We start from the raw sequence: 57,671 nt of genomic DNA, 5'->3' as shown, positions 1-57,671 counted from the left end.
GAAATCATTCGCAGGTTTCGTTGCACGATTTGTCGACGGACGCTCTTGTGCATATGACAGACCTCATTCGACAGGCTGCCTTCGACACGCTCATGGCGAACGGTTGGAGGGTACGTGGATCGTCCTTCGACGGGCTCAGGACGAACGGCTGAGGTGAATGGGGCTCTCCTCGACAGAACCGAAGACGAGTCAGTGCCACTCGGCTCAGATCCTCTCCCGCATCTGATCCGGGAAGAAGGGTCGAAGCACTTCAGATGCTCACCGACTCGGTGCAGGATCTGCTTCCACTTTTTGCGGCCGAAGGGTGAGGGTCAGCAGGCTGGGCAGGAACGTCAGCGTGACCACGCTGGAACAGAGCAAACCAGCGAGTACGATGACGCCGACACCACGGTACAACTCGGTGCCGGCCCCCGGGATCAGGACCAGGGGCGCCAGTCCGAATACGGTGGTGAGGGTCGCCATCATGATGGGGCGCACGCGACTGCGCACTGCTTCACGCACGGCCTCGGCGACGCTGGTTCCCGCCACACGCAGATTTTCACGGGTGCGATCGACAATGAGGATCGGGTTGTTGACCACGGTGCCGAGTAGGATCAGGAATCCGAGCATCGTGATCATGTCCAGCGATTGCGTCACCGTGCCGAGGCCGAGCCATCCGAGCATGGCGCCGGCACCATTGAGCACGTGCAACCCGAGTATGCCGCCGGCAATGCCCACCGGGACGGTTACCAGAATCAGCAGGGGATATCCCCAGTGGGAGAAAATCGCAACCAGAAGCAGGTAGCAGAGAATGATCGCGATCAGGAAGTTGCCGCCAAGCGCCTCGCGCGTGGCATCGAGCTGGTCGGCAGCACCGCTGATGGCGATGCTGACACCCTCACCGACTTCGCCTGCCTCGCGAAGTGCCGGCAACATCTCGGTGCGGACCCGCTGCACGGCCGTTTCCAGGGCCACGTTGCGCGAGGGAATGATGTACAGCGTCACCGTACGTCGGCCGTCCACGCGGCGCAGACTCGCACTGTCGACGGTTTCGATGATGTCGGCCAGCGCAGACAGCGGCACGATGCTGCCCGAAGGGGTGAGAACGGGCTGTTGCGGCAGGCCGGTCAGGGTCTGGTCGGAGCCGGCACCGCTGTATAGAAAGATGTCGATCTGGTCGTCTTCCAGCAGAAAGTCGTCGACGTAGGCTCCGTCGGAAAGCGCGGACACCGAGTAGCCGAAATCGCGTGCGCTGAATCCGCTTTCTGCCAGCAGGTTCCAGCGAGGCCGGACTTCTATCAGCGGCTGGTCGAGGGAAAGCGATGAAGGATCGGAGTTCAGCTGTGGATCATCGAAAAGGTCCTGCGCACGCGTCATCGCCGCCTGCGCGGTGGTGTAGAGCGAGGCCATGTCGGGGCCCGAGATATCGAGGGCCACGGCGCGGGTGCCGCCATCGTTGCTCGAAATGATCGAGCCGCGTGAGGAGAATGCACGCATGCCGGGATAGCTGCGGAACAGTTCGGTGAGGCCATCCATCATCGCTTGGATATCGCCGCCGTCGACCGGTTCGCTCATCACCACCAGACTCCCTGCGGAGCCCCACATCGAATAGCCGACCAGTGGAGGAATTGGTGACTTTCCTGCTTCGAAGGCGTCACGCGATGCATGAACGGTCGGGTCCAGTACGGCCCGAATCTCCGTGGCGATGCGCGACATTTCGGTGAGGTTGTATCCGGGCGGAGCGATCATTCTCGAAAATGCCTTGGGCTCTTCGCCTTCTGGCAGGTACTCGGCTGGCGGGGTCAGTTCGAACACGATGAACAGGGTCGCGGCCAGCGTGGCGCCGACGCAGACCGATGCCCGCATGCGCGATGCGGTGAACCAGTCGCCGATGCCGAGCAAGCGCTTTGCCAGGCGATTCTGTTTCGGCTCAGGTGCTTCGGAAACGCCGAGGCCCAGACGCGCGGCAGCGGTGGGAATCAGGCCGATGGCGACCAGCATCGAGGCAAGGATCGAAGCCGACAAGGCAATGGCGATGTCGGAATAGAGCTGGCCCGCTTCCTCTTCCACGAACAGGACCGGTACGAATACCAGCACCGTGGTCATCGTCGATGCGAGCACTGCCGTCCACACCTCGCGCGTGCCCTGCAAGGCCGCCTCGAAACGGTCCAGTCCGCGCCGCCGCGCCTGCTCGATCGATTCCAGAACGACAATCGTGTTGTCCACCGTCATGCCCACGGCGAAAGCCACGCCGGCGAGCGAGATCACGTTGATCGTTCGACCGAACGCCAGCAGGCCGAGGAAGGCGGCAATCGTGCAGATCGGCAGGCCGATGGCGGCGATCATGGTGGCGCGTGCCGAACGCAGGAACAGCAGCATCACCATCGTCGCCAGCAAGGCACCGATGCCAAGATTGGTCCAGACGTTGCGAATCGAGGCCTGCACATAGCGCACATCGTCGCCGAACAGCGTCATCTGCAACCCATTCGGTCGCAGCAGGTCGCGGTTGATGTCGTCGACAACCGGCAGCAGGGTGTTCTTGATGTCGATGACATTGGAACCGGACTCGCGGCGCACCGACAGGTTCATGCGCGGGGAGCCGTCGGCGAACGCGATGCCGCGCAGTTCGTAGTGATCAAGTTCGACCTCGGCGACATCGCCGAGACGCACGCTGGCGTCACCGCGTCGAACGAGGATCAAGTTCTCAAGCTCGGCAATCGTTTCGAAGCGGCCGACGGTGCGGATCAGGTAGCGGCGCTTGTCGCTGTCGAGGTCGCCGGCCGAGGTATCGGAATTGCGCGCGCGCACTGCGTCGCGCACGTCGGTCAGGCTGAGTCCGCGCTGGGCCAGCCGTGCCGGGTCGACGTGGATGCGGACCTGGCGCTCGGCGCCGCCGCCCACATCGACCTGGGAAATGCCCGGTACGCGTTCCATGATCGGGCGAACATTGTCTTCGACGAAGTCGCGCACCATGTCCATGTCGAGGTCGAGCGGATTGCCTGGCAGCGGCGACAGTGCGAAGTACATGAACGCGTTGTTGGAGAACGAACTGCTGTACAGACGCGGCGGATCGACATTCTCCGGATAGCCGCTGACCTGGGACAGGGCATTGCTGGTGCGGATCAGGGCTTCGTTGATATCGACGCCGAACGGAAACTCCAGTTCGATCGAGGCGCGGCCGGTTTCCGCGAATGCGACCATGCGGGTGAGGTTGGGCAGGGTGCGCAGGAACCGTTCCTGCTCGATCAGGATCTCCTTTTCGACATCCTGCGGCGTCGCTCCGGGCCATTGGGTCTCGACTCGAATCGTGCGCACTTCCAGATCGGGAATCATCTGCACCGGAATGCGCAGCGCAGCCGAAATGCCCAGCACGCAGACGATCAGCGCCACGACCGTGGTCAGGGTGCCTCGCCGGAGCATTTCCTGAAGCATGGCCGGTCTCAGCCCTGCGGTGCGACGACGCGCACCGTATCGCCGTCGCGCAACGCCTCATTGCCACGCGTGACCACCGATTCGTCGGCTTTCACGCCGGCCACGATCTCGACCAGGCCATTGCTGTCGCGACCCACGCTGACCTTGCGTCGACTCGCCACGCTTTGCTTTCCGTTTGTCTCGACGACGAACACGCTGTAGCCGCCGTCAGGATGACGCAGCAGGACATCGCGAGGAAGCTGTACCGCACTGGCGCCGCTGCCGGCCAGACTGAAACGCGCTGTGGCCGAAGTGCCGGGAAACAGGGCGGCACTGGGCTCCGACGCCACCACGCGCACAAGGAACGTGCGTGCACCGGAGCCACCGCCGACCGGCACGCGTGCGGTGATGCGTGCGTCAAGAACCGTATCGGGGAGCGTGTCGGGAATCAGTTGTACTGGCGTGTCGTCACGCAGCGCGGAAAAGATCTCCTGAGGTGCCTGCACATCGAGGCGTACCGCATCGAGCGAGACCAGATCGAGAACGGCCGTGCCACGCGCCACCCATTCACCGGCTTCGGCGTGTTTGGCCGTGATCACGCCTTCGAACGGTGCCTTCAGAACATGCCGCTGAACCAGCTCGTCCTGTTCGCGCGCACTGGCTTGCGCAGCAGCGAGGGCTGCCTCGGCCAGTTCGAGTGCAGCGATGCGTGCTTCCAGCTCGGTCTTCGGCAGGGTCTGCTGCGGCACCAGCTTGCGAGCTTCATCGACCCGGCGTTTCGCTTCATTGCGCGAAGCCTGTGCCTGTGCGGCCTCGGCATCCACGCGACGCTGCACGGCCATGGCCAGGGTGGCATCAAGCTTCAGCACCGCATCGCCGGCACTGACCTTGTCGCCGGCATCAACGAGCACCTCGGCGACCAGGCCGTCAACCCGTGGCGACAAGCCGGCGCGGCGCTCCGTTGTCAGCGTGCCGCTCAGTCGCAGTTCCTCGACCACCTTGCTCGCTTGCGCGCGTACCACGACTACCTCGCTCTGGCCCAGGCATGGACCGAAGGCGAGCAGTGCAACACAGCTGAACAGGGTGACGGAGAATCGGCGCACGTAGCGAGGGACAAGAGATGGAGACATGGATGCGGGTTCCTGCGTGCGACGCCGTGGCGCTGGGAGACAAACCATCATACCGGGTCACCGTGGGGTGATTGGTCCGTGAGGGGCAATGGATTGTTTCAGGGTACTAAAGTGCCGGTCGCAAATACGTGCAAGCAAGAACGGCATCAAAACCCCGCCTAGCAAGCGCGGAATCTACGGGCAATTCACGACGCCTGCGTCGATCGCCGGATTGCTGGACCGGTATCGCTGGACCCTGAGTGCAACCCTGGCGAGGTCTCTCCGCAGCCAAGCGCTTGCCTGCTTGCAGATCGTGTCCCTGGATTCGGTCAACGTGGCATCGCCCAGATCGACAATCACCACAGCTCCGTTCGTGCCATCGGTTGCACCCATCAATTTTACCCTGGCGATGCGCAAGCGCTGCTCTTCCCGCCGCGATGCATCGGCGGCCCGCGCAGATTGTTGCGCGCGTGCACGGCTCTCTTGCCGGAAATCTTCCCCAGCCTTCTCAAACTCCTCACCGAGCGTTTCAAGCATGCGTGCTGCGATAACGGAATCCACCCAGCGCTCGTACCAAGGATAGATGATGACGACGGCAAGCAAGATAGACATCGCGACAACGAAGCGACGGCCCCAGGGGTCAGCACGGTCATCCGAATGGCGTCGCCTTGAATACCGAGATCGGGCAGATTCCCAGCTATCGCCACGATTCTCATCGTCCATGACAGAGTTCTCCCTGATTCGACTGAACGCGCATCCAGCCTGAGTCTACAAACTGCCGAGCAACCGGGTCGAGTCGGACGGTAGCGCAATTCGACTCATATGGATGTATCCCAGCCGTTCGTCCTGAGCCTGTCGAAGGACCATTCAAACCTGTTGAAATGCCTTGGAGCACTCAGATCTTGGCGCCTGTCGGCAGGAGTCAGGCAGGTCTGCCAGGAACGAAACATGTCCGGATTTTCCGTTTCGTTCAGCCTCCAATCCAGGCCTGAGAGGCCACCGGATCCAGAGCATCGCGCAGGTTGCAGGCGCCGACGTCTGCGCTGTGGCTGTCGATGTCTTTCTGCAGGGCGCGTACACGCTGTGACTCGATCCGACCCGAATTGATTTCACCCATGGATCGGGACAGTTGCATGGCATTTTCGGCGCAGGGCCAGTTGTGCAACATGGCGTGGGCCTCGGCCAGCTGGAAATACGGCAGGTAATCCAGGTACCACATGCCGTAGGTGCGCTTGCGAGGTTGTGATTCGGGTTTGAGCTCGATGGACTGGCTCAACTCGACGATGGCGCGCTGTGCATCCCCTGCCTCAAGCAAGGCCCGTCCGTACTCGAAATGGAAATACCAGGGCAGCACGTAACGATTCGGGTCAATCCCGCACTGGATGAGTACCTTGCGCCGCAACGCGTCGGCTGCCGTCGGCTGCAGGCTGATCGACTGATACATGTTCGAGCTGGATTCCTGTGCCCGTTCGCCTGGAGAGGGCGCAGCCCAGGCACAGACAGAAAAGGCCAGCGCCGTACCGGTGGCGAGCGCCACGCGCAGCATCGGATTGAACACCATGACCCACCTCCGAAACGCGGTCGCTGAAGGGCGACGTCCAACAATAGAACGAATGGTACTCCTGCAGGCGGCCTGAAGCATTTTCGCGGTGGCCCGGGCCCGAGGCCGGCGCCAACCGACGCGCATCCGCATTGAGCCGAGGATCGCGTGGCCGGATAAACTGTTGCCGACTGATCGCCTGTATGGAGCGAATGATGGCAAAGGGTTCCTGCCTTTGCGGTGCCGTGTCGTTTGAGTTCGACCTTGCTCGGGAGCACGCACCGGATGCCTGCCATTGCAGCCAGTGCCGCAAGCATTCCGGCCACTACTTTGCCTCGACCAACGTGCCTCGATCGGAACTGACGATCCACGGGCAAGACTCGATTACGTGGTATCGCTCGTCGGAACAGGTCAGGCGTGGCTTTTGCAGAATCTGTGGCTCGTCCCTGTTCTGGGATCCTGACCGGACCGCCCACGCGTTCATTTCGGTAGCGATGGGCGCCCTGGAAGCGCCGACCGGATTGAAGTTGGCCAGGCACATCTTCGTTGCCGACAAGGGCGACTACTACGATATTGCCGATGGACTTCCGCAGTACGAGAGGTACTGAGCTGCAACGACAAAACCGGAGTTCAGCCGCGGACCTGGAAACCGTTCTTGGCCAGTTGAAGAAGGCTTGCTGTTGGTATCAATGCTTGAACCATCAGCTGCCGTTCTCGGGTTCTCTGCAACAGGTCAACCCATGTTCTAAAATGCGAAGCCACTTGAATCCTGGCTACTCGTGTCTGACTTGGAGTCAATTCGATGGTGCGTACACTCGTCCTTCTCGCATTGGCTGTCATTGCGGTGCTTCTGCTTGCGATGGGCGGGGTCTATCTTCTGAGTGAAGCGAAATTGAGGGACTTCACGCCCGGGCCTCGATTCACGCAAGCCATTCCGACCGATGCCGCATCGATCGAACGCGGGCGCCATGTCGCGCGCACACGTGGCTGCATGGGCTGCCACGGGCAACAGCTCGAGGGCAAGGATTTTGACGAGCAATGGGATTGGCCGGAGCGCGCGGTGGCTCCCAATCTGGCGCGCTACGTGCGCGAGCATGATGTAGCAACGATAGAAGCGGCGATCCGGCAGGGAATAGGGGCTGATGGCCGGGCGCTCACCTCGATGCCATCGTTCAATTTCACGCGCCTCGGCGATGAGGATCTTGTCGCACTGATCGCGTTTCTCAAATCGGCGCCGATCGTCGAGATCGATTTGCCGACGCCGAAACTAGGCTGGGCGGTGCGCTGGTCTTTTGCGATTGGGGAGGAGAAGCACATGGCGGAATGGGCGGATGCAGTGCCGCCCTTGCGCGTCGATTCCAGGGCAGAGCCGCAACGTGCCCGTGGCGAATACCTGGCACTGACCATGTGCAACGAATGCCATGAGCTTGATGTGCGCGGACTGTCGGTGTTTCCACCACCCACGCCGGACTTGGCGATGGTTGCAGGGATCCCGCGCGCGAATTTCGAAACGCTGATCAAGACCGGTACGGGATTGAACGGTCGGAAGCTCGGTTTGATGGAGTTGGTTGCGCCGGACCGCTTCCCCGAACTGACCGACTCCGAAATCGACGACCTGCATGCCTACCTTTCGTCGCTTGTAAACGAGCCAGCACCTGAGAACGTGTTCTGGCGACCACGGCGCAATTGACGAGGCTTCCAGTTTAGGCCCCGGACGGATGCCGAATTCGCGCAAACCGTTGCAGCAACCAATGGCACATGGCGCAAATTCCGGTGCCGGGTGAGGATTGTTGCGCACGCTCGATGCGTGCCACGGCGAATACCCTTCCTGACACCCGCGAGAGAGCTGCATGAAACGGATCTTCCTCGACGACGAACAGCGTCTGCGCAATGGCTGGTGGATTCTTCTCTTTGTGGGCCTGTTCCTGGCTAGTCGGGCCCTGTACACACCGTTGTCGCGCGGGCTCAGGGAGCTCGGCGTGGCCGGCGAAGTGCTCGAACCGCTGCGCTTCATCATGGTCTTGCTGGTGACCTGGGCCTGCACCCGGCTACGTCGTGAACCGCTGTCCAGCGTTGGCTTCCGGATCGGCCGGCGCTGGTTTGCGCAAGCGGCCACGGGTCTGTTGATCGGCATCTTGGCCATGCTGGTCATCGTCGGCCTGATCGGGATCGTGGGTGGAGTGCAACTTGAGCCGGATCCGGCGCGCAGTGCGAACACATTGTTCTATGGCCTGTATCTGTTCCTGTTTGTGGCCTTGTTCGAGGAAACGCTTTTTCGCGGTTTCCTGTTCCAGCGCCTCGTCGACGGTGCCGGCATCTGGTTCGCGCAGTTGTCACTCGCTGCACTGTTCGCCATCGGCCATTGGGGCAACCCTGGCATGCAGGGCGTTACCGAAGTGGTCGCGATGCTGGATCTGGCGCTGGGTGCGATCCTGCTTGGCCTGGCCTATCTGCGTACCCGCAGTCTGGCCCTTCCGGTCGGCTTGCATCTCGGCTGGAACTGGGCGCAAGGCCACCTGCTGGGTTTCGGGGTCAGTGGCTTCGACTACACCGGCTGGTACCGACCCGTCTTCCAGGACAAGCCGCAATGGCTGACCGGCGGCGAATTCGGACCCGAATCAAGCGTCTTCGCCCTTGCTGTCGATGCAATCCTGATCCTGATCCTGTGGCGCTGGAAAGGCACGACGCCCGCCAAGCGAAAGGCGGCCTGATCCGCAAGATCAGAACGCCTCGTCGATCGCCGTCACCGGAATCGAGAAGCCGATGCCCTGGCTATCCCTGAGCACCATGGTGTTGATGCCGACCACACGTCCTTGCGGATCGATCAGCGGGCCACCGCTGTTGCCGGGATTGATCGGGGCATCGGTTTGCAGGAAACGCCGGCCATCCTCTTCCCGGAATCCGGAGAAAACGCCCGAGGTCACCGTCCAGGTCAACCCTGAAGGATTGCCTATCGTGAACAGCTGGCCGCCTTGTGCCAGTTCCTCAGGATCGCCCGCAGCCAGGAACGGGCAGTCGATACCGTCGATTGTGAATGCGGCGAGATCGTAGTGCTCCGAACTTTGGGCATTGCGCACGGAATACTCCGTGCCGTCCACCAGCGTAACCGTCAGGGCCGAGTCCTTGTATTTCCACGCCTCGTCGCTGATTTTCTCGTCGATCTCGGCGCGAACGTTTTCCGACAGCGTGTCGAGCTCGCTGCCAAGGCGTTGCAACTCATCGCGCAGCTCCTGCAGTTCGGTGGAAGATCCGCCCATCTGCAGCGCCTCCTGAAAGGCGACTTGCAGGCGCTGGATCTCGATCATCAGGGCCTGGCGTCGTTGCAGGTAGGCAGCCTGGACTTCGTCGGAGGAAATGACCTCCTTGCGCAAGCTGGACGAGTCGAATTCGACGACATGCCGATTGGTGATCACGCGACAGGCCGAGTCGACAATGAAGCCCGAGCCGGACGCTCCCCACTCGGTTTCGATGAACACGGTGGCATTGCGGGCGCGCTCGATCTCGTTCTTCGGCGGATGGCTGGCCTCAAGGCGCGCACGGACGCTGCCTGCAGGCGGCTCCTGGTCGATCGGGTCCGGGCTACGTTCGACGACAGCGGCCAGCGTCGGTTCGGGTTCCTTGTCGCGGCTGCCAGCGAGAACAAACCAGCCCAATCCAAGCAGGGCAAGACCCGCTCCCGCAAAGATGGCAAGGCTGGCCGGACTGCGCCTCTCTGATGCCGTCGAAAGTGCAGCCCGTTGCTGCGCTTCCTTGTGAGCCAGATAGGCTGCGTATTTTTCGATGTAGATGCCGCAGGAAGCACACTGGGCGGCGTCAGCCTGATCCGTTCCACACTTCGGGCACTTCATTCCTTGCTCGAGTCCTTTTGTCAGAGTCAGACCAGACAGCCAGCGCGCCCGGTTCAGGCACGATACCCAAGCCAGAGCGCCATGCGAAGACTTCGGTGACCGACCGGCAGGCCGCGAAAAATGACCGGACGACCGAAAAGGCTGCTGGCCCGTCGCCGAACTGTTGACAGGCGTCGCACAAGCTCGCACAACACAAGTTCAGGCGGGGTCTGTTTCAGGCCAGGTGGCACCGAGATTGCATCTCACCGAAGAACCTGGATCCAGCCTCGATGTCCAATCCCGGCAGCGCACATGAAGCGCAGGCCTGGACCCGGGCCGGCCTTGAACAGAAGACCAGACTTTGCCCCCAACCGGTCGGATGACGCCACGAATGGAAATCCATCTCAGTCACGGATTGACGCCCGCGAGCACGATCGCCCGGCTGCTTGCGCTTGCCTGGCGATGGGTCTTGCTGGCCGGCCTTGTCCTGCTGGGCGTTGCCTATCAGTCTTGCCGGGCCGAGTCCGTCGCCAACGAAGACCTCATCCGCCAGCTGCAGGCCTTGCGGGTTGCAGGCGATGTCTCGACCGACGTGCAGCAGCAACTGAAGCAGATCGAGGCACAGATTCCGGCCAGCGCGGATTATCCGCTGCAACGGGAACGTCTTAAGACCCGATTGGCCGTGCTGCACGGGCAGCGCAGTTTCGACGAGATGCTGGCGATGATGCAGGAGCTGCGCGCTCTTGCGGAAGCCAATGGGGACTCGGACACAGTCAACCTGATGGACATCCGCCGGGTGTTCATGAGTCATGTCGATGATGACATCGGCAAGTACATCAGCCAGCTCAACGAAGTCCACGCGCGCATCAGCTCGGATGCTTCCGCAGAAGTCATGGAGGCGCTCGAAGTCAGCTACGGCAACATGTATTTCGATGCGGGCAACTTCGACTCGGCATTGCGCCACCAACTGGCTGGACTGGACTGGGCAGCAAAGCTGCCCGTCGGAAGTGAGCGCGCGCGGCTGTTTCGCCTGGCCACGATTGCCGAGCTCTACAATGCCATGGACTTGCCCGAATCGGCGCTTGAAACGATTGATCGCGCGTACGCATTGCCGATCAAGACCATGCCCTTGCAGAACCGGATCTCACTGCTTGCTGCACGCGCCATGGCGCAGTTGAAGGAGGGCAACCTTGATGCTTCCGAGGAGTCGCTGGGCGAGGCCGAGCAGCTTGCGAAGCAGGACGACTCCACCTTCACGGCGCTGCGTCTGGGAAACCTGCGCGCGGAATGGCAGCTTGCCAGTTTCAGGCCGAAGCAGGCGATCGAGGTGATCGATCGCAACGAAGCCCTGGCCAGGAAATCCGAAAACACCTATTACCTGGCCAAGTGCTGGATGTTGCGCGGCCATGCCCTGATGCAACTGAACCGGGTCGACGAAGGTGCTGCGCTGATGCAGAAGGCGACCGACTTCTTCCAGGGCAAGGGCCAGATGATCGACGTGCTGGATGGACTGGATCGACAGATAGAAACCCTGCGCGGCAAGCAGCAGTTCGAACGTGCCGTGACCCTGATGGAGCAGCGCCAGGCTCTCTGGACGCAATTGTTCCGCAACGAAAGGGCCCGCGCCATCGCCGAACTGCAGGCACGCAATATCGCGCGCGAGCTGGAGCACCGTGTAGTCACCTTGTCGGCCGAGAACCGCATGCAGGAGGAGCGGCTGCGCGCCGAAAAGCTTGGCAAGGCCCTGGCCGTGGTCATTGCCTTGTTCGCCATCAGTCTTAGCGGCCTGTTGTTCCTGGCAATCCGTCGCGCGCGCAAGGAGCGCGACAAGCTTTCCGACATCGTGCGCCTCGACGCGTTGACCGGCGCTTCGAGCCGCTACCAGTTCCAGCGACGCGTCAAGAAGAAGCCTTCATCGTCGACAGGTTTGAAAACGGGACTGTTGTTGCTCGATCTCGACCACTTCAAGGCGATCAACGATCAGCACGGGCACGAGGCTGGCGACGCCGTGCTGATAGCCGTAGTCGAGCGTATTCGGCGAGTGCTGGGCGCGGACGATGAACTCTACCGCTGGGGCGGCGAAGAGTTTCTGGTCATATTCAATGATCGAGATGCCTCGGCCCTGGAGCGCGATGCCCTGCGTCTGCTCAAGGAGGTCGAAAGCGAGCCCGTTCCCTGGCACGAGCAGTCGATGCCCGTCAGCGTATCAGGCGGCTATGTCCACCATCCGCTCGAAGCGAGCTGGAAAGCGCCTCTGGTCGATGCCATTCGCTGGGCCGACGCGGCGCTCTATCACGCGAAGAATTCCGGTCGCCGACGTGTCGAGTTTGTCGAGTTGACAGAAGCCGGCCGCACCGAGCTGGTCGGACGACGACCGATCGACATGCCTCAGTTGATGGACTGGCAGCGGCGTGGCTACGTGACCTTGAAGTCCCTAGTCACAAACAGCACGGCGACTGGGGCAGGCTGAATTCTTGTTGTTGTCAGGTGAATGGCATCGCGAGCTTCGTCAGACAAGCTCGCATTCAGGCTCGCTGGCGAATCGCTGTTTCACCCGTTGAGCACGGCAACGGCGGCCAGCACCAGCATCGCCAGCACCACGATGCAGCCCAGCATGAATACGGGACGACGGATGCGCACGATGTTTGCGCCCGTGTGGACATACGCATGCACGATGCGACTGGCAACGAACAGCCAGGCGAGCCCCTGGGTCAGCACTCCGGTTTCGCCAAGCTCGTACAGCATCAGGACAAGTGCATAGAAGAGCACCGGTACCTCGAACTGGTTGCGGATGTTGTTGTTGATCTTCTGCACGCTTTCGGGCCAGGCATCGGCGTGCAGCGCCCTGCGTACGGGATCGACCTGTCCGTGCTTCAAGGCGCGCGCCTTCGCTACTGCCAGCCCGACATACACGATGACGGTAAGCAACACCTGAACCAGCAAGGGCAGAAATATCAGTGGGTCCGATGTCGCCATGTTGGAAGCCTCGCTGGAGCGTCAATAGTCAGAGTCTAGCGAAGGCAGCGAAGCGGCGTCTGCATGGATGCACCGACAACAAGACAAGCTGGCATTCGCAACGTCAAGGGGGAGACCAAACAGAAGACTCCATGTGCTGGCCGACGGCCACCGACTACCCGAACGTCAGGAACGTCGACTTCAAGAACGGACTCTGGATGGTCGAAGCCGACAATGGCAAGAGAGAAGAATTCAAACCCATGATCGATCCGGACGATGGTTCGGTGATTGGCGAAGCGATGAACTGATCGGGATACACTCATCGCAAGTGATGACTGAGTGACGGAGAGGGCGAACCTGCAGGGATCGCCTTCTTTATTGCGGACCTTGAGATGACACGAACCACTGAACCGGTCGGGTTGACCATCTGCTTGTGGAAGGGATAATTCCTTCGCCCCCTATCAGGATTGCGAATGGCAGACACAACTGCGAATAGCCACGCGAATGCGCGCGTATCAATGACTCGCCGCTTGCTGGTTCTGCTGGCATTCCTGATATGCGTGAATCTGCTGGCTGGGTATGCAGCCATCACGCTGGGGTACCCGTCGTTGTATAATGTCAAGTCCAGTTTTTCGGAATACGCCGTACCTCTGCCATTCTATTGGGGATTTCTTCATATCCCCTCCATGCTGGTCTACGGAACAGGGTTGGTTCTGCTTCCCGGGCCAGGTCAGAAGTGGACGGGTTACTTCCGAATTCTCTGCGTGCTGTCGTTCGCGCTGCTGCTAATGGAGTGGGATAGAAAAATTCCGTTCCTGCTGTTTCCCAAGGTCGACGCACTGGCAGCGCTCGCCTTCAGTCTATTCATTGCCCCGCCGAACAGGCGGGACAACCCAGTACTGACAACAACTATCAAGCTCTCACTCGCGTTGGGAACGATACTGCTCGGCTATCTTGGGTACTCACTCTGGTCGCACCGTGCACCTGAAATATCCAACACTCGGTATGCAAGCGGGACCTTTGAGCTGAAGTCGATTTCGGTCAGGAACGATTTCAAGAAGAGCATGGTGTTTGATGTTGATCTCAAAAGCGAGCTTCCGGAAGATCAACTGTGCGTGCTTGCGCAGAGCCTGGCTGCGGAATTGTTGACGGACTACCCGTTCGATGAAACCTACACCAAGGAAGTGGCCGTCACCTTCAAGCCGCTATCGTTGTCGTCAGGGTCTGAGGCCTATGAGCTTGGAGTCATCACCCTGAGCGATCGCTACAGGGAAAACGATGGAAGCTTTCCCTGCTACCTGAAGTACAGGACCCGCCCGCCTGCATAGACCAGGTTCGGCGAAGGACGAAGCAGGTTCAATAATGCTGGAAAATTGGCCAATCGGCTTTTTTGCAGTGCGTCTTGCTTTTTCCATACGGTAGCGTACAGACTCCCGGAGAGCCTTCCATCGCGGGGAGCTGGGTGCCGATAAGGGGATTGTCGGTACGCAGTGCGATAGCAGGTTCATTGCGGTCGCCCGTATTCGGAGGCCAACCCTGTCGTTCAACCAATGCCTTTCCTGGGAGGGAATGCTGTGAACCGAATCAATCTCGCACTTTCAGTTCTCACGCTATCCATTTCTGCACCCTTGATCGCCGCCGAAGGTGCAGCCGACGTGGCGGCTTTTGCAAAGCAGCTTTCCGGCCCGGCATCGGAGATTGCAAGCATGCGTGCGCCATCTCCGGTCGACGCCACCATTCATTCTCGAAGCGCGCTGTTGCCGGTGCATTTCGCCGGTTCCGGTTCCTCCGAGCGCAGCTGGCAAGCCACGCTGCCGAATGAGAACGGCAAGCTGCGCTTCCTGGTGTTTGAACCGGCCGACGCAAACTGGCAGGTGGACATGCTGACCGCCACAGGTCGCTCGGCACCTGCGGCTTCACGTGCAGCTCGCGTGATCCAGTCCGATTTCGGTATCGAGCGAGCGCGCGTTCCGGCTACTCGCTATGACTTTGAAAAGCTCGATGGCGACAGCTGGACTCTGAAATTGCATGGTGCTGCCGGCTCGAGGGATGGATTTGTCCTTGTCGAAGGGGACGAAGCGACCGAGCTTGCTTCCTACCAGACCCACACCCGCCAGCTGGTCGGACAGCGTCTCGGCCTGACTGCGCTGGTGACGACATCCAGCGACAACAGCGTACAAGTCGGCAATACGGCGGGACGCATCAACCAGGCCAGCATCCGCGTCACTGCTCCGGATGGCAGCCGTTCTACCTATCCCATGTTCGATGATGGTCGGCACAATGACGGCATCGCCGGTGACGGCCTGTTCGCCGGCGACTTCCCGGCTGGCTTGGCAGGGGACTACATCGCACAAGTCGAAGTGCGTGGCGTCAATCATCGCGGCAGGAATTTCGTGCGCACGGCCGAGCACCTGCTGCCCGTCGTCAATGCCAGCATCGACGTGACTGCAACACGCGCCATTGCTGAAGCTCTCGACGATGATCGCTTGTCCATCCGCGTGCCGGTAGAGGCGCGTTCGGCAGGTCAGCACTATCGCGCGATTGGCGAAGTCTGGGGCACGGACGCTCGCGGCAATCCGGTCGCGATTGCCTGGCTCGGTGGCATGGTGAGTCCGAAGGATGGCGCCCTGGCACTGGGCTTCGACGAACGCTGGATCGCCAAGTCAGGCGCGAAGGCCCCGTTTGAGCTGCGCAACCTGCGCATCGAAGATCCGGATCACTTCATCGCGGTCGCTTCGGCCGGCAGCATGGCTCTTGAGCTTCCGAACCTGCGCACAACTGCCCAACCCGCCGACATCGTTGTCGATGAACGCATGACCATGGGACCCCGACCGGCCAGTGTGAGCGGTGCCAATGGGGTCGGCACGCGATTGCTGCTCGTGCACGGCTATTGCTCGGGAGGCGTCTGGCCCGCCTCGCAGTTCAGCAACGATTCGACCTTCCTCGATGTGAACCAGAATCGCAGTCACGATCAGTTCGCGCTGCGCATCCGCGATTTCGGCTCGACCTGGAACTCCTTCGGAACGGTATCGCACAGTCAGGGCGGCGCCGCTTCGCTGCACCTCTATACCTACTACTGGAGCGGCCTGGACAATGCCACCGGCAATCGCCTGATGCAGTCGGTCGGCACGCCTTACCAGGGCACCAACCTGTCCGGCATTCTGGCGACGCTGGGCAGCTGGTTCGGTATAGCCTGCGGTTCCAACAGCGACATGACCTACAGCGGCGCCTCATCGTGGCTATCGGGTGTTCCGAGCTGGGCACGCGCCAAGGTCAACTACTACACCACCTCGTTCAAGTACACCCACTGGTGGGTCAACGACTACTGCCAGTTCGCCACCGACCTCGTGCTGAGTGACCCCGAGGACGGCACCACCGAGCAGACCAAGGGCCAACTCTCTGGTGCCATCAACCGCGGCCACGCCACCGGTCAGTGCCATACCAGCGGCATGCGCGACCCCGCCCAGTACCTGAACTCGAGTCGCAATGCGACGATGGACAGCAACGCGGCGCGCTAGCATCCCTGAGCAGTTCAGCTTCCGCTCGTGGTGAGCTTGTCGAACCATGAGCGGAAGCTTCAGGCGTGAGAGGCGCAGCCCACAGTTGAATACGTCATGGGATGAATCTGCCACACGAACAACTGACTCCGACAAGCGAGGGAGCAACTTGAGGTAGATCCCCAGGGAAGGCGGTCTTGCCTACTTTACGTAGTCTTTCGAAACCGTCAAAACTCCTATATTGTCGATTCGGCAACAAGTTGCCAACGGGGGCGGCGATGTGCACCAAAATGGTGGCGGACGAGCGCCTGCAAACCAACACTGAGTCGATCGGTAGCAGACGCGTCACCGGTGAACAAGACCGGCTGCGCCTGGGTTGCGAGGCTCGACGCGACCCTACAATCCCTTTCGCAATCTCCTGGTCAATCCGTTCCGGCAAGACCATTGCTCATGCGGGATTCTCCCTTGCTGAACTGCTCCTAGTAGTGGCAATCATCAGCATTCTTGCTGCCATTGCCCTCCCAGCCTACCGGGACTACGTCATTCGTTCAGAGGTCGCCGAGGGACTGGTATTTCTTGGCGATGCAAAAATTGCGGTCAATGACTTCTACTCGCGATGGGGGCGAATGCCCGCCAACAACGAAGAAGCCGGGCTGCGCGCGCCAGAGGACCTCCAAGGCAACTACCTGCAGGGTCTCAGCGTGAGCGATGGCTCCATGGTCGCAACCTTGGCGTTAGGCAAGGGCCACAAACGTCCGGCCATGTATCGAACGCTTACTTTCCAGCCGTTTGTGAACGATGAAATCCGTGGCAGTCCTGTTGTCTGGTCTTGCGGGGGTAAAGATCCAGAGTTGTCCAACGGGTACCACGCGATAGGCAACATCGCCGAGGATCCGGTCGACTCAAGATGGCTGCCGTCGATCTGTCGGAAATAGATTGATTACTCACCATTCTCAAGGAATTCAGGAGCATCGATGGCCAGTGCAGCAAATGTTCGTCGCCATCTAGCCGAAGTCTCGCGCCGGCTACTGGCGCTGCTTGAGGAATCGGTGACGCCGGCAAACGCTGTCCAGATACTGGTAGCGGAGAAGATTCTTCCGCCGCAGGCCGGCTCAGCATCAGAATTTCCCCTGTCGTCCGCCATCAGCGCCATCATTCCATCATCGGGCAACCTTCCAAACTCCGCAGAACACGTTGCCAGCTTTGTTCATGACTGCGAAACACGGGGGCGGGGTAAATCGGCGTTGAGGTTGATCGGTCGCCAGAAAATCAAGCGTGCTCAAGGGCGCGTCTCCCTGGGCCTCATCGGGATCGAATTGATTTTGCTGGTAATCGTGCTGACAATTCATTCGATATTTGTGCTACCGCAGTTCAAGGCGATGTTCGAAGCGGCCAATACGCCCATGCCGGCAGTGACGCAGCTTGTGTATGCGTTGATCGGCCCCTCGGGCCCCTTCATCTATGTCGGTATCTTCGTGTTGCTCGCCTTGGTCATCTGGCGAGTATTTCCTTTCTTGTTCGGCCCTTTGCTTCGGCCAATCGACCGACTGCTTCTGACCCTGCCACTAGTTGGATCGGCCATCCGGCAGAGCAACAGTGACAGGATCTCCGGGTGGCTCGGATTCGCTGCTGCTAATTCGTCCTCGCAAAAAGCAGCGATCGAAGCGGCGAAGGACTGGTATATGGGCGATATCCTTGCAAGAGAGTGCGCAGCGATTCTTCACTCAGCGCATCTCGGTCAGGACATCTCGACCTTGCTGGAATGTGCCCCTGGTTTTGATAGCGCATTTCGAGCGGCACTACGAATTTCCGACTCTGAAGACTCGCTCGCGGCAATGCGCGCTCGCTGGCGCATCGCGGATACGCTGCCTGAGCATCAATCAGCAATCGCGCCTGCACTTGCACAGATTGCAATCGGAGTTGTCGTGGCTGCGGTCGTGATCGCAATGTACTCGCCCATCTTCAAATTGGGTGCGCTAGTAGGAAACTGATCGCCATGAAAATACAGGCTGAGAAGAATCGGCTTTGCCACGAAGCTTCCGGGTTCACCTTGATAGAGCTCATGATCGTTATTGCGATCATCGGAATTCTTGCAGCAATGTCGCTGCCAAACTTTCAGGACCGCGTCATTCGCACTCAGGTTCAGGAGACGGTTGTCTTTGTCGAATTTGCCCGTGACGCGGTGCAGGATTTCTACGCGAGGAAGCATCGCCTGCCGGTCAACAATGTCGAAGCCGGACTGCCGCCGGCGGGGCAGATACTTGGCAACTTCATCGCGCAGGTTGAAATTGAGCAAGGGGCGATCAATATTCAATTCGGAAATCGGGTGAACAAATCGATCCAAGGAAATTGGCTTACGTTGCGTCCCGGCGCTGTTGCGAGTGCAAAGCAGGTGCCCATCTCCTGGCTTTGCGGTCTAGCAAGGCCGGTCGACGGCTTGTCCTACAGTGGCTCGAATCGCACCGATCTCCAGCCGCCGGTCCTGCCGATAGAGTGCCGACTGTAGGCGTTCAATATAGGGACTCCTCGAGATGGGCGGGGAAGAGTCTTTGGTGGTCAATCGCTCTCTGAAAAGGAAAACGAATTACTGATCCATATTGCCGGCAGTTGCGAGGTCTCCATGCAAGTTGCAGGAACCGATTCGAAACATCTGGCACAAGCTAAATGCAAGGCAAGCCCGTGGTTACAAGCAGTTCGTAAGCAGGATCATAGAAGCAACTACTACGAGTGGGATCCATTGAGTCGCCTTCAGGCACAACGACTACCATTCCTTGGCGTGCGCGGGTCAACAAGACTCGGTAAGCATTGAGCAAATATCGTCGCCGTTCGTCCTTGAGCACTCGCTGCCAGCGGCTTCCCACGAATCCGAAATATTCCCAACCATCGACGCCAACTCGAAGGTCACCATCCCAGACAACGCATGCCCAGTCCAGTTCAAGGCCTTGGACCTGAAACTCGGTTGCGACATCCTCCATGTAGTATGAGGAGCGAACGTCAAACTTGTCGTGCAGAAACCAATGAATGGGGTCGACCGTCGCTCGAACATCAATTGCATGCGGCTTTAGTCGTTGTGCTTGCGATGAAACAACTATTCCATAGCGCTCGCTCCCACGGGCCTGACTTCGAAGCCAATTCTTTGCTGTCGAAAGATCACGAGTGAGTCGTATTGGGAAATGATGCAGCACTGCTGAAAGTGTGTGCTTTGCCGCCTCCAAATCCAGTGCGAGTAACTGATTGACGAACGATGACACTTTCTCCGACCGAAATGAACGCATGGACGTCGAAAGGTGCAGCGATTCGTCATAGGAAACTTGACTCCGTTGCGCAAGCCTACTTAGCTGGTCGGCGGCGTGATACTCAATTTCCACAAGCCTCGGCGACAGGTGTACGTGCCAGTCTGGAAATCTATCCTGTACCGCGTCCAGCCAAGCGGCAATCCCCGCCTCACCTGTATTGATCTCCTGCCCGCATCCAACGAGGCAAACAACCACCGCCCAATCCTGGTGGCGGTCCATGCAGGAAATCAGGAACTCGGGCTCGGATGCGCTGAAACCGGACAATCCGCGCTTCCTGCGCATGAAGTCGGCGGTCTTTGCCTGGTCCCACGCGCGCTGCGCCTCATCAAACAATGCAACGTGCTCGATCGGTGGCTTCTCGTCGACAAGGCCCTCGTCCCGAAAATGATGAATTGCTTGTATGAATCGCTTGACCGCGCTGCGCGCTTCACCGATTCGTTTTCGATGTCCCTGCTCTTTGCAACGTTGAACCTCGTCGCGCGCCAGTGCCTCGATCAAAACGCGCACAAGTGGGCCGTTGCCAGAAAGAAACACGCTGTAGAGGGCATCGTCCCTGGCGGTATGACGGTTTGCCACGTCCAAACCAATAAGGGTCTTGCCGGAGCCGGGAACGCCAGTGACAAGGCAAATGAACTTACGATTGTGTTGACGTGCCTGCTCAATAAGTTGGCTGATGCGATTCGCGGTCAATGCAAGGTTTTCCGCCCCCGCATCACTACGAGATATGTTTTCGACGGAATGACCGGCGTATAGAGCAGCGGCTGCTTCCACAATGGTCGGTGTCGGGTGATAGCTACCTGCTTGCCAATGCTTCCAGTCGATTGGCGGCGCCTTGAAGAACGCTCGGGCCATGTCAATGACGTTCTTGAGATTGTCTGCGTTCGCTCTAATTGGTTGCAGCAAACCGTCATTGTGATCTGTCACGAGGGTAGCGAGCGGGACCCCGCGTGCATGAGTTGCGACAAGAACGGGTACCAATGGGAGATCATGCGAGGGCTTATGGAAGTTCTTGAGGTCAAGCGCGTAGTCCCAGACCTGGTCAAGGCCGCTCGAAGGGTAGCTGCGCTCACCCACTTTGAATTCCAGGACAAACACAACGTGGTCAAGAATCAGCACTACATCTATTCGCCTTCCAAGGCGTGGAATGGCGAATTCAAAGTAGAGTGCGCCGCGATTTCCGCTGTAGGCCAGTAGCTGCTTGAGTACACTGATCTGCTCTAGCCAGGCTCTCTTCTGGGTCTCTTCAAGCGGGAAATCAGACGCGTCCGCAAGCTGTCCGAGGATCGCGAGCGGGTCGTCTCCAAGGAACGATCCAATGGGTGCCATGTACGCCCAACGCCGCCAACCGATTGCTCCCACAATTCGTCATCCCCAAATCGAGCATGGTTCACCAGGTTACCTGGCCGAACTGTCCGAGCGCAAAGGGGGATTTATTCGGGCTGGCTAGGCCTACTGCGACGCAAACTTTCGGCCGTTCGCGATCCATGGGAACGACTGAGCGAATGAATATCCGGAGCTCTTGCTGAGATAGGCGAGGAGAATCAACTCTTGCTCTTGCAATAGGTTGCCCCTTGCTTTTGGCGAAATGCTTCCACGAGGAGCGCTTCCTTGCCCGTCTACAGCTTGTCGCCGACGGTTGGCATGTGGAGCCTCGGTATTCGTTTTGTGCGTTGTCTGACCATGACGAGCCGCTCGAATAGTTTCTGAGCTCGAAAAGTTGGGCTGCGGATCAAGCCGCACATCGGGCAGGCATTTTGCTTCGCGCTTTTCGGATTGTTGGATCAAGGACTCCAAAGTACACTTCGCCGTCCACCCTGATGGCGGATCCGCATGAAGTTGATCTGGAAGCTCCTCTGCACGCTATGCATTGCGATCAGTTCGCTCGCGCTGGCGGCCGGCGATCCGCCGAAATGGATCGCAGAGGGTCCTTATGTGGACGAGACGTCGATCGAGATCGATGTTCCGATGGAAGTCCTGGCAACCAAGCTCTTTGTGGAAGTGGAAGTGGGCGGTCTGCCGCGCCGCTTCGTGTTCGATACGGGTTCACCGTCGATGATCAGTGCACAGCTCGCATCGGAGATGAAGCTGGAGGTTGTCGACAGGACGAAAGGCAAGGATGCGCATGGCGCTGTAGTCGACACGGACATCATGCAGGCCGATTTCAGCCTGGGCGGGACAACGTTCCACAAGGTGCCAGTTTTCGTCGCCGAGTTTCCGAAGGTGGCGCAATGCCTGTTCGACGGTGTGATCGGATCGGAACTGTTGCCACTGTGTGCGTGGCAAATCGATGTGCAGGATTCCCGACTGCGCTGCAATACCAATCTGAAAGCACTCGAGCACGTGGAAGTTGCCGGTCGACAGACACTTCACGACTTCGGCTATCCACACGCTCCGATTTTCGATATTCGCCTTGCACGCGAAGCCAGCAGCAAGGCCATGCTGGATACGGGCTCTCCCGAGTATCTGGCGATTTCGCCTGCAGATCTTGAGGGCGCAAGGCGAAACGGAGGTATGGGCAAGACCGTTTCCGGATACGGATCCAGCGGTGGCTCGCTGGGTGGGCGTGCGCCAGACACGACCCAGCAGCAGGCCGAACTGAAATCGCTGTCGATCGGAACCCTGTCCCTCGGTCGTGTCGTCGCTACCTTGCGGGAATCGGCACCCAGTCTGATCGGTGCATCAGTGCTGGAGCATTTTGTCGTGACGCTCGACAATCGCTTGCTGTCTGCGTATTTCGAATCGTATCGGGATGGCCCGTATGCCCGGTCCTCTTTCGGCTTCAGCCTGGATTTCGAGGATGCCGTCACGGTAAGCCGGGTCTGGGATGGCTCGCCCGCAGCCAACGCCGGATTGAAGGTGGGCCAGCGCATTGCCTCGATCAATGGTCAGGCAGTTGAGACTTCATGCGCAGGTATTCGCCGTGCGATGAAGGCGGTTTCCGAAAGCGATGCCATCACGCTCGAGACCAATGGTGAATCCAGAACGCTGGAGCGCAAGCCCAATATTCCCTAGCGTTGTGCGTGCTTCGGAAGGGTTTCCCGACTACTCGCTCTTCAGTCTCTTTTCCAGACGTTCACGCGCGGAATCGGCATAGGCGGTACAGAGCGTGCCTGAATTGCCCGGGGACTTCGGCACCTGATCAGGATGTGCCGCCATCGCCACGTCGCACGGAAGCGCGGCCAGCCGATCGATACTCGCCCGCAGCGCAGCCAGCGTCTGCGGATGGTCGCTGAAGCGGTAGTCGTCCGAAGACACGGCATTCAGGCTGTCGAGATAGACCACGTCGCGGCATTGATTTGCATCGCAGGATTGCCAGGTCCAACTCATGCCACCCGGTGCGTGACCGGGCGTAGCGATCGCAGTGACGCGGGTTTTGCCGACGCGGATGACATCGCCATCGTCGACGGCGAATACGGAATCCACGGAGGGGTAGCGTGCGCTTTCGCCAAAAGCAGCTTGCGGGTCGCCTGGACTATAGGGGCCCCGGGTCAATGCGATGACGCCATCACGACCCGCCGCGACACGTGCCCCGGTCATTCGCGCCAAGGCGGCAATGCCGCCGGCGTGATCGAAGTGCGCATGCGAGTTCAGGATCCAGCGGATGTCTGCCGGGTCATGGCCTGTCTTGCGCACGTTCTCGAGGATCTGCGCCGCAGACTGGGGCAGGCCACCGTCGATCAGGATGAGGCCGGCATCGTCCACAATCAGCACCGAAGCAAGCCCCTTGGTGCCGACATACCAGCTGTTCTCGCTGAGCCGCCAGGGCTCGACCGGCTGATTCCAGTCGGTACAACGCGTGCACTTGAACGGCTCCTGGTCGGCTGGCAATGGTGCGACTGGATCGCCCGCGACGGATATCGAAGTCGAAAGAATCAGGATTGCAACGACCACTAGTTTCATGAGCAGATCTTCGGGGGAAGCAAGGTGTCATCATGGCGACTGGTTGTGGCTGAAATCTAGCTCAACAATGACGACTTGCTGACGGTCGTCAAGAATGTGACAGGTCAAGTGCAAAAGATGCCACTCTGGCGTTGACCGGACAACCGAGCAGAACGACCGATGCGTCAACGGGCACTGTGGCGACGTGGGTCCATCGATCGGTGCAGGGAACGAAAGTCTTCCGCCAAGCTCGACGCCTGCGCGCGGAGAATAGGGCGGAATACAAGGCGTCGTTCAAAGTGTGCCCATGGAATAGGGGCGAGCGTTCTTGCCAGTTGCCCACTGCTTGTTCGGTTCGGCCTGCATCGTGAAGTGGAGCTCTCCACCGGCCATGATTTCCTCATGGCGAATGAAGCTGCGTTCGAGCGGCTTGCCGTTGAGGGTGACGCTGCCGATGTAGGTGTGCGCGTCGTCGAGATTCTCGGCAACGATGGTGAAGCGCTTGCCGTTGGGCAGGTTCAGGGCGACGCGATCGAGAAAGGGGCGGCCGATCACGTATTCGTTGCTGGCCGGCGCAACCGGATAGAAGCCGAGCGCGGTGAACACGAACCAGGCGGACATCTGGCCGAGATCGTCATTACCGGCGAGGCCGTCGACGCGCGCGGCGTACTGTGAATCCATGATCTGCTTGAGGCGTTCCTGGGTGCGCCAGGGCTGGCCGGCGTAGTCATAGAGGTAGGCAACGTGGTGGCTGGGTTCGTTGCCATGCGCATACCAGCCGATCAGGCCGGTGATGTCTTCCATGTGCTCGAACAGTTTCGGATCGACTTCGGCATCGAATACGGCGTCGATGCGCTCGACGAATGGAGCATCGCCACCGTACGCCTGGATCAGGCCGGCAATGTCCTGCGGCACATACCACGAGTATTGCCAGGCATTGCCTTCGGTGTAGTCGGTGCCATAGCCGCTGGCGGCAGGATCGAACGGTTCGCGGAACTGGCCGTTGGCCAGCTTCGCGCGCAGGAAGCCGGTTTCCTCGTCGAAGGCATTGCGCCAGTTGCCCGCACGCTTCCCGAACTGGAGCGCCACATCCTGCTTGCCCATGGCTCGCGCCATGCGCGCAATGGTCCAGTCATCGTAGGCGTATTCGAGCGTCTTCGACGCAGCCTCGCCTTCGCGATCGATCGGCACGTAGCCCAGTTGCATGTAGTCGCCGAGGCCGTCGTAGGGGGCATAGCTTGCACTGGCGATCATCGCGTCGAGCGCGGCCTCGCCGTCGTAGCCACGGATACCCTTCATCCACGCATCCGCGATCACCGGCACGGCGTGGTAACCGATCATGGTCCAGGTTTCCTGCCCCTGGAAAGACCACACGGGCAGGATGCCGTAGGCGCTTTCGCGACGTGCGGCGAGCAGCGAGTTGATGAAGTCGTTGGTACGCTGCTCAGGCTGGATCAGGGTCAGCAACGGGTGCAGGGCGCGATAGGTATCCCACAGCGAGAATGTCGAGACATTGCGAAACCCGTTGGCCTGGTGCACGGCATTGTCGGGCCCGCGGTAGCGGCCATCGGCATCCATGAACAGGCTGGGCGCCATCAACGCGTGATAGACCGCCGTGTAGAAGCTCAATCGCATCGATGCGGGCGCTTCCACTTCGAACACGGCCAGCGCATCGCGCCAGGCCTCCTCTGCCCTGGCGAGCACGGCGTCGAAATCCCAGCCCGGCATTTCGGCATCGAGATTGGCAATCGCATTGTCTTCGCTGACCGGCGAGATCGACACCTTGATGACCAGTTCGCGCATGTCGGTCGGAAAGTCGACCACGCCCACCAGCGCCCGACCTTCGATCTGCGCGCGTGCTGAAGGGTCATCGACGGCAGGGGGCGCGAATCCCTTGTAGAGGATGTCCTGCTCGGTGCTGTGCAGGGCATGGCCGATGGCCGGCGTCGAAAAGCGCATCGCGAAATAGAGCTGTCGTGCCGGTGCCCAGCCGCGGGTTTCGCGGAAGCCGGTGAGGGTACCGTCGGCACGCAGGCGCAACCGGGACCACAGGACCTTGCCCGGATAGTCGTACATGCTGGTGCGCAGGTCGATCAGCACATGCGCGGGCTGGTTCGCGGGAAACCGGTAGCGGTGCACGCCGATGCGTTCGCCCGCGGTCAGCTCCGCGCGAATGCCGTAGTCGGACAGGGTGACGGCGTAGTAGCCGGGACGGGCTTCCTCGTCATCGTGCGTGAAACGCGAGAAATAGCCGCTGCCGGGTTGATCGATGCTGCCCGGCTCGATTTTCACTTCACCGGCGATCGGCATGACCAGCAGGTCGCCGAGGTCGGAATGTCCCGTGCCGGAAAAATGCGTGTGCGAGAAGCCGAAGATGGTGTTGTCGTCGTAGCGATAGCCCGCGGCCCAGCCATAGCCTTCCTTGCGGGTCTTCAGCTGTGTATCCGGGCTGAGCTGGACCATGCCGAACGGCACCACGGCGCCCGGAAAGGTATGTCCTTCGCCACCGGTGCCGATGAACGGATCGACCTGCGGGGCTGCGGGCACTGACAGCACTCCCTCTGCGGCAAGGCAGGACGCCGCTGCGAGCGACAGCAAGCCGGCACTGGCCATCGCCAGGACCGCCTGCCGGACAGAGGTGAACACTGGGGCTGCAGGCATTCTCGATTCCTTGGTTTTAAGGGCGCGCCGGGAACGGCCAATGGGTACGCGCCGCACTACATGGCGGCAGGGGCATTCAGTGGCTGGATGGATGCAGCACTTGCATCGATCCAAATTCGCACGCTAGCACGAGGAAGCGGGCTGGTCTTGCTGCAGCGCGTCGTGGAAATCCTGTGGAAGCAGGAGCAAACTGGCACGGTTTAGATCGATCCAAACCCCATCCGCGATGACAAAGCCACGCCAGAAACTGACTCTCAACGATGTCGCCCGCGGCTGCGGCGTGTCGCGGGCGACCGTTTCGCTGGTGTTGCGCGGCAGTCCGCTCGTGCATGCAGAGACCCGGGCCCGGGTCGAGGCCGAGATTCGCCGGATCGGCTATATCTACAATCGCGCCGCTGCGAACTTGCGTTCCCGTTCGGCGTCGAGCATTGCCCTGGTCGTCAATGACCTGTCGAACCCGTTCTTTGCCGAATTCGCCGCAGGCGTCGACGAAACCCTGGCGGACGTCGGCTTCGTAACCCTGCTCGGCAGCACGGGCGAATCGGTGCAGCGACAGCAAGCCGTGCTGGCTTCCCTGGTCGAGCACGCACCGGCCGGAATCATCCTCTCGCCCGCCGAAGGCAGCGATGGCAAGAGCGTGGCACGCGTGGTCGGCGAGCATATGCCGGTACTCGTGTTCAATCGCGAACTCGATGGCGAATGGGACTACCTGGCCATGGACAACCGGACCGGAGCGCGACTTGCCTGTGAACATCTGATCGCGCTCGGTCATCAACGCATTGCCTTCTATGGAGGCCATCGCGACTCCAGTTCCTGCCGGCAACGTCGCGAGGGCTATCTGGAGGCCCTGGCAAATGCCGGCATCGTCGCCGAACCGGGTTGGCGCATCGAGACCGCACCCACGCGACTCGAAGCGGCTCGACAGGTTGGCGCACTGTTCGCGCGTGATCCGGCACCGACGGCCGCCGTTTGCTACAACGATGCCGTTGCCCTGGGCTTGCAACTCGGCCTGGTATCTCGCGGGCGCAGGCCCGGCGTGGATTTTGCCGTGGTCGGATTCGACGACATTCCCGAAGCAGCGCTCAGCGTTCCACCCCTCACGACCCTCGCAACCGCACCGCGCCTACGAGGGCGCCAGGCCGCCGAACGCATCCTCGAACGCATGCGCGATCCCGAAGTCGGCATCGAGAGTCGATCCATTCCGGTCCAGCTGATCGTGCGAGAAAGCACCTGTCCGCCACCGACCTCAAGCGGAAAACGACCCCATGAATGAGCGCATCGCAAGTCCACGAACGGCGCTGATCGTCGCTACCACGCTGTTCTTCATGTGGGGCTTCATCACGGTGCTCAACGATGTGCTGATCCCGCATCTGAAATCCCTGTTCACGCTGAACTACGCGCAGGCCATGCTCGTGCAGTTCATCTTCTTTGGCGCCTACTTCGTCATGTCACTGCCGGCCGGCAAGCTCATCGCAAGAGTGGGCTATCGCGGCGGCATCATGTTCGGACTCGGCCTGACCGGTGTCGGCGCGCTGCTGTTCATCCCGGCTGCGCAATGGATTTCCTATCCGGTGTTCCTGGCGGCATTCTTCGTGCTCGCCAGTGGCATCACTCTGCTCCAGGTCGCCGCGAATCCCTATGTCTGCCTGCTGGGCGAGCCGCGACTGGCGTCGAGCCGGTTGAATCTCGCCCAGGCACTGAACTCGCTGGGCACCACGATTGCGCCTGCGCTCGGCGGTGCGCTGATACTATCCGGTGCGGTTCTTGGCGCTACCGAACTGGCCCGACTCGACCCGGCTGCGCTGCTGGCCTATCGCAGCGAGCAGGCGGCGGCGGTGACGGGGCCGTATGTCGGCATCGCAGCCACCCTGTTCGTGCTTGCATTTCTCGTCTGGGCGTTTCGTCTGCCCAACCTGACCGAGGCCACCGAACGAGCCGATGCCGCGCACCATCGCTTCGCCGATGTGCTCGGCTTTCGGCATGTGCGCCTCGGCGTGATCGCGATCTTCCTGTATGTAGGCGCCGAAGTATCGATCGGCAGCTTCCTGATCAACTACCTGTCGATGCCCTCTATCGGCGACATCAGCGAATCGGCAGCGGCGCGCTATGTGTCCCTCTATTGGGGCGGCGCCATGATCGGTCGCTTCGTTGGTTTCGTGCTGCTCCGGCAGCTGGATCCGGGCCGCTTGCTGGGGGTGTTCGCGACGATTGCCGCCGTGCTCGTGGCCATCACGATCATCAGCGAAGGACGCATTGCCGTGTGGAGCATTGTCGCGATCGGCCTGTTCAATTCGATCATGTTCCCGAACATCTTCACCCTCGGCATCGCGAGAATGGGTGCGATGACCGACAAGGCCTCCAGTCTCCTCATCATGGCCATCGTCGGCGGCGCGATCGTGCCGCTGCTGCAGGGAATGCTTGCCGACCGCATCGGCGTGCAGTTCGCCTTCGTGCTGCCGCTGCTGTGCTACCTCTACATCATCTACTACGGTCTGCGAGGCTCGCGCATCGACAGTGACGCGCAGGTTCCCGGCGATGTCGACACGAATCGCGCGGCGCGCGCGGCAGGGCACTGACATGAAGGCTGTCGTCTGCTTCGGTGAGGCCCTGATCGATTTCCAGCCGATAGGGCTTGCGGATACCTCACCATCCCGAAGCTTCCAGCAGCATGCGGGCGGCGCGCCGGCCAATGTTGCGGTCGCGGTGGCGAGGCTGGGTGGCAGGGCAGAATTCGTCGGCACGCTGGGCACCGACATGTTCGGTGATTTCCTGCTCGACAGCCTGCAGGGTGCCGGCGTGGGTACCCGTCACATCCAGCGTACCGGCGCGGCACCGACGGCGCTGGCCTTTGTCGCACACGATGCCCGGGGTGAACGCAGTTTCAGCTTCTATCGCGGTCCTGCCGCCGACCTGCTGTTTCGCGAGAACCGGCTATCGGCCTCTGTGTTCGACGACGCATCCGTCTTCCACGCCTGCTCGAACTCATTGACCGAGGAGGGGATCGCCCGGGCAACGCTTGCTTGCCAGCGTCGTGCCCGCGAGGCTGGCGTACTGGTCAGCTTCGACATGAATCTTCGTCCTGCTCTGTGGCCGCAAGAAACCGATCCCGCACCGCGGATCCGGTCCGCGCTGGCGCTGGCCGATGTGGTCAAGCTTAGCGTCGAGGAACTGGCCTTCCTCGCCGAATCCAGCGGCAGTGAAGAAGCGGCACTACGGGAAATCTGGACGCACCACGCCGAGCTCGTCATCGTCACCGACGCGGAGCGGCCGGTACGATGGCATACGCGAAACGCGAATGGCTCGATGGAGGCCTTCGTTGTCGACGCGGTGGATACGACCGCCGCAGGCGACGCGTTCACTGGCGGACTGCTGTTCATGCTGGCCAACCAGGCGTCCGGCAGGGACCGCCTGATGGAACTCCTTGCAGACGTGCCCCGGTTCGAGAACGTGCTCCGGTTCGCCGCTGGTTGCGGCGCGCTTGCCGTGACCCGGCGAGGTGCGTTTGCGGCCATGCCGAGCTCCAGCGAGGTCAATGCGCTTCTGCGGCGCGATGAGGTGCTGTCGATGCAGGTCGCGTCTTCATGATTCCGCTTCCGGATTTCTGGTCGATCGATTTCCTGCGCTCGCACATTGCGCAGACGATGGATTTCTACCATCCGCGCTGCATCGATGCGCGTGGCGGGTTCTTCCACTACTTCAGGGATGACGGCTCGATCTACGACCACAGCAACCGGCATCTGGTCAGCAGCACGCGATTTGTCTTCAACTACGCGATGGCTGCGCGGGAGTTTTCCCGAAGCGATTACCTGGACATCGCGCGGCACGGCCTGTCCTACCTGCGCGAGGCGCACCGCGATCCGATCAGCGGTGCCTACGCGTGGACGCTTCATGACGGAAAGGTTCTGGACGCGACACGCCACGCCTATGGCATGGCCTTCGTCATGCTCGCCTATGCCACTTCCATGAAGGCGGGTATCGAAGCCGCGATCCCGTGGCTCGACGAAACCTGGCAACTGCTTGAAGAACGTTTCTGGGATGCCGAATCGGGTCTCTATCGCGATGAAGCCGATGCCGAATGGGTGTTTTCGCCGTACCGCGGACAGAACGCCAACATGCATCTGACCGAGGCGCTGATCGCTGCGTTCGAAGCGAGTGGCGAGCGCCGCTATATCGAACGTGCACTGGTTGTCGCAGACGCGATGACCCGACGCCAGGCGGCGAAGGCCGGCGGTCTGGTCTGGGAACACCATGATGAGAACTGGAACATCGACTGGGACTATCACCGCGATGACCCGAAACATCTGTTCCGGCCTTGGGGATTCCAGCCGGGACACCAGACGGAGTGGGCCAAGTTGCTGCTGATCCTCGACCGTCACCGGCCGCATGACTGGCTGCTGCCGACTGCAACCCATCTGTTCGAGACAGCGATGGCGCGTGCCTGGGATGATGTCAATGGCGGACTCTGCTACGGCTTCGCGCCGGACGGTGTGATCTGCGATGCCGACAAGTATTTCTGGGTGCAGGCCGAGTCACTGGCCGCAGCAGCCCTGCTCGCTGAGCGCAGCGGAGACCCGCGCCATATCGATGACTACGACAAGCTTTGGGCCTACGCCTGGCGCAATTTCGTCGATCACGAACACGGCGCCTGGTACCGCATCCTCGATCGCGAAAACCGCAAGTACTCCGACGAAAAGAGTCCTGCAGGAAAGACCGACTACCACACCATGGGCGCCTGTCACGAAGTGCTGGCCATGATCCGGCGCAGGTCTGCATGAACGCGGTGGGCAGACCTTGAGCGCCATGCGGTTCGCAGATTCCGGCATGCGCGGCGCGAACCCGAACCATCACGATCGCACGCGAGTGGAAGACATGAAAAACGGCTGGCTCGTAAACCTTATCCTCGCAACTGCGTTGTGGATCAACCCGACATGCGCTGCCGAGGTTGTCGCTCCGGTGGATACCGCCGAATCCGCGAAGCTCGCAGCCGAGGTCAAGGCCGAGTTCCTGCATGCCTGGAACGGCTACAAGCAATACGCCTGGGGGCATGACGACCTCGCGCCGCTCACGCACAAGCCGCACGACTGGTATGGCGAATCGCTGCTGATGACGCCTGTCGATGCCCTCGACACTCTGATCCTGATGGGCCTCGACGATGAAGCCGATGCAGCCCGCGAGCTGATTGCGACCCGGCTTGATTTCGATCGCGACATCTACGTGAAGAACTTCGAGATCACGATTCGACTGCTCGGTGGGCTGCTATCGGGTTACCAGCTGACAGGCGATGAGCGATTGCTGGCAAAGGCCGACGATCTCGGCCGCCGCCTGCTTCCGGTGTTCGATTCGCCGACCGGTCTGCCCTGGGTCGAGGTCAACCTGCGCACCGGCAAGACCCGAAATCCGAAGACCAATCACGCCGAGACCGGAACCCTGCTGCTCGAATTCGGAACCCTGTCGAAGCTGACCGGGAATCCGGTCTACTACGAGAAAGCCAAGCGCGCGCTGGTCGAAACCTGGAACCGACGCGCAGCGACCGCTCTGGTCGGTTCGTGGATCGATGCCGAGACGGGACAGTGGCTGGAGACCGACTCCCACCTTTCCGGCGGCATCGATTCCTACTACGAATACCTGTGGAAATGCTGGCGTCTGTTCGGCGACAGGGAATGTCTTTCGATGTGGAAATCGGCCATCAAGGCGGCCAATACGTATCTGGCGGACGAAGTCGAGGGCGCGCTCTGGTATGGCGCTGCCGACATGGTCACCGGCAAGCGCACGAGTACGACGTTTGGCGCGCTCGATGCCTTCTTTCCGGCATTGCTTGCGCTATCGGGCGATGTTTCACGTGCCGCCCGATTGCAGGACTCGTCGTTTTCCATGTGGCAGCTGCACGGCATCGAACCCGAGGTCTACGACTACCGCAGCGGCGCGATTCCCTATCCGGGCTACGCATTGCGGCCGGAAATCGTCGAATCCACCTATGCCTTGAGCCACTTCAGCGGCGATCCGAAATACCTGGCCATGGGCAGGACGCTGTTCCGTGACTTCGTTCGCTACTGCCGCAATGATGTCGGCTACGCGGCCTTGCAGAGTGTCATTACCAAGCAGAAGAAGGATCGCATGGAGAGCTATGTTCTCGCCGAGACCTTCAAGTATTTCTACCTGCTGTTCGAGCCCGGCGCGCTGGACTTCGATGCAATCACCCTGAACACCGAGGCGCATCCGCTGCGTGCGACCTGGAAAGAGCAGGACCCGGCCGCCGAGGTCGATCCCCGCATTGGCACGGCCCATGGCGGCAACGTGTATCCGGGTGCCGTGCGGCCATTCGGCATGTTGTCGTGGAGTCCGGAAACCTCGCGTGGCGACCATAGTCGCGTCGCCGCACCCGGTGGCTATGCCTATGACGTCAATCGCGTACGCGGATTCAGCCTGACCCATCTCTCCGGCACCGGTTGCCGCGGCGCCAGCGGCGATATCCCGTTCTTGCCCATCCTGGGCGAGCCCGAGTCTTCGCCCGCGATGGATGCCAGGGACGAAACATTTGTCAGTCGCTACTCGCACGTCAACGAGATCGCCGAGCCGGGCTACTACGCCGTACGTCTGGACAATCGAGTCAAGGTCGAACTAGCCGCAGGCATGCGCAGCGGCATCGCCCGCTTTCGTTATCCGACCGGCGCGCCTGCCGGCATGCTCGTGCGCAGCTCGGATTCGGAAGTCGGCAGCAGCGATGCGAGCGTGGTCATCGACACGAATGCAGGCACGGTCAGTGGTTCGGTCACGAGCGGAAATTTCTGCGGCTATCTTGACGAGGAAACACGACGCAGTTACTACACTCTGTATTTCGTTGCCCACTTCGATCGCCCGATTGTCGGCCACGGCACCTGGCACGACGCCGCAATCCAGGTCGGCGCCGTGTCGGCGAGAGGCGGCACCGGCTATGGCAGCGACGGTTACCCGGAGGTCGGGAAAGGCAGTGGTGCCTGGCTGCGCTTCGATATGAATGATCAGCGTGATGTCGGTGTTCGCGTTGGCATTTCCTATGTCAGCCTGGCCAATGCGCAGGCCAATCTCGATGCCGAAATTCCGATCGGCACACCGTTCGCAGAAGTTCGCGCCGACGCGCGCGCGGCCTGGAACGAACGACTCGGCACCATCCGCATCGAAGATGGCACCGATGACCAGCGCCGGATCTTCCGGACTGCCCTGTACCACTCCCTGTTGCATCCCAACGTGTTCAGCGACCACAACGGCGAGTACGCCGGATTTGATGGCAGGACGCACCGACTGATTGCCCCGCAGGGTGCGCAATACGCGAATTTCTCGGGATGGGATGTGTATCGGTCCCAACTGCAGTTGGTGACCCTGCTCGATCCCGCTGCGGGCAGTGACATGGCGCAGTCCCTGCTGAACCAGGCTCGGCAACATTCAGACGTATGGGACCGCTGGACCCACAACACGGGCGCCACGCATGTCATGAATGGCGACCCGGCCGCAGCCGCGGTAGCCGCAATCCATGCATTCGGCGGCACGCGCTTCGAAAGCCAGGCCGCGCTGGCATCGCTGGTCCGTGCAGCCAGCGTGCCGACGCCGGGTGACAGCGACAAGCGCGGTTGCCCGATCATGTGCGTGGGCCAGCGCCCCGATTTGCAACGCTCGCTGGCACTGGGCTACCTGCCGGCCGATACCTTTGCCTGGGGCGGGGGCGCCGAAACGCTCGAACAGGCCAGCGCGGACTTCGCCCTGGCCGCGTTTGCGCAGCGATTGGGGGATTCCGCCACCGCTGCACACATGCTGGAACGCTCGGGGCAATGGCGAAAGTTGTTCAATCCTGATGCGTCGCCGGCCGGTGGCTATATCCAGAATCGCAATGCAGACGGTTCCTGGCCGGCATTCGATCCGGTCTCCGATGAAGGTTTTGCCGAGGGAAGCGCGGCGCAATATCTGTGGATGGTCCCGCACGACGTGCATGGACTGTTTGAAGCGCTGGGCGGGAAGCAGCGTGCGGGGGAGCGTCTGGATGCCCTGTTTCATGACGAGGATGGCGACTGGGCACTGACCGGAATGGGCGGTCTGCACGCGGAGATGGACAACGAGCCGTCCGTCGCCGCGCCGTGGCTGTATATCCACGCCGGGCAGGCCTGGAAAACGCAACAGACCGTGCGCCAGGTTCTCGACACGTTGTGGAAGGCGGCACCCGATGGCATACCGGGCAATGATGACCTCGGCGCGATGTCGTCGTGGTACGTGTGGTCGGCCCTGGGCCTGTATCCCCTCTGGCCCGGTCGCGCCGAGCTGGTGATTTCCACGCCCCTGTTCCCGCATGCGACGGTCCGCCGTGCCGCGGGCGATATCGTCGTGGATGCGCCCGGCGCGGGTGCTGGCAGCACCTATATTCGAGCGCTGGAAGTCGATGGGGTGCCAACGTCACGGGCCTGGCTGCCGGCGACGTTCGTCGAACGCGGCGGACGGTTGCGCCATGAGCTCTCGAAATCCCCCAACAAGAGTTGGGCAAGCGCGGCAGAAGACGCACCACCGGACATGCTTTCGACGCTGCGCGCAGGGCAGTAAGCCGGGCAATCGATATCGGCACCCGGCATCAGCGCGCCGACCTCAATCGCCCTCACGCTGGACGGCGCAATGACTGCGCCGACCCCGGCACAAGGCCGGGATCGGCAATCAGATTCGCCTATTTGGAAGCGGCGCTGCCCGGTGGGAAGTCGGCGAACATCTTGGCGATGCCGGCGTCGATCTTGGCGTTCTGCGCCTTGGTTGAACTGGGCACCGTGGCCGTGGCGGTTCCGCGCCAGATGGCCTGCTGGGTGCTGGTATCGAACATGTCGAGGACAAGGGTGCCGACATCGTAGGTATTGACCACGGTCTGTGCGCTGCCCATGCCCATTCCGACGCCGCGCCAGCCCCAGCCGCCGTAGCGTGTGCCGGTATAGAAGGTATCCATGGTCTGCTTCTGGCTGGTGGCCACGTGTGCAACGAGGGTGACGTCTCCCTGGTCAGACTCGGTCCATCCCTTGGCCTGCAGTTGTGCGTTGACGTCGGCAACGATGCGTTGGCCGGCGAGCGGATTGCCGGTGTCGGGCTTGTCGCCCCAGGTGAAGGTACGGTACTTCGAGAAATCCGTGCCGGGGGCGGTATCGGTGGTGGTCGTGGGCGTGCTCGCGCAAGCGGCAAGCATCAGCGGAACCAGGAGCATTGCAACGCGTTTCATGTGGGTGAACCTCGTTGTTGGGGATGTTGATGCTGCTGCAGATCGAAATCGTACGCAAGCCTCGACTGGCCTGTCACAGTCCGGGCAAGTCAAGCCCGGCGAAGTTGGCCAGACTCGCAATCAGGCCATGTCAGACCTGCTCGATCGCGAAATGGGCAATGCATCGAGAATTGCAGACGCACGTTCAGGGACTTTTCTTCGACGCACTCGACACTTCGGATTCCGTCTCCCTTCCGAGTGCATCGTAGGACACCCGCGTGTCGACTTTGCCATCTAGGTCGACGTCGACCTCCGCGCTGACGAGCGCGTTGAGATGGTAGTGCGCGATGCGAGCGGACCGGCCAGTCTCGGGAACAACTGTCTCCACTGTATCGATGACGCCCTTGTTGTAACGCCAGCGAATATTGGGCTTGCCATCGCCATCGGTGTCGGTTTCCGCGAGATTGATGTTGCCGCGAACGTAGGTCAGGCTCGTTTCCATCGTGCCGTCGAAATCATCGTCGCTGCTGCCGTCCTTGATCCGATTTCGGCGATCGTAACGCAGGATCAGATCGATCCTGCCGTCGAGATTGCGATCCATCTCGAATCGGATGGGGTGGCCTGCTGGGGAGTAGGTCACGATCTCGTCGAGGGTCCCATCGTCGTTGTAGTCCACGCCATCGCTGGAAGACGGCGCCTGGAAGTAGAAGAATGATCCGCTCACACCCAGCGCCAAGCCCAACAGGAGTGCGAGGCCGGACCATAAGAACTTGCCGACGGCGGACTGATGCTCATTGACGGGCTCGTTGGCCCGTTCGGCTTCCCAGCGGGCGACCACCTCGCGAGCGCGTTCTCGATTTTCGCTGTTGACGAGAATGCTGATCAGACCACCTGGAGGCAATTCGCCGACGGCTCCTTGCAGATACGCACCATGAATCTCTGCCGGAATGCCTTCAGCCTCGAGCCGATCGACCAGCAGCTGTGCTTCGATTCCATCGTTGGCCCGATAGATCACTTCCATGACAGGGTTTCCTTGCTGCATGAACTGGCTTCGGGGAATTCTACGCAATTGTGCTTTGGCTCACCGGCACGCTTTAGCCGCGCGAATTTGCCCCCATATCAGGCGCTCGCGGGTCAATGACAGGGCAGGACTGATTCAATGAGTGCGCACGGGACCCGGCCCACTTCCGGCAAAGTCGAATTCAATCGCGGGTTTCGCGGGGCATTCCGGTTCAGTGCCCGGGCCGTGCAGCTGGTCTGGTCAACCAGTCGCGCGCTGACCATCGGCCTGGCCCTGCTGACCCTGGCTGCGGGCCTGCTGCCGGCCGGCATTGCCTGGGTCGGCGCGCAGATCGTCGACAGCGTTGTTGATACCGCGCGAGCGGTTCAGATCGATCCGGCAACCGATCTGGCGCCGCTGTTCTGGCTGGTTGCGCTGGAGTGCCTGCTGGTGGTCGCCATGGCCGCTGCCCAGCGCGGCATTTCATTCTGTCAGTCCCTGTTGCGTGCGCAACTGGGTCAGCGCGTCAACGTGATGATTCTGGAAAAGGCGCTGACTCTTGATCTTGCGCATTTTGAGGATTCGGAGTTCTACGACAAGCTCACACGGGCCCGTCGCGAGGCTTCGAGTCGACCGCTGTCGCTGATCAATCGCACCTTCGGCCTCGCCCAGAACCTGATCGCCTTGAGCAGTTACGCGGTGCTGCTGATCAGCTTTTCGCCCTGGGCCATGGCGGTGCTGTTGCTGGCCGGCCTGCCTGCCTTCATCGCCGAAGCCAAGTTTTCCGGCGACGCCTTCACGCTGTTTCGCTGGCGCTCGCCGGAAACGCGCATGCAGCTGTATCTGGAGACCGTGCTGGCACGCGAAGATGGTGCGAAGGAGGTCAAGCTGTTCGGCCTCGGTCCGATGCTGCTGGATCGCTATCGCCGCATTTTTCACAAGCTCTACAGTGCCGATCGCAGCCTGACCTTGCGCCGCGACAGCTGGGGCCTGGGGCTGGGCCTGATTGGCACGCTTACGCTTTACGGTGCCTACGCCTGGATCGCCTTCACGACCGTGATGGGGCGCATCACCCTGGGCCAGATGACGATGTATTTCATGCTGTTCCGGCAGGGCCAGTCCGCGGTCTCGGCGATCCTTTCTTCGATTGGTGGCATGTACGAGGACAACCTCTATCTGTCGACGCTGTACGAATATCTCGAAACGCCCGTGCGTGCATCGACCGGCACGGCAACGAAAGGCACGGATCCCAGCGACGGCATCCGCTTCGAGAATGTCAGCTTCACTTATCCGGGCGCCGAAGCGCCGGCGCTGATCGATATCAACCTGCATATCCGGCCTGGAGAATCCCTGGCCCTGGTCGGCCAGAACGGTTCCGGCAAGACCACCCTGATCAAGCTGCTGACGCGACTTTACTCGCCCGATAGCGGGCGCATCCTGCTCGATGGAACCGATCTGCTGGAATGGGACGAGGTCGCACTGCGCCGACGCATCGGCGTGATCTTCCAGGATTTTGCGCGCTACCAGATGCGCGTGGGTGAGAACGTTGGCGCCGGCGACGTGGCCCATTTCGAAGACGAAGCCATGTGGCGCGAGGCCAGCGAAAAAGGCATGGCCAGCGAGTTCATCGACAAGCTGCCGGATGGCTACAACACCCAGCTCGGCAAGTGGTTCAACGATGGGCGTGAACTGTCCGGTGGCCAGTGGCAGAAGATCGCACTGGCACGGGCCTTCATGCGCTCGCAGGCCGATATCCTGGTACTCGATGAACCGACTGCGGCCATGGATGCCGAAGCCGAGGCCACCATCTTCGAGCACTTCCGCGCCATGTCGACGAACCGGATCGTGATTCTGATTTCACACCGCTTCTCGACCGTGCGCATGGCCGACCAGATCATCGTGATTCAGGACGGCCGCATCATCGAACATGGCAGCCACGCCAAGCTGGTGCAGCAGGAAGGGCACTACGCGCATCTGTTTTCGCTGCAGGCGAAAGGCTATCGGTAGCCACGTCCCAGCAAGCGTGCCGCAGGACCGACGTGCTGGTCAGTGCCTGAGCAAGTCCGTCGGGGACTCAGTCCACCACCGAGGTGCCTTCGGGGTAGTGACTGATCTCGAAGCGGATGCCGTCCGGATCTTTCATGAACAGCGCAGTGACACCGCCGAGATTCTGAATCTCGGGAACCTCGAATCCGGCTTCGGCCATCTGGCTGCGAATGGCCGATACCTCGTCCGGACTGGCCACGGAAAAACCGAGATGATTCATGCCGGCCCCGTGGCGTTCGTACGGCGTGGTTCCTGACTTCGCCGCGCGAAACTGGAAGAAGAATCCCTCGCCATCGGTCCACACGTGGTTGCGCAACTTGCTGAAACCGAGCAGGGGCAGCAGCGCGTCGTAGTAGCGCATGCTGTCCTCGAGCTTGCTTGAGAGCAGGGTAACGTGATCCAGCTTGAGGGCCATGGCCCAGTCCTGATTCGATGGCGTTGAGGGGAGAGTGGATGCCTTCGGCTTGGTTTCAAGGTGTGGCCGAGCGGGCCGGCACAGTGAAGATCGAGGCATCGAGACTGGCATTGTCGTATCGTTCGCCAATCCAGCAATACCGTGCATCCGCGTTCCCGCTTTCGACTCCGCAGGAAAACCCATGGCGACATCCGGCAAGCACTCTCCCGGTTCGGCGCGGCGATCAACAGCCGAACGACAGGTCAAGTTCCCAATCGACAGCGCCACAAAACCGATCAACCTGGCCTTGCAGGGTGGCGGTTCGCATGGCGCGTTCACCTGGGGCGTGCTCGATCGACTGCTCGAGGACGGAAGAGTCAGCTTCGATGGCATTTGCGGTACCAGTGCCGGCGCGATGAATGCCGTACTGGTCGCGCATGGCCTGATGCACGGTGGGCACGAAGGCGCACGCGCCAGTCTCGCGAAATTCTGGGAGAGCGTCGGCAAGCTGGGGGCCATGCTCAATCCGATTGCCGCAATGGCCGCAACGAATCCGTTGAAAAACGCGGGGGTGGATCCGGTGCTCGCCGCACAGCAGTGGGCTGCGGAATCCTTCACGCGAACGTTTTCGCCGTATCAGTTCAACCCGATGAACGTGAACCCGCTGCGGGATCTGCTCGAGAGCTGTGTGGATTTCGAGGCATTGCGCCATTGCGGCGAGGTCAAGCTGTTCCTGTGCGCGACCAATGTGCGCAGCGGCAAGGTACGCATCTTCAACAACAGTGCGATGTCGGTGGATGCAGTCATGGCGTCGGCCTGCCTGCCGCATCTGTTCCAGGCCGTTGAGATTGACGGCGAGCACTACTGGGACGGCGGCTACGTCGGAAACCCCGCGCTCTATCCGCTGTTTTACGAGACGGCAACGCGTGATGTCGTCGTGGTCATGGTCAACCAGATGTGGCGCGACGATGTGCCGACCACGCCCGCGGAAATAGAGGATCGCGTCAACGAGATCAGCTTCAATTCGTCGCTGATGCGCGAGATGCGCGCAGTCGAGTTTGTCAGCCGTCAGCTCGGCGAAGGCTGGCTCAAGCCTGAATACGCCAGGCGCATGCGCCATGTACTCGTGCACCTGATCCGCGCAGACGCTTTCATGGGCACGCTTTCGGCAGCGACCAAGATCAGCACCGACATGCAGTTTCTTGCAGGCCTGCGCGATCTCGGACGCGCCAGCGCCGGGCAATGGCTGAATGAGCACCACGACGCGATCGGCAAGCGTGGCACGGTCGATCTGCGCAAGGAATTTCTCGACTAGGCGGGTCGCGCAGTCGAAGCTGGAACGGATTCGAAAACCAGGCTGCAGCAGGTGACGGCGCCTTCCGCCTTCTGCAATTCCGAGACATCAACGACATGGGAATCGAAGCCGGCGGACCGGATTCGATTCCGCGTGCGCGGAAAACACTCCGGCATGACCAGTTGATCGCCAATTCGCAAGACGTTGGCGGCATGCGCCTCGTCAGGATCCACTTCCAGGATTCGAAACCGGTCGAAGTGGCCCGGGTCCACCCAGGCCGGTTGCACGAGTACGGTCTCGTCATCGAGTGCGGTCACGGCCGACTTCAGATGCAGGCATTCCCGGATCGGAATCGCCTGCACCTCGAAGCCATGAGCGGCCACCAGATCGCGCAACTGGGAGATGCCCTCGGCATTGCTGCGACTGGACTGGCCCACATAAAGGGACCGCCCGATGCGCAACACATCCCCGCCATCGAGCTGCCCCGTTCCCTCGATGCGAAGCAGTGCCCTGTAGTCCTTCAACGCGGTCGCCACCGACGCGCTCTCCGGGCGGCGCGACGCGGCGCCAGGGCGCGTCATCACGGCAATTTCGTCGAGCACGATGGCAATGTCCTCGACGAAAACCGAATCGGGCAAGTCGGGCTCTGCATCAAGCTCCACGACACCACACCCGGCTCGCGCCAGGACTTCCAGGTAACGCCGATGCTGGTGCTCGGCCAGAGCCAGGTCGATTGGCGCGCGTTGCAGATGGGTGAGTTCGCAGTCGGCCAGACGGGAACTGATCCTTCGGGTCAGGGCGATCAACATGATGCGGATGGATTCTCCATGGCGGCAGGCGCCTCCGTCCCTATCCTGGCACAAGGCCCCCTAGAATGGGTCCAGCATACTTGAGCCGCAGAAAATGCCCACGCCTCGCACGCCGGATGCCATCCTGTCCCTGCCTCGCCTGCTGGCCCTGACGGCACTGGCCATGCTGGCCTTCGCGGGGAATTCGCTGCTCTGTCGTGCAGCGCTCATGGATGCCAGCATCGATCCGGCCAGTTTCACGACGCTACGCCTGGGTTCGGGCGCGCTCATGCTCGGGATACTCGGACTTCGCCGAAAGCACGGGCCCGGTGTCGGCGGTAGCTGGATTTCGGCGCTTGCACTGTTTGTCTACGCCGCCGGTTTTTCGATGTCCTACGTGTCCCTGTCTGCCGCGACCGGCGCCTTGCTGCTGTTTGGCGCCGTGCAGATCACGATGATAGTCGCGGGACTTGCCATGGGCGAGCGCCTCAGGGCTGCGCAAGTGGCGGGACTGCTGCTGGCCACGGGAGGACTGCTGGGCCTGCTCCTGCCCGGTCTGTCGAGACCGCCACTGATTGGCGCGCTGTGGATGATTGCCGCCGGTACTGCCTGGGGCGTCTATTCCCTGCGTGGACGTGGCGGCGGCGACCCGATCTGGACCACGGCAGGAAATTTTCTGCGCGCGGTACCGTTCGCAGTTGCGCTGAGCCTCGTCCAGCACGATGCGATCCGGGTCGCTCCGGACGGGATCGCCTATGCCACCGCATCCGGCGCACTCGCATCGGCTTGCGGCTATGCCATCTGGTATACCGTTCTGCCCTGGCTCAAGGCCGCCCAGGCCGCAACGGTCCAGCTCAGCGTGCCGGTGTTGGCGGGCGTTGCGGGCGTCCTTCTGCTCGGAGAATCGCTCAGCCTGCGCCTGGGCCTGACCGCCATGGCCATCCTCGGTGGCATCGCGCTCGTCCTTGTCGCGCGCAGGCAATAGCGGCATGCACCGCACCTGACCCGCGTTGTCCAGGAGTTCGAATCGGCCATGGTTCCGGCCGCACCGACACGCCGCGCATGACCTGAACGTGACTTGCGGCGATCGTTGTCCGGCGGGCCAGCCGCGTATAGTGCCGGCATGCGAAAAGCTGCCGCCCCGTCCAGCAACCGATCCCGATCCGCAGGCGAAGCGAAGGCTTCGCGGCGTGCGGTTGGTGACGAGCTCAAACCGTTGCGAAGTGCAGGAAACAAGAAGGTACTTGGCTGGAAGGAATCGGTGGTCCTGCCCGACCTCGGCAACATCCGATTGCCGGCCAAGCTCGATACCGGGGCGCGCACTTCGGCCCTGCATGCGGTCGACATGAAGTACAGCAGGAGCCGGTCCACCATGTGGATCGAGTTTGACCTTCCGGACATCGACCAGTCCAGGCGCCACCGATTCCGGTTGCCCGTGGCCGAGCATCGCACCATCAGGAGTTCGACCGGAACGGCGCAGATTCGCCCGGTCGTGATCCTCGCCCTGCGCCTTGCCGGCCAGGTCTGGGCGACCGAAGTCACCCTGACGGATCGCTCGGACATGGAGCTGCCCATGCTGATCGGGCGCTCGGCACTGAAGGGAAAGTTCGTCGTCGACCCGGCGCGCACGCGACTGGCCGGGCCGATCAGTTCCACAAACCATGTCGGTGCACCGGTGCGTACGACGGTCATCAAGAAGCCCAAATCCAAGCCCAGGACCTGATCCGGAACCTCCATGAAATTCATGATGCTGGCACGCAATGCCAATCTCTATTCGCACAGGCGCCTGGTCGAGGCGGCGGAGGCGGCCGGCCACACGCTGGACATCGTCAATACCTTGCGTTGCTACATGAACATCACGTCGCATCGACCCGAGGTCTACTACAACAGTCAGAAGCTCACCGGCTACGACGCGGTGATACCGCGCATCGGTGCGTCGATCACCTTCTATGGCCTGGCCGTGTTGCGTCAGTTCGAGATGATGGGCGTGTATCCGCTCAATGAATCGGTGGGCATCGGTCGCTCGCGCGACAAGTTGCGCTCGATGCAGCTGTTGGCGCGAGATGGCATCGGCCTGCCGGTGACGGCTTTCGCGCAGGATCCGAAACAGACCGAAGAAGTGCTCAAGGTGGTGGGCGGTGCGCCCGTGGTGATCAAGTTGCTCGAGGGCACCCAGGGTATCGGCGTGGTTCTGGCCGACACACCGCGCTCGGCGAAGTCGGTGGTCGAGGCGTTCCGTGGCGCGCACGTCAATATCCTCGTGCAGGAATTCATCAAGGAAGCCGGTGGCGAGGATATCCGCGCGCTGGTGATCGGCGGAAAGGTGGTCGCTGCCATGCGCCGCCGTGGCGCCGAAGGAGAGTTCCGGTCCAACCTGCATCGCGGCGGCAGCGCCCAGCCCATCAAGATAACGGCGGAAGAACGTTCAACGGCGATTCGCGCAGCCAAGACCATGGGATTGAACGTCTGCGGCGTCGACATGCTGCGATCCAACCACGGCCCGGTCGTGATGGAGGTCAACTCCTCACCGGGTCTGGAGGGGGTAGAAAAGGCAACAGGCATCGACGTGGCTGGCCAGATCATTACCTTTCTCGAGCGCAATGCGCGCCCGGGCAAGACGAAGACCAAGGGCCGCGGTTGATGTCCTCCGATTCAAGGACGCCGTCTGGCACGGGCAAAGGAAAAAGAACCAGGGAGAGCAGGAGCTTCTTCGAGATCGGTGGCGTCAGTATCTCGGCCGGCGCCAGGCAAACCGTCGAGCTTCCGGTCAGCGTGCTTGCCAACCACATACCGGTCAGCCTGCCGGTTCACGTCATCCACGGACGCAAGCCGGGCCCGGTCGTCTTTCTGTCCGCGGCCGTCCATGGTGACGAGATTGTCGGAGTCGATATCATCCGGCGCGTATTGCAGAACGCGGCGTTGAACAAGTTGTCGGGAACGCTATTGGCGGTTCCGATTGTCAATGTATTCGGTTTTCTGAATCAGTCGCGCTACCTGCCAGACAGACGCGACTTGAACAGGAGTTTCCCGGGTTCGGAGCGCGGTTCGCTGGCGGCTCAACTTGCGGACCTGTTTCTCAACGAGGTGGTGCGCCGTTGCGAGTTCGGCATTGATCTTCACAGCGCAGCGCAGCACCGCATGAATCTTCCGCAGGTCCGTATCAGCCCGGATAGTTCTGCCCGACTCAAGGAGCTTGCGCGCGCCTTTGGCGCACCGATCACGCTGACGTCCAGCGTCCGCGAAGGATCATTGCGTGCCGCCGCGAAAGCGGCCGGCGTGGAAACCCTGCTGTACGAAGCCGGCGAGGCCCTTCGCTTCGACGAACTGCCTGTCAGGGCCGGCGTGCGCGGCATCAATTCGGTGTTGCATTATTTGCGGATGTTGCCGGGTCGCTATTCGAGCGAGCGCCGAGCGGCGCCACTCGAAGCGTCGGAAACGCGATGGGTGCGCGCGCCGAGGGGCGGGTTGCTGCGTGCCTTCAAGACCATCGGCGAAGCGGTCGAAAAGGGCGATCGACTCGGTATCGTTGCCGATCCGTTCGGCGACAGCGAGGTCGATGTGCTGGCGACCGGCAAGGGCCTCATCATCGGACGCACCAACCTGCCCCTGGTCAATCGCGGTGACGCCTTGCTCAACATCGCCTACATGCATGATCCGGATTGCGCGGAGGAACACGTCGTCGACATCCAGGATTCGCTGGAATCCGACCCGTACTTCGATGATGGCGATGGCTACTGAAAGGCGCCTGAGGCAGGTCCGCTTGCGCTGCTAGACTAGAGGGCCCAGGAAGAAGTCGGAATTCCATTGATGCGAATGCCCGTGTCGGTCCTAGCCGCGTTCCTGATCTGCGCCGCTCCCGCATCAGCCGAGGAATGGTCGATCGACGCCAGCTGGCAGACGCCGGCCGATCTGGCGCGCATTGCGCCCCACTTCCAGCATCTGGATGTCGATCGCAAGCGACAGACAGTGCGTCTCATTGCCGACGATGCGCAACTGGCCCTGCTGGATCGGATGGAAATCACCTACACGATCGACCTGGCCGAGACGGCCAACATGCGTACCTTCTACGCGGAAGTGTTCGATCGCGGACGCAGCATCCCCGGCTATGCCTGCTACCGCACGGTGGAAGAAACCTACGCGACCATGGATCAGCTGGTCGCGGCCCATTCGAGCCTGGCCCGGATCGTCGACATCGGCCCCAGTTGGGAGCGCACGCAGAATGCTGCCGAGGGTTACACCATGCGCGTCTTGCGCATTGAAAATTCGGCGACCGATGCAAGCATTCCGAACAAGCCGGACATGATCGTATTCAGCTCGATCCATGCGCGCGAATACGCGCCAGCCGAACTCAATACGCGCTTTGCAGAGTGGCTTCTGGATGGCTACGGGTCCGATCCTGAAGCGACCTGGCTGGTCGATCATCACAACTTTCATCTGATCCTGCAGGCCAATCCGGATGGCCGCAAGAAGGCCGAGGCCGGAATTTCGTGGCGCAAGAACACGAACACGATTGCGGCGAATTGCGGCAACAGCTCCGGCGTCGATCTCAACCGCAATTTTCCCTTCCACTGGGGCATCGTTCCGGGCGATGGCGGGTCGAGCAGCCTTGCCTGCGATACCACGTATCGCGGGCCGGCCTTCCAGTCGGAGCCCGAGACCGACAATCTTGTCAGCTACGTGGCGGGCGTTTGCAGCAGCGATGGGGTATGCACTGGCGGCATCCTGCCCGATCTCAGGGACGGCCCCATGCAGCCACCGACCGTGGCAGGTGATGGTGGCGACGCCGCGCCGGACAACTACCCCGGCATGTTTCTCGACCTTCACAGCTATTCATCGTTGATTCTGTGGTCGTGGGGTGATCGCTCCGATGCGGCTCCCAATGGCGCCGCATTGCGCAGGTTTGGCCAACGCATGGGCTGGTTCAACCAATACTCTCCCGATCAATCGGACACGCTCTATCCGACCGATGGCACCACCGTCGACACGTTCTATGGAGCACTGGGCGCTCCGTCCTACACCTTCGAGCTCGATCAGGCCTTCTTTCAGCCGTGCACTTCATTCCTGCAGGATACGCTGCCGAAAAACCTTCTGGCGCTGCGCTACGCTGCTCGCAGTCTCCATGCACCCTATCTGTTGCCCGGCGGTCCGGATGTGACCCGCATCGAAGCAACTCCCGATCTCGTTGCCGCAGGCACTGCGGTTTCCATAGCCGCGAGGCTGGATGACAGTCGCTTCAATCAGGTCAATTTTGCCGAGCCCGTGCAGAACATTGTCTCGGCATCCGCCTATTTCGGTGGCCTGCCCTGGGAAGGTGCCCTGGCAGTCGCAGCCCTGCAGGCGGACGACGGCAACTTCGACAGCCCCATGGAGGATGCCAGTGCAAGTATCTCCACCACGGGTTTGAGCAACGGCAAGCACCTGCTCTTCGTGCAGGGTGTGGATGCCTCTACTCAGCCGGGCACCCCGAATGCCGTGTTCGTTGAAGTGGCGGACGCCAGTGCCATCGCCACCCTGTCCGGCAGCATCACCGCCTTCGACACGGGTGCGCCGCTGGCAACGTCCTTGCGCGTGACCAATCCGTCCAGCGGAGAGTCTCGTACGGCTTCAAGCAATCCCGTCGATGGAGGCTACTCGCGCACGATGCTTGCGGGAACGGTGGACATCCGCGTCGACCCGCCGCAAGGCTATCTGGGAGAAGATATCGATGGCACGGTTCTGGCAGCAGGTGGCGTCGTGACCAGGAACGTCTCCCTGCTCAGAGCCTGTACCTTGCTGGACGACGACGTCGAAACGGGCAACAGCGGCTGGACCGCACAGTCGCCCTGGGTGCGCACGAACGCAGTGCCTGGAAATGCGGGATTCGTCTGGGCTACTCCGCAGTATCAGAACAATCTGAACAGCAGTCTCACGCGAAGCATCGACACCACGGGCTACTCCGAGAGCATCCTGCAGTTCGACGATCGTTGCGATACCGAGGCGGGCTACGACTTCGGGCGCGTAGAGGTTTCCGTCAATGCCGGCGCCAACTGGACCACGCTCTACCAGTGTTCGGGGCGCACGACATGGCAAGACAATCGCATCGCGTTGCCCGCATCGACCGAGAATCTCGCCGATCTGCGCCTGCGTTTCCGCCTTACCAGCGATACCAATGTTACCCGCAGCGGCTGGGCCATTGACAATATCCGGATAGAGTCCGGCGGGGCGCAATGCCGAGCGGATCAGCTCGATCGGATATTTTCAGACGGGTTTGATTGAGTCCGGTTTCGCGGACTTCGCGATGGAATCAGAATCCCGGGGCCAGCGATGGCGACTGGATCAGTCCGCCGCATGGCCCGGATCCACGCCGTGTGGCACCCGATGCAACGTGATTTTCGATGGCGTTATCGCGCTCGCTTCAGGCGCGATTCGCGCAGGCCTGCTGATCGCGGAAGCGCTTGAGTGAATCACGCAGCGCTTCGCTGCGATCGCGCATCAACTTGAGCTTGGTGCGGGCGGTAATCACGCGCACCCTGAATTTCTCGCTCTGCTGCCATTGGCCTGCCGCGATCGGCTCGCTTGAAGGAGCGGACGGCGCCACTGCAGGTGCAGCCTGTTTGAGTTGGCGCAGCGCGGTGTCGAATTCCTCGGCGTTGAAGTTGGCTGGCATGGATGGATCCTCGGCTACGCGATGACTCGGTTGGTTTGTTGCGAAAGCGCCTTGCGGCATGCCAAAGCGCTGCTAGTCCGGGGTCTGATGGCGGTCAGCTCGGCCAGCGTGTCCATGGCATGGCTCCAATGTGCCGAATGCGCGGTCACGAAAATGTGATCGCCACCACGGGATTGCACTCCGATCGGGCCATGCTCGGGCTCCGCAAGGCGAAAGCCGCCGACCTTCCGGACTGCCACCGGCTTTCGGCGCGCCGACCCACCGGCGTATGCTTGGCATCGATCGAACTCAGGGGGATGAGCCATGCAGATCGAAGAGATGGTCCGTGCCGTCCAGGAAAAGCTGGGTGTCGATGTGGATGGACGTGCCGGCCCGCAAACCTGGGGTGCCATCTACAAGCGGATCGTTGACCGTGGTTCGCCCCTCGACGCCGCCCTGAGCGAAACACAAGACCGGGCCAACACGCGCAGCGAAAAGGTGATCTCCACCCTGCATCCGCTCGTGCAACCCTACGCCCGTGCGCTCTACTTCAAGGCCAGGAGTCATGGCCTTGTCATCAATATCATCAGCGGATCGCGCAGCTACGCCGAGCAGGATGCGCTCTACGCGCAGGGTCGAACCCGGCCCGGGAACGTCGTTACCAACGCGCGCGGCGGCTATTCCAATCACAACTTCGGCATCGCCTTCGATGTCGGCCTGTTCGAGCGCAATCAGTACCTTGGCGAATCACCGATGTACAAGGCGGTAGGCGCGCTCGGCGAGGAGCTCGGTCTCGAGTGGGGCGGGAACTGGCGAACCATCGTCGATCAACCGCACTTTCAGCTGCGACCCGAGTGGGCCTCGGGCCTGACCGAGCGCCAGATGCTGGCCGGACTGCGAGAGCGCGTTGCAATGGGCATTGACGCGTTTGCCTGATCGAATTCGGGTCGGCAGCGAGCTGCCGACCCGAGCGCGCGCTCAGGCGGCGTTTCGACCCGCTGACGAATTGCGCCAGGCGCTGAGCAGATCATCCTGGCGCTTCATCGCATCGGCATGGAAACGCTCCTTGATGTGCCCGTAGCCGCGGATGTGCTCGGGTATCGAGGCAATGTCTACGGCGAGCGCGTGGTTTTCGCTGTCGAGGCCAGCCAGCAGTTCATCGACCTGCCTGAAGTAGTCGGCGATGAGCCTGCGCTCCATCTTGCGTTCGGCGGTGTAGCCGAAGATGTCGAGCGCGCCGCCGCGCAGCCCCTTCAATCTGGACAGTATGCGGAATGCCTTGAACACCCAGGGTCCGTATTCGGCCTTGCGCAGGTGGCCCTCCGAATCCTTCTTCGCCAGCAGGGGCGGGGCAAGATGGAAATGGATCTTGTAGTCGCCTTCGAACGTCTCGCGGATCTTCTTCTCGAAATCGCCGCTGGTGTAAAGACGCGCGACTTCGTATTCGTCCTTGTAGGCCATCAGCTTGAATGCGTAGCGTGCGACGGCCTGGGTCAGGCTGGTGAAGGCCGGGGTCTTTTCCTGCTCGACGCCACGCACCTTGTCGACCAGTAACTTGTACTTTTTCGCATAGTCGGCGTTCTGGTAGCCGGTGAGGAACGCGACGCGGCGGGCGATCTGCTCTTCAAGTGAAGTGCTGAGGCTCAGGTCGTCGAGTGCCTCGGCACCTTTCGGAGTGGCGATGTCGCCGTTGCCGGTCTTGGCGCCTGCCGGATGCATCGGCAGATTGAGCGGAATCGCGCCGGAGGGAAGCTTTGCGGCACCAACCCCGGCCGCCCTGCGCACGAGGGCGACATCGTGCGCACCCATGCGGCCCCAGTTGAACGCGGCCTTGTTCATTTCGATTGCCGCGCCATTCAGCTCGATCGCGCGCATCAGCGAATCCAGGCTCACCGGTACCCAGCCCTTCTGCCAGGCGTAGCCGAGCATGAACAGGTTGGCCGCGATCGTGTCGCCGAGCAGGGCGGTACCCAGCTGGGTCGCATCGATCAATTCCGGTTCATCGCCCTCGAGAGCGGTGCGTACGGCATCGATGATCTTCTGTGCGGGGAACTGCATGTCCGGATGTGTGGTGAATGTGCCGGGCATGGCCTCATAGGTATTGAGAACGACGTTCGAGCGCTTTGCGCGGATCTTCGACAGCGCCCAGTAGTCGTTGACCACGACCATGTCGCAACCGAGCACGAGGTCGGCTTCGCCGGCGGCGATGCGCACGGCATGGATATCGGATGGCTCTCTGGCAATGCGCAGGTGGCAGGTGACGGCGCCACCCTTCTGGGCGAGGCCGGTCTGGTCGAGCACGGTACTGCCCTTGCCCTCAAGATGCGCGGCCATGCCGATCAGCGCACCGATCGTGACCACACCCGTACCACCGATGCCGGTAACCAGAATGTTCCACGGTCGATCCAGGGTCGAGGCGATCGTCGGCATCGGCAGGCTGTCGAAATCGACTTCGCCGGCGCCGGCCTTGTTCGCCTTTCTGAGGCCGCCACCGTGTACGGTGACGAAGCTCGGACAGAAACCCTTCACGCAGGAGTAATCCTTGTTGCAGCCGCTCTGGTCGATCTCGCGCTTGCGCCCGTATTCGGTCGCCTTCGGCAGCACCGAAACGCAGAACGACTTTTCGCCGCAGTCGCCGCAGCCTTCGCAGACCAGCGAATTGATGAACACGCGCTTCTTTGGATCCTCGAGCTTGCCGCGCTTGCGCCGGCGGCGTTTCTCGGTCGCGCAGGTCTGGTCGTAGATCAAGACGGTTGTGCCGGGAATCTCGCGCATGCGCTTCTGCACGGAATCGAGTTCGTCACGATGGAAGAATTCGACGCCGACCGGGAAGATTTCGGGTTTCGACCACTTCTCGATATCGTCGGAGACGACGATGATGGTCTGCACGCCCTCGGCGCGCATCTGGTGCGCGATATCGGGAACGGTGAGCGTGCCGTCGACTGGCTGGCCACCGGTCATGGCCACCGCATCGTTGAAAAGAATCTTGTAGGTGATGTTGACCTTGGCCGCGATCGCCTGGCGAATCGCCAGTGATCCGGAATGAAAATACGTGCCATCGCCGAGATTCTGGAATACGTGCCTGGTTTCGGTGAATGGCGCCTGGCCACACCAGGTCGTGCCTTCGCCGCCCATCTGGGTGAACGTGTCGGTGTTGCGGTCCATCCACGTCACCATGTAGTGACAACCGATGCCGCCGTGCGCGCGCGAGCCTTCCGGCACCGCGGTCGAGGTGTTGTGCGGGCAGCCCGAGCAGTAGTGCGCCGCGCGCGGAAAATTGGCGCGCGGCAGGGTCAGCTCCTGCTCCTTGGCCTGAATCCAGGCGACGCGCGAGCGGATTGCCTCGCTGGTAAAGAAGCGGGCGAGACGCTTGGCGATGACCAGCGCGATCATGGCCGGGGTCAGTTCGTTGGTGGAGGGCAGCACCCAGTTGCCGTCCTCGTCGTACTTGCCGACCACGCTCGGACGCGTAGTCCAGTTGTACATGTATTCCTTCATCTGCGATTCGATGAAAGAACGCTTTTCCTCGACAACGATGACGTCTTCGAGGCCATCGGCGAATTCGCGGATGCCGACCGGCTCGAGCGGCCAGGTCATGCCGATCTTGTAGACACGGATACCGATCTCGCGTGCATCTTTTTCGTCGATGCCGAGGTATTCCAGCGCCTGCAGTACATCAAGATAGCTCTTGCCCGTGGTAACGATGCCCAGTCTCGCCCTTGGCGAGTCGAGTACGATCCGGTCAATGCGGTTGGCGCGGGCGAATGCCGTCGCCGCCTGCACCGCGTACTGATGCAGGCGCATTTCCTGGTTCAGTGGCGGATCGGGCCAGCGGATGTTCAGGCCGCCCTCGGGCAGGATGAAATCTTCCGGCATGACGATGTCGAGCTGGTGCGGATTTACATTGACCGAGGCCGAGGATTCGACCGTCTCGGCAATTGTCTTGAAGCCGACCCAGCGCCCGGTGAAGCGCGACATCGCCCAGCCAAGCATGCCCATGTCGAGGATGTCCTGGACACCTGCGGGATTGAGGATCGGCATCATTGCCGAAACGAATTCCAGTTCCGAGCCGTGCGGCAGCGTGGACGAACGACAGGCATGGTCATCCGCGGCAAGCGCCAGCACGCCGCCGAACTTCGAGGTGCCGGCGGCATTGCCGTGCTTGAACACATCGCCGCAGCGGTCCACGCCAGGACCCTTGCCGTACCACATCGAGAATACGCCGTCGTATTTCGCGCCTTCGAACAGGTTGGTCTGCTGGGTGCCCCAAACCATGGTTGCACCCAGGTCTTCGTTGAGTCCCGGGGTGAACTCGATATTGGAGGACTTCAGGTGCTTCTTCGCTTTCCAGAGCTCGAGATCGAATCCTCCCAGCGGCGACCCGCGATAGCCGGAGATGAATCCCGCCGTGTTGATCCCGGCGGCGCGATCGCGCATCTGCTGCATCAGCGGCAGTCTCACCAATGCCTGCACACCCGAAAGGTAGATTCGTCCTTCCTTGCGCGTGTACTTGTGTTCGAGCGTGTAGTCGGTGTCGATGGCTGGCGCGAGCGAGCTGGCGGGGACGGACATGACGGATACCAATCTTTGAAGCGAGGGGAAGAGCGGAATTGTACCAGCGCTGGGCTGCTTGCCCGCAGGCCGTACCGTCAGGGTGGGTCCGGCAGGGGCCGGGTCGCCGCGATCGGGTCGAAGCGCAGGGAAGGGCAAGGCTGAATTCAGTCGTGCCTGCCGGCCAAAGCGCTAGCGCAGGCTGAACGAGCAGTTGAACGCGACCGTGATGCGTTCGCCCTCGCCGTAGAACGGCAACACCTGGTGCAGGAGCCACGAAGGAAACAGGACAAGCTGTCCCGGTTGCAGCATCAGCCCGTAGTTCTGGATGCCGAACGGCTGTTTGAGATGCTCGTTGCCCGGATCGACATACATGGCCTGTCCGATATGCGGGTGCAGGAAATTGAGCAGGCCACTGTCGGGCTGGTCGGCATCGTTCTTTCCGGCAGACACGCAATACACGCCGGACCAGCTGGCCAGGGGATGGTTGTGCACGCCGAAAAAGCCATTGCGGCGGGTCACGTGGAACCAGGCATCGGTGCGGATATCCAGGCGTGCCCTAGTGCGCTCGTCATAGCCGTTCAGTTCGCTGACCAGTTGGGCCAGTCGCGACAGGCAGAAATTGCGCAGTTCGACGATTTCCGCATCCGGCCAAGAGAAAAGCTTGAAATGACTTTCGAACAACTGCTCGTTGCGCAGCGTGATCGGGCCCGGATTGGCATGCCGTGAGCCCTCGGCCTCTCGAGCCAGGAACAGGCGGCGCAGGGCCGTGTTGAGCGCCTCGGGATTCGGGTACTGGTCATACCCGAACGGGACCGGGAACAGGCCCTTCATTTGCATCATGGTGGAGGGTCGCTTGCGGGGAGTGTGCTGATTTTAACGAGATTTTGCCCCTGTTGCCCCTGGCAAACGGGCCCGCAAGAACCGGTCAGCCCTTGGGCCGGGCCCGGAACGGAAACATCTGCTGGGCGAAGAAACCATCCGGCATGTAATCGCCGACCACGCCGTAGTGGTTGGGCAGCGAGCGATCCGCCTTGACCGCCGTACCGAAAAGGTAGTCGAGAAACGCGTAGTGGGCGGCGTAGTTGCGGTCGATCGCCTCGTCGTCCGAGGCGTGGTGCCAGTGGTGGAAATCCGGGGTCACGATGAGGTACCGCAAAGGCCCCCATGGCACGCGCACGTTGGCGTGATTGAGCACGGCCTGGAATCCGACAATGATGATGTAGGCGTTGATCACGGCTTCGCTGAAGCCGAGCACGAACAGCGGGGCGACCACGAGAACGCGCGTGACAATGACCTCGAGCACGTGCTGACGCGAACCGGCCAGCCAGTCCATCGACTTGGTGCTGTGATGAACCGAATGGAATTTCCACAGGAACGGGATCTCGTGGTAGGCGCGATGCGTCCAGTACTGGGACAGGTCGGCCACCAGGATGCACAGCAGCAGCTGCGGTACGAACCAGATCCCCTGCACGACCAGCTGGAAGTCGTGCTGCACCATCCAGCCAAAGGCGTTGTGGATGACGAAGTTTACGGTCAGCAGGATCAGGCCGACGAGGAAGTGATTGACCGCGAAGTGCTTGAGGTCGGTCTGCCATTCCTTGCGGAAAACCGGCTGGCCCTTGCGCAGCGGCAGCAGCTTCTCGATGGCGACAAAGACGAGGGTGGAGCCGAGCAGGTCGAGGATGAACCAGTCGAGTCCGATGTAGGGCGTATTGTCCGGAAAATCGCCCACCGGAACCCGTGAACCGCCGAGGGCCACTGCGATCATGACCAGTGCGAATGCGAGCATATTGAGGTTGCGGCGCACGCCGAGAATGATGTTGGCCAGCGAGAGTCCGCCCGCGACCAGCAGCGCAACCAGCAATGCCTGACGCAATACCTCCACGGAATACTGACGACGCAGTTCGGGCGTGGTCAGGTACTCGGGAAAATGAAAAGCGAGCACGCCGAGCAGGCAGAGGGTGCCGAGGCTGAGGGCAATGATCGTCGAGATCAGGCCATGGCCGAAGCGAAGCGGGCCACTGGCACCGAGCAGGCCGGCGGTTTCATCGACGGTCGACCGGACGACGCTTGCCGGCTTTCGAGCGGGCTTTCCATCGGAATAGGGAGTTCTGCTGACAGAGGGTTTGTCCATGATGCCTCGCTCTCACCCGACCACACGGCGCTGTCGGGTAGCGGCTGCATTCTATACGCAGCCAGGGCGCATCGTGTCCCTAGGGCTGCACCGAAAGCTGGCCTCGCTGCTGCAGCTGCATCAGCGCAACCAGACCCTGGTCTTCATTCGGTGTCCAGCCGCCTTTTGGCGAGTCAACCCGGCGCAGCGACTCGAGGAGTCGAAAGTAGCCGCGATCATCAATACCGGCCGCGTCGAGCAGCAAGGCGGGCAAATAGAAGGAGGCGGTCGATTCGCTGTTCGCGGTCGGGTGGGAACGCTGGCTGTCCACCAGCAGCCAGGGTACCGGCTGCAAGGGGCCGCTGGCACCGTCTTCGAAGCCCAATTCGGAATAGATCCTGGGTAACGCAGGCAGATGATCGCCGTAGAAAAGCAGCAGGCTGGGTCGCGATCGGCCGCGCAAGGCCTCGGCCAGTCGACCCAGCTCTCGATCTGCATTTTCCAGATGATAGAAATACCCGCGCAGGCGCGCAGCCGCCGAGGCGGTCAGGTTGGCGGGCACGGGCTGTGCGGCCAGGTGGTCCGGATCGGCATTCGGAAAGTCGTCGTAAGGACCGTGATTCTCGATGCTGATCGCGAATATGAAGGACGGACCCTTCGTCTCATCGAGCCGCGCAAGCACATGATCGACAAGATCGGCATCGCTGGGATAGTAGCCAATGCGATTGGCGTCGACGAATTGCTCGGCGGCGTCGAATTCCTCAAACCCCAACCGCCCGAATGCACTGGCCCGATTCCAGAAATCGCGCGAGTTGGGATGCACCGCGATTGTTCGGTAACCCTTCTGGCCGAGTACGCTGGCGAGGCTGGATACGGTTCCGGAGATAGCCAGGGAAAAATAGGGATACTCGACTTCGGGAAAGCTGCGCATTGCCAGGCCGGTCAGGACCTCGAATTCGGTCCGGATGGTGCCACCACCGAAAGCCGGTACCCAGAGATCGCCATGTCGATTGCTGCGCATCAGGTGCTGCAGTTGCGGCAGCAGAATGCCCTCGTCCACGCCACGCAACCGGGCCGGATCAAACAACGATTCGCTCTGGAGCACGATGATGTCTGGCAGTTCGACGGGCTCGGGAACTGGGGGCGGCAGCGGGTGTCTCCGCAGAATTCCAGTTGTTGCCGCATGGTTGACATGCACGGAAGCGTAGTTCATCCGCCAGTTGTAGTTGAGCAAGGTCACGATTACGCCGTCCCTGGCCACGGAGCTGGCCGGCGACCAGGCTTCGAAGCCCTTCAGAGGCGCCGCATACACGGTCGACCAGGGCTGGAGTTTCAGTAGCAGGGTACCGTTCGCGAACAGAGCCGCGACCAGCAGCATGGCCCTTCGCCTTCCGGACAGGGCGGTCCAGGGACTTTCGAAATAGAGCAGCAATGCGCAGGTCATTGCGATGCAAGCCGACAATGCCAGCTGGGTGGCTGACACGTAGCGGGACAGCAAGGCAGCGTCCTGGCCGAGGTGGGCCAGGAACTGGAAGTCGCCGGGCAGCGGCGGCGTATCGAGAAGTTCCAGTTTCGCGCTATTGACCGCATGGACTGCGACCATCAGCGACAGCATTATCAGAAGCGAGAGCGCGCCCCGTCGTGTCAGCGCCAGCAGCAGGATCGCGACCAGTGCCGGGGGGATGGCATTGAGCAGGAGAGATGCCGAATCTGCCGCCATGGATGCGCCATCGGCTGGAAGAAACGCTGGATCAAGGCTGACCACGACAACGGCGGACAGTCCGAGCCCCAGGCCCAGGAAGGCGAGGAGGTTTAGAAGCAGCAACAAGCTTGCCCGGGGTAAGCGTCCTTTTCCTGGATCAGGCATGCCGGGGTCCCTTTGGCTGTGGCTGAATTTCTCGAGGCAACTCCCAGCAACGACGAATAGCTGCGTGCCTTCGTTGCAAATTGTCAGCCGCCGTATTGCGCGTCGCTTCCGTGTTGTTCTACGCTGCCGTATTCGCGCGGCACAATTCTACAGGGGAATTTCCGGATGATGCAGGCTTTGGGCCATATCGCATTTGGTCTGTTCGGCCTTGCCGTTCTGATTTCCATTGCCGTGCTGTTCTCGAATAATCGGCGGGCAATCAGCTGGAAGCTGGTTGCAACAGGTGTGCTGTTGCAGGTCGTCTTCGCCGCACTCGTACTCAAGGTTCCCATGGGTCGGGAGATCTTCAACGGCATAGCCACCGGCTTCGTCAAGTTGCTCGACTACGTGCGTGCCGGCTCGGACTTCATATTCGGCGGTTTCATGGACACTTCGAAGTTCGGCTTCGTGTTCGCGATCCAGGTCTTGCCGACCATCATCTTCTTTGCCGCGCTGACCGGCGTGCTCTACCACCTCGGCATCATGCAGATGATCGTCAAGGGCATGGCCTGGGTCATCACCAAGGTCATGAACGTATCGGGGGCCGAGACGACGTCGGTCTGCGCCAGTGTCTTCATCGGCCAGACCGAAGCGCCGCTGACGATCAAGCCCTATCTCGAGCGCATGACCCAGTCCGAGTTGATGACGGTGATGATCGGCGGCATGGCGCATATCGCCGGCTCCGTCATGGCCGCCTATGTCGGCCTGCTGGGCGGTGACGACGATGGCCAGCGCATCTTCTATGCCACCCACCTGCTGACCGCAAGCATCATGGCCGCGCCGGCCACGCTGATGCTGGCCAAGATCCTGATTCCCGAAACGGAAGAGCCGCTGACCCGCGGCCAGGTCAAGCTCGAAGTGGAAAAGACCACGGCCAACGTCATCGACGCCGCTGCCACTGGCGCGGCGGACGGCCTGCGCCTGGCACTCAACGTCGGCGCCATGCTGCTCGCCTTCATTGCCCTGATTGCAATGCTCAATGCGCCGTTCCAGTGGCTCGGCGGGCATGCCTGGGGCGCGGATCAGACATCATCGCTGAATGGCTGGCTCACCGTTCAACTTGGACACCCGGTCGAACTCTCCCTGCAGACGCTCTTCGGCTGGGTATTGGCGCCGCTGGCCTGGGTCATTGGCGTGCCCTGGCAGGATGCCACCCTGGTCGGCAGCTTCATCGGCGAGAAAGTCGTCATTAACGAGTTTGTCGCCTATGTCGACATGGCCAACAACATCGACAAGCTCAGCGAACACAGTCGCCTGATAGCGACCTACGCGCTGTGTGGCTTTGCCAACTTCTCCTCGATCGCGATCCAGATTGGCGGCATCGGCAGCCTTGCCCCAAGCCGCCGTCCGGACCTCGCCCGTCTCGGCCTCAAGGCCGTGCTCGGCGGCTCGCTGGCCACCTTCATGACCGCGACGATCGCGGGAGTGCTGAGCCTGCTGTAGCAGCAGACCGCGGGACGCTACTCGCCGAGCTCCTCACGCATGAACTCGGGCATCGACAAGGCGGACTTGTGGATCTCGGCGTTGTAGTAGCGGGTGCCGAACTGCTTGGTCTGGGCGCCGCGTTCGCGGAAACCCGACAGATCGGCGCCCTTCCTGGC

At 61.3% G+C, this 57,671-nt stretch carries 44 protein-coding genes (1 of these 44 only partly in view); 25 read left to right on the top strand and 19 right to left on the bottom strand.

Going from position 1 to position 57,671, the window contains the following annotated elements:
- Positions 1-258: 258 nt before the first annotated feature.
- The 4 genes from R3F00_RS10100 to R3F00_RS10085 form a co-directional block, all read right to left on the bottom strand.
- On the bottom strand, positions 259-3,411 hold the full coding sequence (locus R3F00_RS10100) for an efflux RND transporter permease subunit (RefSeq protein WP_371281660.1): 3,153 nt from the start codon (positions 3,409-3,411) through the stop codon (positions 259-261).
- 8 nt (positions 3,412-3,419) lie between these two features.
- Positions 3,420-4,520, bottom strand: a complete 1,101-nt coding sequence (locus R3F00_RS10095; RefSeq protein ID WP_371281659.1) for an efflux RND transporter periplasmic adaptor subunit — start codon at positions 4,518-4,520, stop codon at positions 3,420-3,422.
- A 174-nt stretch (positions 4,521-4,694) separates the two neighbouring features.
- On the bottom strand, positions 4,695-5,111 hold the full coding sequence (locus tag R3F00_RS10090; RefSeq protein WP_371281658.1) for a hypothetical protein: 417 nt from the start codon (positions 5,109-5,111) through the stop codon (positions 4,695-4,697).
- A 358-nt stretch (positions 5,112-5,469) separates the two neighbouring features.
- A complete protein-coding gene (locus tag R3F00_RS10085) occupies positions 5,470-6,060 on the bottom strand; it encodes a hypothetical protein (protein ID WP_371281657.1) in 591 nt (196 codons plus the stop codon).
- A gap of 194 nt (positions 6,061-6,254) precedes the next feature.
- Here R3F00_RS10085 and R3F00_RS10080 point away from each other — a divergent pair, with 194 nt between their 5' ends.
- The 3 genes from R3F00_RS10080 to R3F00_RS10070 all read left to right on the top strand — a co-directional run bounded on the left by R3F00_RS10080 (position 6,255) and on the right by R3F00_RS10070 (position 8,750).
- A complete protein-coding gene (locus R3F00_RS10080) occupies positions 6,255-6,647 on the top strand; it encodes a GFA family protein (RefSeq protein WP_371281656.1) in 393 nt (130 codons plus the stop codon).
- 194 nt (positions 6,648-6,841) lie between these two features.
- Positions 6,842-7,729 (top strand): cytochrome c, encoded by an 888-nt coding sequence (locus tag R3F00_RS10075; RefSeq protein ID WP_371281655.1) that lies wholly within the window; start codon positions 6,842-6,844, stop codon positions 7,727-7,729.
- A 160-nt stretch (positions 7,730-7,889) separates the two neighbouring features.
- Positions 7,890-8,750 (top strand): lysostaphin resistance A-like protein, encoded by an 861-nt coding sequence (locus R3F00_RS10070; protein WP_371281654.1) that lies wholly within the window; start codon positions 7,890-7,892, stop codon positions 8,748-8,750.
- Between the two features lie 9 nt (positions 8,751-8,759).
- Here R3F00_RS10070 and R3F00_RS10065 read toward each other — a convergent pair whose 3' ends face one another.
- Positions 8,760-9,887, bottom strand: a complete 1,128-nt coding sequence (locus R3F00_RS10065) for a trypsin-like peptidase domain-containing protein (RefSeq protein WP_371281653.1) — start codon at positions 9,885-9,887, stop codon at positions 8,760-8,762.
- Between the two features lie 370 nt (positions 9,888-10,257).
- Between R3F00_RS10065 and R3F00_RS10060 the strand changes: the two genes are divergently transcribed.
- Positions 10,258-12,336: a diguanylate cyclase domain-containing protein gene (locus R3F00_RS10060; RefSeq protein ID WP_371281652.1), complete on the top strand. Its 2,079-nt coding sequence runs from the start codon at positions 10,258-10,260 to the stop codon at positions 12,334-12,336.
- Between the two features lie 80 nt (positions 12,337-12,416).
- Here R3F00_RS10060 and R3F00_RS10055 read toward each other — a convergent pair whose 3' ends face one another.
- Complete coding sequence (locus R3F00_RS10055; protein ID WP_371281651.1) at positions 12,417-12,842, bottom strand: MAPEG family protein; 426 nt, start codon at positions 12,840-12,842, stop codon at positions 12,417-12,419.
- 131 nt (positions 12,843-12,973) lie between these two features.
- On the opposite strand from R3F00_RS10055, the gene R3F00_RS10050 reads away from it, so the two are divergent.
- The 6 genes from R3F00_RS10050 (at position 12,974) to R3F00_RS10025 (ending at position 18,824) form a co-directional block, all read left to right on the top strand.
- Positions 12,974-13,129 (top strand): hypothetical protein, encoded by a 156-nt coding sequence (locus R3F00_RS10050; RefSeq protein ID WP_371281650.1) that lies wholly within the window; start codon positions 12,974-12,976, stop codon positions 13,127-13,129.
- Positions 13,130-13,294: 165 nt separating this feature from the next.
- A complete protein-coding gene (locus tag R3F00_RS10045) occupies positions 13,295-14,149 on the top strand; it encodes a hypothetical protein (protein ID WP_371281649.1) in 855 nt (284 codons plus the stop codon).
- Positions 14,150-14,395: 246 nt separating this feature from the next.
- The gene (locus R3F00_RS10040) at positions 14,396-16,339 is read left to right on the top strand and encodes a choice-of-anchor X domain-containing protein (RefSeq protein WP_371281648.1); all 1,944 of its coding nucleotides are present in this window, start codon (positions 14,396-14,398) and stop codon (positions 16,337-16,339) included.
- A 257-nt stretch (positions 16,340-16,596) separates the two neighbouring features.
- Positions 16,597-17,253, top strand: a complete 657-nt coding sequence (locus R3F00_RS10035; protein WP_371281647.1) for a pilin — start codon at positions 16,597-16,599, stop codon at positions 17,251-17,253.
- Positions 17,254-17,292: 39 nt separating this feature from the next.
- Positions 17,293-18,309 carry a hypothetical protein gene (locus R3F00_RS10030; protein ID WP_371281646.1) on the top strand — a complete coding sequence of 339 codons (1,017 nt, stop codon included), beginning with the start codon at positions 17,293-17,295 and terminating at the stop codon, positions 18,307-18,309.
- A 5-nt stretch (positions 18,310-18,314) separates the two neighbouring features.
- The gene (locus tag R3F00_RS10025; RefSeq protein WP_371281645.1) at positions 18,315-18,824 is read left to right on the top strand and encodes a pilin; all 510 of its coding nucleotides are present in this window, start codon (positions 18,315-18,317) and stop codon (positions 18,822-18,824) included.
- A 154-nt stretch (positions 18,825-18,978) separates the two neighbouring features.
- On the opposite strand, the gene R3F00_RS10020 is transcribed toward R3F00_RS10025, so the two are convergent.
- Complete coding sequence (locus tag R3F00_RS10020; protein WP_371281644.1) at positions 18,979-20,940, bottom strand: DUF2075 domain-containing protein; 1,962 nt, start codon at positions 20,938-20,940, stop codon at positions 18,979-18,981.
- Between the two features lie 504 nt (positions 20,941-21,444).
- On the opposite strand from R3F00_RS10020, the gene R3F00_RS10015 reads away from it, so the two are divergent.
- A complete protein-coding gene (locus tag R3F00_RS10015) occupies positions 21,445-22,626 on the top strand; it encodes an aspartyl protease family protein (protein ID WP_371281643.1) in 1,182 nt (393 codons plus the stop codon).
- A 30-nt stretch (positions 22,627-22,656) separates the two neighbouring features.
- Here the strand turns inward: R3F00_RS10015 and bla are convergent, their stop codons facing one another.
- Both bla and R3F00_RS10005 read right to left on the bottom strand, forming a co-directional pair.
- Complete coding sequence (bla, locus tag R3F00_RS10010) at positions 22,657-23,514, bottom strand: subclass B3 metallo-beta-lactamase (RefSeq protein WP_371281642.1); 858 nt, start codon at positions 23,512-23,514, stop codon at positions 22,657-22,659.
- 273 nt (positions 23,515-23,787) lie between these two features.
- Positions 23,788-26,154, bottom strand: a complete 2,367-nt coding sequence (locus R3F00_RS10005) for a GH92 family glycosyl hydrolase (protein WP_371281641.1) — start codon at positions 26,152-26,154, stop codon at positions 23,788-23,790.
- Between the two features lie 226 nt (positions 26,155-26,380).
- Here R3F00_RS10005 and R3F00_RS10000 point away from each other — a divergent pair, with 226 nt between their 5' ends.
- Genes R3F00_RS10000 through R3F00_RS09980 form a run of 5 tightly spaced genes read left to right on the top strand, consistent with a single transcriptional unit; the run spans position 26,381 to position 34,716 of the window.
- Positions 26,381-27,427, top strand: coding sequence for a LacI family DNA-binding transcriptional regulator (locus tag R3F00_RS10000; protein WP_371281639.1), 1,047 nt, complete (start codon positions 26,381-26,383; stop codon positions 27,425-27,427).
- Positions 27,420-28,730 (top strand): sugar MFS transporter, encoded by a 1,311-nt coding sequence (locus R3F00_RS09995; protein ID WP_371281638.1) that lies wholly within the window; start codon positions 27,420-27,422, stop codon positions 28,728-28,730. The genes R3F00_RS10000 and R3F00_RS09995 overlap by 8 nt, the downstream gene beginning before the upstream one ends.
- A gap of 1 nt (position 28,731) precedes the next feature.
- The gene (locus tag R3F00_RS09990) at positions 28,732-29,739 is read left to right on the top strand and encodes a carbohydrate kinase (RefSeq protein WP_371281637.1); all 1,008 of its coding nucleotides are present in this window, start codon (positions 28,732-28,734) and stop codon (positions 29,737-29,739) included.
- Positions 29,736-30,929: an AGE family epimerase/isomerase gene (locus R3F00_RS09985; RefSeq protein ID WP_371281635.1), complete on the top strand. Its 1,194-nt coding sequence runs from the start codon at positions 29,736-29,738 to the stop codon at positions 30,927-30,929. The genes R3F00_RS09990 and R3F00_RS09985 overlap by 4 nt, the downstream gene beginning before the upstream one ends.
- A 25-nt stretch (positions 30,930-30,954) precedes the next feature.
- Positions 30,955-34,716 carry a GH92 family glycosyl hydrolase gene (locus R3F00_RS09980; RefSeq protein ID WP_371281634.1) on the top strand — a complete coding sequence of 1,254 codons (3,762 nt, stop codon included), beginning with the start codon at positions 30,955-30,957 and terminating at the stop codon, positions 34,714-34,716.
- Positions 34,717-34,834: 118 nt separating this feature from the next.
- Here R3F00_RS09980 and R3F00_RS09975 read toward each other — a convergent pair whose 3' ends face one another.
- Both R3F00_RS09975 and R3F00_RS09970 read right to left on the bottom strand, forming a co-directional pair.
- A complete protein-coding gene (locus R3F00_RS09975; protein WP_371281633.1) occupies positions 34,835-35,371 on the bottom strand; it encodes a DUF4136 domain-containing protein in 537 nt (178 codons plus the stop codon).
- A gap of 184 nt (positions 35,372-35,555) precedes the next feature.
- A complete protein-coding gene (locus tag R3F00_RS09970; protein ID WP_371281632.1) occupies positions 35,556-36,371 on the bottom strand; it encodes a DUF2007 domain-containing protein in 816 nt (271 codons plus the stop codon).
- Between the two features lie 138 nt (positions 36,372-36,509).
- Between R3F00_RS09970 and R3F00_RS09965 the strand changes: the two genes are divergently transcribed.
- Entirely contained in the window at positions 36,510-38,357 is a 1,848-nt protein-coding gene (locus tag R3F00_RS09965; RefSeq protein WP_371281631.1) for an ABC transporter ATP-binding protein, read from the top strand.
- Between the two features lie 67 nt (positions 38,358-38,424).
- Here R3F00_RS09965 and R3F00_RS09960 read toward each other — a convergent pair whose 3' ends face one another.
- The gene (locus tag R3F00_RS09960; RefSeq protein ID WP_371281630.1) at positions 38,425-38,811 is read right to left on the bottom strand and encodes a VOC family protein; all 387 of its coding nucleotides are present in this window, start codon (positions 38,809-38,811) and stop codon (positions 38,425-38,427) included.
- A 181-nt stretch (positions 38,812-38,992) separates the two neighbouring features.
- Between R3F00_RS09960 and R3F00_RS09955 the strand changes: the two genes are divergently transcribed.
- Positions 38,993-40,105, top strand: a complete 1,113-nt coding sequence (locus tag R3F00_RS09955; protein ID WP_371281629.1) for a patatin-like phospholipase family protein — start codon at positions 38,993-38,995, stop codon at positions 40,103-40,105.
- On the opposite strand, the gene R3F00_RS09950 is transcribed toward R3F00_RS09955, so the two are convergent.
- The gene (locus tag R3F00_RS09950) at positions 40,102-40,893 is read right to left on the bottom strand and encodes a dimethylarginine dimethylaminohydrolase family protein (RefSeq protein ID WP_371281628.1); all 792 of its coding nucleotides are present in this window, start codon (positions 40,891-40,893) and stop codon (positions 40,102-40,104) included. The genes R3F00_RS09955 and R3F00_RS09950 overlap by 4 nt on opposite strands.
- 94 nt (positions 40,894-40,987) lie before the next feature.
- On the opposite strand from R3F00_RS09950, the gene R3F00_RS09945 reads away from it, so the two are divergent.
- The 5 genes from R3F00_RS09945 (at position 40,988) to R3F00_RS09925 (ending at position 47,127) form a co-directional block, all read left to right on the top strand.
- Positions 40,988-41,857, top strand: a complete 870-nt coding sequence (locus tag R3F00_RS09945; RefSeq protein WP_371281627.1) for a DMT family transporter — start codon at positions 40,988-40,990, stop codon at positions 41,855-41,857.
- Positions 41,858-41,995: 138 nt separating this feature from the next.
- Entirely contained in the window at positions 41,996-42,595 is a 600-nt protein-coding gene (locus tag R3F00_RS09940; protein ID WP_371281626.1) for an ATP-dependent zinc protease, read from the top strand.
- Between the two features lie 12 nt (positions 42,596-42,607).
- Positions 42,608-43,513, top strand: coding sequence for a 30S ribosomal protein S6--L-glutamate ligase (gene rimK, locus R3F00_RS09935; protein ID WP_371281625.1), 906 nt, complete (start codon positions 42,608-42,610; stop codon positions 43,511-43,513).
- Entirely contained in the window at positions 43,513-44,610 is a 1,098-nt protein-coding gene (locus tag R3F00_RS09930; protein WP_371281624.1) for a succinylglutamate desuccinylase/aspartoacylase family protein, read from the top strand. The genes rimK and R3F00_RS09930 overlap by 1 nt, the downstream gene beginning before the upstream one ends.
- Positions 44,611-44,691: 81 nt before the next feature.
- A complete protein-coding gene (locus R3F00_RS09925; RefSeq protein WP_371281623.1) occupies positions 44,692-47,127 on the top strand; it encodes a M14 family zinc carboxypeptidase in 2,436 nt (811 codons plus the stop codon).
- 139 nt (positions 47,128-47,266) lie between these two features.
- On the opposite strand, the gene R3F00_RS09920 is transcribed toward R3F00_RS09925, so the two are convergent.
- Positions 47,267-47,518 (bottom strand): hypothetical protein, encoded by a 252-nt coding sequence (locus R3F00_RS09920; protein ID WP_371281622.1) that lies wholly within the window; start codon positions 47,516-47,518, stop codon positions 47,267-47,269.
- A gap of 303 nt (positions 47,519-47,821) precedes the next feature.
- On the opposite strand from R3F00_RS09920, the gene R3F00_RS09915 reads away from it, so the two are divergent.
- Complete coding sequence (locus tag R3F00_RS09915; RefSeq protein ID WP_371281621.1) at positions 47,822-48,433, top strand: M15 family metallopeptidase; 612 nt, start codon at positions 47,822-47,824, stop codon at positions 48,431-48,433.
- A gap of 42 nt (positions 48,434-48,475) precedes the next feature.
- Here the strand turns inward: R3F00_RS09915 and R3F00_RS09910 are convergent, their stop codons facing one another.
- The 4 genes from R3F00_RS09910 to R3F00_RS09895 form a co-directional block, all read right to left on the bottom strand.
- Positions 48,476-52,069, bottom strand: coding sequence for an indolepyruvate ferredoxin oxidoreductase family protein (locus R3F00_RS09910; RefSeq protein WP_371281620.1), 3,594 nt, complete (start codon positions 52,067-52,069; stop codon positions 48,476-48,478).
- A 171-nt stretch (positions 52,070-52,240) separates the two neighbouring features.
- Entirely contained in the window at positions 52,241-52,891 is a 651-nt protein-coding gene (locus tag R3F00_RS09905; protein WP_371281619.1) for a putative 2OG-Fe(II) oxygenase, read from the bottom strand.
- An 85-nt stretch (positions 52,892-52,976) separates the two neighbouring features.
- Entirely contained in the window at positions 52,977-54,185 is a 1,209-nt protein-coding gene (locus R3F00_RS09900) for a sterol desaturase family protein (protein WP_371281618.1), read from the bottom strand.
- 79 nt (positions 54,186-54,264) lie between these two features.
- Positions 54,265-56,031, bottom strand: a complete 1,767-nt coding sequence (locus R3F00_RS09895) for an LTA synthase family protein (protein WP_371281617.1) — start codon at positions 56,029-56,031, stop codon at positions 54,265-54,267.
- 165 nt (positions 56,032-56,196) lie between these two features.
- On the opposite strand from R3F00_RS09895, the gene R3F00_RS09890 reads away from it, so the two are divergent.
- On the top strand, positions 56,197-57,513 hold the full coding sequence (locus R3F00_RS09890) for a NupC/NupG family nucleoside CNT transporter (RefSeq protein ID WP_371281616.1): 1,317 nt from the start codon (positions 56,197-56,199) through the stop codon (positions 57,511-57,513).
- 17 nt (positions 57,514-57,530) lie between these two features.
- On the opposite strand, the gene speE is transcribed toward R3F00_RS09890, so the two are convergent.
- Positions 57,531-57,671 carry the 3' end of a polyamine aminopropyltransferase gene (gene speE / locus R3F00_RS09885; RefSeq protein ID WP_371281615.1) on the bottom strand. The gene runs 717 nt beyond the window's last position, so only the last 141 of its 858 coding nucleotides appear in the window; its start codon lies off the right edge, out of view; it ends in the stop codon at positions 57,531-57,533.

This window comes from Dokdonella sp., from assembly GCF_041395345.1.
In the GTDB taxonomy this organism is placed as follows: Bacteria; Pseudomonadota; Gammaproteobacteria; order Xanthomonadales; family Rhodanobacteraceae; genus Dokdonella.
Note: the sequence above shows the minus strand (reverse complement) of the source record. Positions and strands in the feature narration are given on the sequence as shown.

Excerpts from the sequence above, each read along its gene's own strand:
- R3F00_RS10100 (WP_371281660.1), bottom strand. The coding sequence starts at position 3,411 with ATGCTTCAGGAAATGCTCCGGCGAGGCACCCTGACCACGGTCGTGGCG.
- R3F00_RS10095 (WP_371281659.1), bottom strand. The coding sequence starts at position 4,520 with ATGTCTCCATCTCTTGTCCCTCGCTACGTGCGCCGATTCTCCGTCACC.
- R3F00_RS10090 (WP_371281658.1), bottom strand. The coding sequence starts at position 5,111 with ATGTCTATCTTGCTTGCCGTCGTCATCATCTATCCTTGGTACGAGCGC.
- R3F00_RS10085 (WP_371281657.1), bottom strand. The coding sequence starts at position 6,060 with ATGGTGTTCAATCCGATGCTGCGCGTGGCGCTCGCCACCGGTACGGCG.
- R3F00_RS10080 (WP_371281656.1), top strand. The coding sequence starts at position 6,255 with ATGGCAAAGGGTTCCTGCCTTTGCGGTGCCGTGTCGTTTGAGTTCGAC.
- R3F00_RS10075 (WP_371281655.1), top strand. The coding sequence starts at position 6,842 with ATGGTGCGTACACTCGTCCTTCTCGCATTGGCTGTCATTGCGGTGCTT.
- R3F00_RS10070 (WP_371281654.1), top strand. The coding sequence starts at position 7,890 with ATGAAACGGATCTTCCTCGACGACGAACAGCGTCTGCGCAATGGCTGG.
- R3F00_RS10065 (WP_371281653.1), bottom strand. The coding sequence starts at position 9,887 with ATGAAGTGCCCGAAGTGTGGAACGGATCAGGCTGACGCCGCCCAGTGT.
- R3F00_RS10060 (WP_371281652.1), top strand. The coding sequence starts at position 10,258 with ATGGAAATCCATCTCAGTCACGGATTGACGCCCGCGAGCACGATCGCC.
- R3F00_RS10055 (WP_371281651.1), bottom strand. The coding sequence starts at position 12,842 with ATGGCGACATCGGACCCACTGATATTTCTGCCCTTGCTGGTTCAGGTG.
- R3F00_RS10050 (WP_371281650.1), top strand. The coding sequence starts at position 12,974 with ATGTGCTGGCCGACGGCCACCGACTACCCGAACGTCAGGAACGTCGAC.
- R3F00_RS10045 (WP_371281649.1), top strand. The coding sequence starts at position 13,295 with ATGGCAGACACAACTGCGAATAGCCACGCGAATGCGCGCGTATCAATG.
- R3F00_RS10035 (WP_371281647.1), top strand. The coding sequence starts at position 16,597 with ATGTGCACCAAAATGGTGGCGGACGAGCGCCTGCAAACCAACACTGAG.
- R3F00_RS10030 (WP_371281646.1), top strand. The coding sequence starts at position 17,293 with ATGGCCAGTGCAGCAAATGTTCGTCGCCATCTAGCCGAAGTCTCGCGC.
- R3F00_RS10025 (WP_371281645.1), top strand. The coding sequence starts at position 18,315 with ATGAAAATACAGGCTGAGAAGAATCGGCTTTGCCACGAAGCTTCCGGG.
- R3F00_RS10020 (WP_371281644.1), bottom strand. The coding sequence starts at position 20,940 with ATGGCACCCATTGGATCGTTCCTTGGAGACGACCCGCTCGCGATCCTC.
- R3F00_RS10015 (WP_371281643.1), top strand. The coding sequence starts at position 21,445 with ATGAAGTTGATCTGGAAGCTCCTCTGCACGCTATGCATTGCGATCAGT.
- bla (WP_371281642.1), bottom strand. The coding sequence starts at position 23,514 with ATGAAACTAGTGGTCGTTGCAATCCTGATTCTTTCGACTTCGATATCC.
- R3F00_RS10005 (WP_371281641.1), bottom strand. The coding sequence starts at position 26,154 with ATGCCTGCAGCCCCAGTGTTCACCTCTGTCCGGCAGGCGGTCCTGGCG.
- R3F00_RS10000 (WP_371281639.1), top strand. The coding sequence starts at position 26,381 with ATGACAAAGCCACGCCAGAAACTGACTCTCAACGATGTCGCCCGCGGC.
- R3F00_RS09995 (WP_371281638.1), top strand. The coding sequence starts at position 27,420 with ATGAATGAGCGCATCGCAAGTCCACGAACGGCGCTGATCGTCGCTACC.
- R3F00_RS09990 (WP_371281637.1), top strand. The coding sequence starts at position 28,732 with ATGAAGGCTGTCGTCTGCTTCGGTGAGGCCCTGATCGATTTCCAGCCG.
- R3F00_RS09985 (WP_371281635.1), top strand. The coding sequence starts at position 29,736 with ATGATTCCGCTTCCGGATTTCTGGTCGATCGATTTCCTGCGCTCGCAC.
- R3F00_RS09980 (WP_371281634.1), top strand. The coding sequence starts at position 30,955 with ATGCGGTTCGCAGATTCCGGCATGCGCGGCGCGAACCCGAACCATCAC.
- R3F00_RS09975 (WP_371281633.1), bottom strand. The coding sequence starts at position 35,371 with ATGAAACGCGTTGCAATGCTCCTGGTTCCGCTGATGCTTGCCGCTTGC.
- R3F00_RS09970 (WP_371281632.1), bottom strand. The coding sequence starts at position 36,371 with ATGGAAGTGATCTATCGGGCCAACGATGGAATCGAAGCACAGCTGCTG.
- R3F00_RS09965 (WP_371281631.1), top strand. The coding sequence starts at position 36,510 with ATGAGTGCGCACGGGACCCGGCCCACTTCCGGCAAAGTCGAATTCAAT.
- R3F00_RS09960 (WP_371281630.1), bottom strand. The coding sequence starts at position 38,811 with ATGGCCCTCAAGCTGGATCACGTTACCCTGCTCTCAAGCAAGCTCGAG.
- R3F00_RS09955 (WP_371281629.1), top strand. The coding sequence starts at position 38,993 with ATGGCGACATCCGGCAAGCACTCTCCCGGTTCGGCGCGGCGATCAACA.
- R3F00_RS09950 (WP_371281628.1), bottom strand. The coding sequence starts at position 40,893 with ATGTTGATCGCCCTGACCCGAAGGATCAGTTCCCGTCTGGCCGACTGC.
- R3F00_RS09945 (WP_371281627.1), top strand. The coding sequence starts at position 40,988 with ATGCCCACGCCTCGCACGCCGGATGCCATCCTGTCCCTGCCTCGCCTG.
- R3F00_RS09940 (WP_371281626.1), top strand. The coding sequence starts at position 41,996 with ATGCGAAAAGCTGCCGCCCCGTCCAGCAACCGATCCCGATCCGCAGGC.
- rimK (WP_371281625.1), top strand. The coding sequence starts at position 42,608 with ATGAAATTCATGATGCTGGCACGCAATGCCAATCTCTATTCGCACAGG.
- R3F00_RS09930 (WP_371281624.1), top strand. The coding sequence starts at position 43,513 with ATGTCCTCCGATTCAAGGACGCCGTCTGGCACGGGCAAAGGAAAAAGA.
- R3F00_RS09920 (WP_371281622.1), bottom strand. The coding sequence starts at position 47,518 with ATGCCAGCCAACTTCAACGCCGAGGAATTCGACACCGCGCTGCGCCAA.
- R3F00_RS09915 (WP_371281621.1), top strand. The coding sequence starts at position 47,822 with ATGCAGATCGAAGAGATGGTCCGTGCCGTCCAGGAAAAGCTGGGTGTC.
- R3F00_RS09910 (WP_371281620.1), bottom strand. The coding sequence starts at position 52,069 with ATGTCCGTCCCCGCCAGCTCGCTCGCGCCAGCCATCGACACCGACTAC.
- R3F00_RS09905 (WP_371281619.1), bottom strand. The coding sequence starts at position 52,891 with ATGATGCAAATGAAGGGCCTGTTCCCGGTCCCGTTCGGGTATGACCAG.
- R3F00_RS09900 (WP_371281618.1), bottom strand. The coding sequence starts at position 54,185 with ATGGACAAACCCTCTGTCAGCAGAACTCCCTATTCCGATGGAAAGCCC.
- R3F00_RS09895 (WP_371281617.1), bottom strand. The coding sequence starts at position 56,031 with ATGCCTGATCCAGGAAAAGGACGCTTACCCCGGGCAAGCTTGTTGCTG.
- R3F00_RS09890 (WP_371281616.1), top strand. The coding sequence starts at position 56,197 with ATGATGCAGGCTTTGGGCCATATCGCATTTGGTCTGTTCGGCCTTGCC.